The sequence below is a fragment of the Caenimonas sedimenti genome (genome assembly GCF_007833165.1).
GTDB classification, from domain to species: domain Bacteria; phylum Pseudomonadota; class Gammaproteobacteria; order Burkholderiales; family Burkholderiaceae_C; genus Ramlibacter; species Ramlibacter sedimenti.
The window spans coordinates 113,305-165,975 of the sequence record NZ_VOBQ01000012.1 but is presented as its reverse complement, the minus strand read 5'-3'; the positions used below and the strand labels follow the sequence as shown (position 1 = coordinate 165,975).

63 protein-coding genes and 1 tRNA gene (2 of these 64 cut by a window edge) are annotated in these 52,671 nt (G+C 67.8%); 36 read left to right on the top strand and 28 right to left on the bottom strand.

Features of this window, described 5'->3' with window-relative positions; all coding sequences use genetic code 11:
* Positions 1-347 carry the final stretch of a formate-dependent phosphoribosylglycinamide formyltransferase gene (gene purT / locus FN976_RS15630; RefSeq protein WP_145893965.1) on the top strand. 880 nt of this gene lie to the left of the window's left edge, so the window shows 347 of its 1,227 coding nt (coding positions 881-1,227); its start codon lies off the left edge, out of view; the stop codon is at positions 345-347.
* Positions 348-353: 6 nt separating this feature from the next.
* Here purT and FN976_RS15625 read toward each other — a convergent pair whose 3' ends face one another.
* Both FN976_RS15625 and FN976_RS15620 read right to left on the bottom strand, forming a co-directional pair.
* Positions 354-644 carry a hypothetical protein gene (locus FN976_RS15625; RefSeq protein WP_222432825.1) on the bottom strand — a complete coding sequence of 97 codons (291 nt, stop codon included), beginning with the start codon at positions 642-644 and terminating at the stop codon, positions 354-356.
* A gap of 24 nt (positions 645-668) precedes the next feature.
* Positions 669-1,028 (bottom strand): hypothetical protein, encoded by a 360-nt coding sequence (locus FN976_RS15620; RefSeq protein ID WP_145893963.1) that lies wholly within the window; start codon positions 1,026-1,028, stop codon positions 669-671.
* Between the two features lie 114 nt (positions 1,029-1,142).
* Between FN976_RS15620 and FN976_RS15615 the strand changes: the two genes are divergently transcribed.
* On the top strand, positions 1,143-1,553 hold the full coding sequence (locus tag FN976_RS15615) for a cupin domain-containing protein (RefSeq protein ID WP_145893962.1): 411 nt from the start codon (positions 1,143-1,145) through the stop codon (positions 1,551-1,553).
* Between the two features lie 89 nt (positions 1,554-1,642).
* Here FN976_RS15615 and FN976_RS15610 read toward each other — a convergent pair.
* From FN976_RS15610 to FN976_RS15585, 6 genes are all read right to left on the bottom strand, one after another.
* Positions 1,643-1,717 (bottom strand) — tRNA-Arg (locus tag FN976_RS15610).
* A 40-nt stretch (positions 1,718-1,757) separates the two neighbouring features.
* On the bottom strand, positions 1,758-3,989 hold the full coding sequence (locus tag FN976_RS15605) for a cyclic nucleotide-binding domain-containing protein (protein WP_186510919.1): 2,232 nt from the start codon (positions 3,987-3,989) through the stop codon (positions 1,758-1,760).
* Between the two features lie 57 nt (positions 3,990-4,046).
* On the bottom strand, positions 4,047-5,237 hold the full coding sequence (locus FN976_RS15600; RefSeq protein ID WP_145893960.1) for a vWA domain-containing protein: 1,191 nt from the start codon (positions 5,235-5,237) through the stop codon (positions 4,047-4,049).
* A gap of 1 nt (position 5,238) precedes the next feature.
* On the bottom strand, positions 5,239-5,838 hold the full coding sequence (locus FN976_RS15595) for a GNAT family N-acetyltransferase (protein WP_145893959.1): 600 nt from the start codon (positions 5,836-5,838) through the stop codon (positions 5,239-5,241).
* A complete protein-coding gene (locus FN976_RS15590; protein WP_145893958.1) occupies positions 5,838-6,053 on the bottom strand; it encodes a hypothetical protein in 216 nt (71 codons plus the stop codon). The genes FN976_RS15595 and FN976_RS15590 overlap by 1 nt, the downstream gene beginning before the upstream one ends.
* Before the next feature lie 8 nt (positions 6,054-6,061).
* Positions 6,062-6,904: an AAA family ATPase gene (locus tag FN976_RS15585; protein ID WP_145893957.1), complete on the bottom strand. Its 843-nt coding sequence runs from the start codon at positions 6,902-6,904 to the stop codon at positions 6,062-6,064.
* 101 nt (positions 6,905-7,005) lie between these two features.
* On the opposite strand from FN976_RS15585, the gene FN976_RS15580 reads away from it, so the two are divergent.
* Entirely contained in the window at positions 7,006-7,734 is a 729-nt protein-coding gene (locus tag FN976_RS15580; protein WP_145893956.1) for a c-type cytochrome, read from the top strand.
* Between the two features lie 99 nt (positions 7,735-7,833).
* Here FN976_RS15580 and FN976_RS15575 read toward each other — a convergent pair whose 3' ends face one another.
* The gene (locus FN976_RS15575) at positions 7,834-8,268 is read right to left on the bottom strand and encodes a DUF1841 family protein (protein WP_145893955.1); all 435 of its coding nucleotides are present in this window, start codon (positions 8,266-8,268) and stop codon (positions 7,834-7,836) included.
* A 45-nt stretch (positions 8,269-8,313) separates the two neighbouring features.
* On the opposite strand from FN976_RS15575, the gene FN976_RS15570 reads away from it, so the two are divergent.
* The 9 genes from FN976_RS15570 to FN976_RS15530 all read left to right on the top strand — a co-directional run bounded on the left by FN976_RS15570 (position 8,314) and on the right by FN976_RS15530 (position 15,782).
* Positions 8,314-9,015: a 3-oxoacid CoA-transferase subunit A gene (locus tag FN976_RS15570; RefSeq protein WP_145893954.1), complete on the top strand. Its 702-nt coding sequence runs from the start codon at positions 8,314-8,316 to the stop codon at positions 9,013-9,015.
* A 1-nt stretch (position 9,016) separates the two neighbouring features.
* Positions 9,017-9,661, top strand: a complete 645-nt coding sequence (locus tag FN976_RS15565) for a 3-oxoacid CoA-transferase subunit B (protein ID WP_145893953.1) — start codon at positions 9,017-9,019, stop codon at positions 9,659-9,661.
* Positions 9,662-9,689: 28 nt separating this feature from the next.
* Positions 9,690-10,895 (top strand): 3-oxoadipyl-CoA thiolase, encoded by a 1,206-nt coding sequence (gene pcaF / locus FN976_RS15560; RefSeq protein ID WP_145893952.1) that lies wholly within the window; start codon positions 9,690-9,692, stop codon positions 10,893-10,895.
* Positions 10,895-11,959 carry a maleylacetate reductase gene (locus FN976_RS15555; RefSeq protein ID WP_145893951.1) on the top strand — a complete coding sequence of 355 codons (1,065 nt, stop codon included), beginning with the start codon at positions 10,895-10,897 and terminating at the stop codon, positions 11,957-11,959. Before pcaF ends, FN976_RS15555 begins: the two co-directional genes overlap by 1 nt.
* Before the next feature lie 56 nt (positions 11,960-12,015).
* Complete coding sequence (locus FN976_RS15550; protein ID WP_145893950.1) at positions 12,016-13,293, top strand: serine hydrolase domain-containing protein; 1,278 nt, start codon at positions 12,016-12,018, stop codon at positions 13,291-13,293.
* Positions 13,294-13,314: 21 nt separating this feature from the next.
* On the top strand, positions 13,315-13,770 hold the full coding sequence (locus FN976_RS15545) for a DsrE family protein (RefSeq protein WP_145893949.1): 456 nt from the start codon (positions 13,315-13,317) through the stop codon (positions 13,768-13,770).
* Complete coding sequence (locus FN976_RS15540; protein WP_145893948.1) at positions 13,767-14,390, top strand: nuclear transport factor 2 family protein; 624 nt, start codon at positions 13,767-13,769, stop codon at positions 14,388-14,390. The genes FN976_RS15545 and FN976_RS15540 overlap by 4 nt, the downstream gene beginning before the upstream one ends.
* A 65-nt stretch (positions 14,391-14,455) precedes the next feature.
* A complete protein-coding gene (locus FN976_RS15535) occupies positions 14,456-14,998 on the top strand; it encodes an NADPH-dependent FMN reductase (RefSeq protein ID WP_145893947.1) in 543 nt (180 codons plus the stop codon).
* Positions 14,999-15,023: 25 nt separating this feature from the next.
* A complete protein-coding gene (locus FN976_RS15530) occupies positions 15,024-15,782 on the top strand; it encodes a sulfite exporter TauE/SafE family protein (protein WP_145893946.1) in 759 nt (252 codons plus the stop codon).
* Here FN976_RS15530 and kefC read toward each other — a convergent pair.
* Both kefC and kefF read right to left on the bottom strand, forming a co-directional pair.
* Complete coding sequence (gene kefC / locus FN976_RS15525) at positions 15,779-17,620, bottom strand: glutathione-regulated potassium-efflux system protein KefC (RefSeq protein ID WP_145893945.1); 1,842 nt, start codon at positions 17,618-17,620, stop codon at positions 15,779-15,781. The genes FN976_RS15530 and kefC overlap by 4 nt on opposite strands.
* 1 nt (position 17,621) lies before the next feature.
* The gene (kefF, locus tag FN976_RS15520) at positions 17,622-18,263 is read right to left on the bottom strand and encodes a glutathione-regulated potassium-efflux system oxidoreductase KefF (RefSeq protein ID WP_432417869.1); all 642 of its coding nucleotides are present in this window, start codon (positions 18,261-18,263) and stop codon (positions 17,622-17,624) included.
* Positions 18,264-18,322: 59 nt separating this feature from the next.
* On the opposite strand from kefF, the gene FN976_RS15515 reads away from it, so the two are divergent.
* Together FN976_RS15515 and FN976_RS15510 are read left to right on the top strand one after the other, a co-directional pair.
* Positions 18,323-18,940 (top strand): ParA family protein, encoded by a 618-nt coding sequence (locus FN976_RS15515; RefSeq protein ID WP_145893944.1) that lies wholly within the window; start codon positions 18,323-18,325, stop codon positions 18,938-18,940.
* A 28-nt stretch (positions 18,941-18,968) separates the two neighbouring features.
* A complete protein-coding gene (locus FN976_RS15510) occupies positions 18,969-19,424 on the top strand; it encodes a MaoC family dehydratase (protein ID WP_145893943.1) in 456 nt (151 codons plus the stop codon).
* Between the two features lie 173 nt (positions 19,425-19,597).
* On the opposite strand, the gene FN976_RS15505 is transcribed toward FN976_RS15510, so the two are convergent.
* Together FN976_RS15505 and FN976_RS15500 are read right to left on the bottom strand one after the other, a co-directional pair.
* Positions 19,598-20,065 (bottom strand): tRNA (cytidine(34)-2'-O)-methyltransferase, encoded by a 468-nt coding sequence (locus tag FN976_RS15505; protein WP_145893942.1) that lies wholly within the window; start codon positions 20,063-20,065, stop codon positions 19,598-19,600.
* 18 nt (positions 20,066-20,083) lie between these two features.
* Positions 20,084-20,791 (bottom strand): phosphoribosyltransferase family protein, encoded by a 708-nt coding sequence (locus tag FN976_RS15500; protein WP_145893941.1) that lies wholly within the window; start codon positions 20,789-20,791, stop codon positions 20,084-20,086.
* Positions 20,792-20,814: 23 nt separating this feature from the next.
* On the opposite strand from FN976_RS15500, the gene FN976_RS15495 reads away from it, so the two are divergent.
* The 8 genes from FN976_RS15495 to FN976_RS15465 all read left to right on the top strand — a co-directional run bounded on the left by FN976_RS15495 (position 20,815) and on the right by FN976_RS15465 (position 26,978).
* Entirely contained in the window at positions 20,815-21,708 is an 894-nt protein-coding gene (locus FN976_RS15495) for a methyltransferase domain-containing protein (protein WP_145893940.1), read from the top strand.
* A 108-nt stretch (positions 21,709-21,816) separates the two neighbouring features.
* The gene (locus tag FN976_RS15490) at positions 21,817-22,293 is read left to right on the top strand and encodes a DUF2244 domain-containing protein (protein ID WP_145894076.1); all 477 of its coding nucleotides are present in this window, start codon (positions 21,817-21,819) and stop codon (positions 22,291-22,293) included.
* Between the two features lie 32 nt (positions 22,294-22,325).
* Positions 22,326-23,486: a cytochrome c oxidase subunit II gene (gene coxB / locus FN976_RS15485; protein ID WP_145893939.1), complete on the top strand. Its 1,161-nt coding sequence runs from the start codon at positions 22,326-22,328 to the stop codon at positions 23,484-23,486.
* Positions 23,487-23,499: 13 nt separating this feature from the next.
* Positions 23,500-25,212, top strand: coding sequence for a cytochrome c oxidase subunit I (gene ctaD / locus FN976_RS15480; RefSeq protein ID WP_145893938.1), 1,713 nt, complete (start codon positions 23,500-23,502; stop codon positions 25,210-25,212).
* The gene (locus FN976_RS29205) at positions 25,209-25,325 is read left to right on the top strand and encodes a cytochrome oxidase small assembly protein (RefSeq protein ID WP_432417868.1); all 117 of its coding nucleotides are present in this window, start codon (positions 25,209-25,211) and stop codon (positions 25,323-25,325) included. Before ctaD ends, FN976_RS29205 begins: the two co-directional genes overlap by 4 nt.
* Positions 25,326-25,329: 4 nt before the next feature.
* On the top strand, positions 25,330-25,890 hold the full coding sequence (locus FN976_RS15475) for a cytochrome c oxidase assembly protein (protein ID WP_145893937.1): 561 nt from the start codon (positions 25,330-25,332) through the stop codon (positions 25,888-25,890).
* Positions 25,887-26,063 (top strand): DUF2970 domain-containing protein, encoded by a 177-nt coding sequence (locus tag FN976_RS15470; RefSeq protein ID WP_145893936.1) that lies wholly within the window; start codon positions 25,887-25,889, stop codon positions 26,061-26,063. Before FN976_RS15475 ends, FN976_RS15470 begins: the two co-directional genes overlap by 4 nt.
* Positions 26,064-26,096: 33 nt before the next feature.
* Positions 26,097-26,978 (top strand): cytochrome c oxidase subunit 3, encoded by an 882-nt coding sequence (locus tag FN976_RS15465; protein WP_145893935.1) that lies wholly within the window; start codon positions 26,097-26,099, stop codon positions 26,976-26,978.
* A 45-nt stretch (positions 26,979-27,023) separates the two neighbouring features.
* Here the strand turns inward: FN976_RS15465 and FN976_RS15460 are convergent, their stop codons facing one another.
* Positions 27,024-27,245, bottom strand: a complete 222-nt coding sequence (locus tag FN976_RS15460) for a twin transmembrane helix small protein (RefSeq protein ID WP_145893934.1) — start codon at positions 27,243-27,245, stop codon at positions 27,024-27,026.
* Positions 27,246-27,269: 24 nt separating this feature from the next.
* Between FN976_RS15460 and FN976_RS15455 the strand changes: the two genes are divergently transcribed.
* The 6 genes from FN976_RS15455 to FN976_RS15430 are packed head-to-tail and all read left to right on the top strand — an operon-like array spanning position 27,270 to position 32,146.
* Positions 27,270-27,995: an SURF1 family protein gene (locus FN976_RS15455; RefSeq protein ID WP_145893933.1), complete on the top strand. Its 726-nt coding sequence runs from the start codon at positions 27,270-27,272 to the stop codon at positions 27,993-27,995.
* Complete coding sequence (locus FN976_RS15450; RefSeq protein WP_145893932.1) at positions 27,940-28,659, top strand: SCO family protein; 720 nt, start codon at positions 27,940-27,942, stop codon at positions 28,657-28,659. The genes FN976_RS15455 and FN976_RS15450 overlap by 56 nt, the downstream gene beginning before the upstream one ends.
* Complete coding sequence (locus FN976_RS15445; protein WP_145893931.1) at positions 28,659-29,807, top strand: COX15/CtaA family protein; 1,149 nt, start codon at positions 28,659-28,661, stop codon at positions 29,805-29,807. Before FN976_RS15450 ends, FN976_RS15445 begins: the two co-directional genes overlap by 1 nt.
* Complete coding sequence (cyoE, locus tag FN976_RS15440) at positions 29,752-30,735, top strand: heme o synthase (RefSeq protein WP_145893930.1); 984 nt, start codon at positions 29,752-29,754, stop codon at positions 30,733-30,735. The genes FN976_RS15445 and cyoE overlap by 56 nt, the downstream gene beginning before the upstream one ends.
* Before the next feature lie 8 nt (positions 30,736-30,743).
* Entirely contained in the window at positions 30,744-31,325 is a 582-nt protein-coding gene (locus FN976_RS15435) for an SCO family protein (RefSeq protein WP_145893929.1), read from the top strand.
* Between the two features lie 11 nt (positions 31,326-31,336).
* Positions 31,337-32,146 carry a DNA alkylation repair protein gene (locus FN976_RS15430; protein WP_145893928.1) on the top strand — a complete coding sequence of 270 codons (810 nt, stop codon included), beginning with the start codon at positions 31,337-31,339 and terminating at the stop codon, positions 32,144-32,146.
* Between the two features lie 7 nt (positions 32,147-32,153).
* On the opposite strand, the gene FN976_RS15425 is transcribed toward FN976_RS15430, so the two are convergent.
* Both FN976_RS15425 and rpoH read right to left on the bottom strand, forming a co-directional pair.
* A complete protein-coding gene (locus FN976_RS15425; RefSeq protein ID WP_186510918.1) occupies positions 32,154-33,884 on the bottom strand; it encodes a sensor domain-containing diguanylate cyclase in 1,731 nt (576 codons plus the stop codon).
* A 133-nt stretch (positions 33,885-34,017) separates the two neighbouring features.
* Positions 34,018-34,953, bottom strand: coding sequence for an RNA polymerase sigma factor RpoH (gene rpoH / locus FN976_RS15420; RefSeq protein WP_145893926.1), 936 nt, complete (start codon positions 34,951-34,953; stop codon positions 34,018-34,020).
* Positions 34,954-35,157: 204 nt separating this feature from the next.
* Here rpoH and FN976_RS15415 point away from each other — a divergent pair, with 204 nt between their 5' ends.
* Both FN976_RS15415 and cutA read left to right on the top strand, forming a co-directional pair.
* The gene (locus tag FN976_RS15415; RefSeq protein ID WP_145893925.1) at positions 35,158-35,607 is read left to right on the top strand and encodes a hypothetical protein; all 450 of its coding nucleotides are present in this window, start codon (positions 35,158-35,160) and stop codon (positions 35,605-35,607) included.
* Positions 35,608-35,624: 17 nt separating this feature from the next.
* Entirely contained in the window at positions 35,625-35,996 is a 372-nt protein-coding gene (gene cutA, locus FN976_RS15410; RefSeq protein ID WP_255440456.1) for a divalent-cation tolerance protein CutA, read from the top strand.
* Between the two features lie 4 nt (positions 35,997-36,000).
* Here the strand turns inward: cutA and ftsY are convergent, their stop codons facing one another.
* Complete coding sequence (ftsY, locus tag FN976_RS15405) at positions 36,001-37,068, bottom strand: signal recognition particle-docking protein FtsY (RefSeq protein ID WP_145893923.1); 1,068 nt, start codon at positions 37,066-37,068, stop codon at positions 36,001-36,003.
* 29 nt (positions 37,069-37,097) lie between these two features.
* On the opposite strand from ftsY, the gene FN976_RS15400 reads away from it, so the two are divergent.
* The 4 genes from FN976_RS15400 to coaD are packed head-to-tail and all read left to right on the top strand — an operon-like array spanning position 37,098 to position 41,000.
* A complete protein-coding gene (locus FN976_RS15400) occupies positions 37,098-38,516 on the top strand; it encodes a M16 family metallopeptidase (protein ID WP_145893922.1) in 1,419 nt (472 codons plus the stop codon).
* A 15-nt stretch (positions 38,517-38,531) separates the two neighbouring features.
* The gene (locus tag FN976_RS15395; RefSeq protein WP_432417867.1) at positions 38,532-39,881 is read left to right on the top strand and encodes a M16 family metallopeptidase; all 1,350 of its coding nucleotides are present in this window, start codon (positions 38,532-38,534) and stop codon (positions 39,879-39,881) included.
* Positions 39,882-39,890: 9 nt separating this feature from the next.
* On the top strand, positions 39,891-40,454 hold the full coding sequence (rsmD, locus tag FN976_RS15390) for a 16S rRNA (guanine(966)-N(2))-methyltransferase RsmD (protein ID WP_432417866.1): 564 nt from the start codon (positions 39,891-39,893) through the stop codon (positions 40,452-40,454).
* Positions 40,455-40,499: 45 nt separating this feature from the next.
* Positions 40,500-41,000, top strand: a complete 501-nt coding sequence (gene coaD / locus FN976_RS15385; RefSeq protein WP_145893921.1) for a pantetheine-phosphate adenylyltransferase — start codon at positions 40,500-40,502, stop codon at positions 40,998-41,000.
* 3 nt (positions 41,001-41,003) lie between these two features.
* Here coaD and FN976_RS15380 read toward each other — a convergent pair whose 3' ends face one another.
* The gene (locus FN976_RS15380; RefSeq protein ID WP_145893920.1) at positions 41,004-41,702 is read right to left on the bottom strand and encodes an alpha/beta fold hydrolase; all 699 of its coding nucleotides are present in this window, start codon (positions 41,700-41,702) and stop codon (positions 41,004-41,006) included.
* 334 nt (positions 41,703-42,036) lie between these two features.
* Here FN976_RS15380 and FN976_RS15375 point away from each other — a divergent pair, with 334 nt between their 5' ends.
* Positions 42,037-42,708: a histidine phosphatase family protein gene (locus tag FN976_RS15375; RefSeq protein WP_145893919.1), complete on the top strand. Its 672-nt coding sequence runs from the start codon at positions 42,037-42,039 to the stop codon at positions 42,706-42,708.
* Here FN976_RS15375 and FN976_RS15370 read toward each other — a convergent pair.
* From FN976_RS15370 to FN976_RS15340, 7 genes are all read right to left on the bottom strand, one after another.
* On the bottom strand, positions 42,666-44,000 hold the full coding sequence (locus FN976_RS15370; protein ID WP_145893918.1) for a tetratricopeptide repeat protein: 1,335 nt from the start codon (positions 43,998-44,000) through the stop codon (positions 42,666-42,668). The genes FN976_RS15375 and FN976_RS15370 overlap by 43 nt on opposite strands.
* A complete protein-coding gene (locus tag FN976_RS15365) occupies positions 43,990-45,414 on the bottom strand; it encodes an amidase (protein WP_145893917.1) in 1,425 nt (474 codons plus the stop codon). Before FN976_RS15365 ends, FN976_RS15370 begins: the two co-directional genes overlap by 11 nt.
* A gap of 3 nt (positions 45,415-45,417) precedes the next feature.
* Positions 45,418-46,905 (bottom strand): ABC transporter substrate-binding protein, encoded by a 1,488-nt coding sequence (locus FN976_RS15360; protein WP_145893916.1) that lies wholly within the window; start codon positions 46,903-46,905, stop codon positions 45,418-45,420.
* A gap of 104 nt (positions 46,906-47,009) precedes the next feature.
* Entirely contained in the window at positions 47,010-47,825 is an 816-nt protein-coding gene (locus FN976_RS15355; RefSeq protein ID WP_145893915.1) for an ATP-binding cassette domain-containing protein, read from the bottom strand.
* Positions 47,822-48,817 carry an ABC transporter ATP-binding protein gene (locus tag FN976_RS15350; protein ID WP_145893914.1) on the bottom strand — a complete coding sequence of 332 codons (996 nt, stop codon included), beginning with the start codon at positions 48,815-48,817 and terminating at the stop codon, positions 47,822-47,824. Before FN976_RS15350 ends, FN976_RS15355 begins: the two co-directional genes overlap by 4 nt.
* A gap of 7 nt (positions 48,818-48,824) precedes the next feature.
* Positions 48,825-49,706 carry an ABC transporter permease gene (locus FN976_RS15345; protein ID WP_145893913.1) on the bottom strand — a complete coding sequence of 294 codons (882 nt, stop codon included), beginning with the start codon at positions 49,704-49,706 and terminating at the stop codon, positions 48,825-48,827.
* Positions 49,703-50,653 (bottom strand): ABC transporter permease, encoded by a 951-nt coding sequence (locus tag FN976_RS15340; RefSeq protein ID WP_145893912.1) that lies wholly within the window; start codon positions 50,651-50,653, stop codon positions 49,703-49,705. The genes FN976_RS15345 and FN976_RS15340 overlap by 4 nt, the downstream gene beginning before the upstream one ends.
* 107 nt (positions 50,654-50,760) lie before the next feature.
* Here FN976_RS15340 and FN976_RS15335 point away from each other — a divergent pair, with 107 nt between their 5' ends.
* Entirely contained in the window at positions 50,761-51,021 is a 261-nt protein-coding gene (locus tag FN976_RS15335; protein ID WP_145893911.1) for a YfhL family 4Fe-4S dicluster ferredoxin, read from the top strand.
* A 77-nt stretch (positions 51,022-51,098) separates the two neighbouring features.
* On the opposite strand, the gene FN976_RS15330 is transcribed toward FN976_RS15335, so the two are convergent.
* The 3 genes from FN976_RS15330 to FN976_RS15320 all read right to left on the bottom strand — a co-directional run.
* Positions 51,099-51,491, bottom strand: coding sequence for a hypothetical protein (locus FN976_RS15330; protein ID WP_145893910.1), 393 nt, complete (start codon positions 51,489-51,491; stop codon positions 51,099-51,101).
* Between the two features lie 9 nt (positions 51,492-51,500).
* A complete protein-coding gene (pth, locus tag FN976_RS15325; protein WP_145893909.1) occupies positions 51,501-52,115 on the bottom strand; it encodes an aminoacyl-tRNA hydrolase in 615 nt (204 codons plus the stop codon).
* A 139-nt stretch (positions 52,116-52,254) separates the two neighbouring features.
* Positions 52,255-52,671, bottom strand: partial view of a 50S ribosomal protein L25/general stress protein Ctc gene (locus FN976_RS15320; protein WP_145893908.1) — the 3' portion only. 291 nt of this gene lie beyond the right edge of the window; 417 of the gene's 708 nt are visible here — the last part of the coding sequence; its start codon lies off the right edge, out of view — the gene reads right to left on this strand; its stop codon occupies positions 52,255-52,257.

Genomic DNA, 52,671 nt, shown 5'->3' with positions numbered 1-52,671 from the left:
AGGTCAGCCCGCGGCCGCACGACACGGGCCTGGTGACACTGATCACGCAGTGGCAGAGCGAGTTCGAACTGCACGCACGTGCCATCCTGGGGCTGCCCGTGGATGCCAGCCTGCGCAACCCGGGCGCCAGTGCCGTGATCTATGGCGGCATGGAAGCCCAGGGCATCGTGTTCGACGGCGTCGATGAAGCGTTGGCCCTGCCGGGGACCGATCTGCGCCTGTTCGGCAAGCCCGAGAGCTTCAGCAAGCGACGCATGGGCGTGGCGCTGGCGCGCGGTGCGGACACCGATCAGGCCCGCGCCGTGGCGAAGCAGGCAGCGGCCCGGGTGAAGCCGCGCCGGGCCTGAGGAAATCTATCGGCGCATGCAGTCCCGGTAGGCCTGACCGTAGATCAGGTCCCGCGCCGCGGGGTCCTCGAACGATCGGCGATACGCTTCGGCCCGGCAGGTCACCTCTTGGGTTGAGGCAATGGTTGCCGCAACCACAGGGGTCACCACGACGGCGGGGCCGGGGTTATTCAGTGATCGCGTTTCAGCGGCCGGCATGAAGCCTGGATCGACGGCGCATCCGGCCAACAATGCCCCGAACGCGGCGGCGGTGGAGATGAAGCGGGGAAGAGCATGGGTCATGCAAAGAGAGTACATGCTTCCGCTCGTCACGGCTCGGATTCACGCCGACGGTCTCAGCGCGTTCGCAGCCGTCCCGGGGCTGTTGGCCAGCAGAATGCCGCTGATCGGCAGCCGCACTTCGAAGTGCGCGCCGGGCGCCTCCCCGAGGCCTCGCATCCCCTCTTGGCGCGCTTGATCGGCCACACGGTGCCAGCGGGCTGCCAGGGCCATCGTGTCGGCGTCCAGGTCCTCGGGCGCAGTGTCCAGCGCGGCGCTCCAGGCCTTGAACGCGGCAGCCACGCCGTCCGGGCCGCCGAACGCGCTCTCCAGCGACTTTGCATATCGGCCTTCGGCTTCGACCCGGGCGGTCGATGTGAGGGCGGGCGCATTGACGAGCGCGACGAAATAGGGGTACGGCATGAGGTTTTCCAGTGCTTGTATTGACACTGTAAAAGCATACAGTACATTGCAGCGCGGCGTGCCGGCTTTGCGCTGCGAGCTGTACCATAGCCCTTCCACTTCGCAGGACAGACCATGATCCGTAGTCGCTTCCCCATCGCAGTCGTATTCGGCATGTTGCTCGCGTGCTTGGCATCGACAACTGCCTCTGCTCAAGCGTCCGGGATGACTGCGAAGCCGCTACTGCGAACGACCCTGAGCGGGGACGACACCAAAGAGACAGTCATGCTCGCGGTTGAGTTCGCGCCTGGAGGTACGACGGGCCGCCACACGCACCCAGGAGATGAGTACACCGTCGTTCTTCAAGGCACACTCGAGCTCACTGCCGAAGGCCGTGCAGCACGGCGGGTGACGGCAGGCGATGTCTATCACAACCCCAAAGGTCTGATCCATCAGGCAACGAACGTTGGCGATACTCCTGCGCGTGTTGCCATCACGTTCGTGGTGGACAAGGGCAAGCCAATCACCCAACCGGTCACCAATTGATGGCCGGTGCACTGCATCGGTGATGCGGGGTTCGAGGAGCGCTCAAGCTGCAGGGACGGGACGGTCCCGGAGACTGGCGGACGCCCGGCTGGCGCCCCCGGCGGGAATCGAACCCACATCTAGCGCTTAGGAGGCGCTCGTTCTATCCATTGAACTACGGCGGCGGCGGGCGCCATTGTAGGGGGCTGTCCACGTGCGCGCCATCTAGGCATTCACGGCGATCAGCTGTCCCGTGGTGAAGCGCAGCCGGTGCGACAGCTGCTTGGCGATGTTGTTCAACAGCAGCTGCGCGTCATGCGGATATTGCTGGGCCCAGGTGGCGAAATTGTTGCGGGACAGCAGGAACAGCTGGCAGGAACTGGTGGCGGTGGCCTTGCCCGATCGCGGTGTGCCATCGAGGAAGGCCATCTCGCCAAAGACCATGCCCGTGCCGAAGCTCGCCACGCGCAGCGCCTCGGAGCCCGGCGCCGCGGGCACCTCGATGCTGACGTTGCCGGCCAGCACCACCAGCAGCGAGCCGTCGTTGTCGCCGGCATTGAACACGGGCATGCCGGCCGCCACCGTGATCACCTTGCCATGGCTGGACAGCAGCCGCCGGCCTTCGTCGCTCATCTCGGCCACCAGGGGCAGGGCATCGACCCGCGAGTACGGCTTGTTCTGCAGCGCCGGGGCGATGCCCTGGCGGCGCAGGATTTCGTTCTCGGCCCACTCCAGCGCCTTGTCGGTGTTGCTGAACATCATGATCGTTTCGGACAGCATCTTGCGCACGTCGGCGGTCGGGTGGCTCAGCATGAATTCGACGTGCGTGCGCTGGAACTCGTCGGCCATGCGCTTGAAGGCTTCCAGCGCGGTCAGGTCCCAGTGCGTCACGCGGTGCGCATCGACCAGCAGCACGTCCATGTTCTTCGGGTTGACCAGGCGGCTGATCTCCTCGCGGATGCGCCGGGCGACGGCGAAGCTCGCGGTGCCTTGCAGCGCGATGACCACGCAGCGCTCGCCCGAGCGGCGGATCAGCGCGTCTTCTTCCTCGTTGCGCCAGCGGCGCGAGCGGATGTCCTTCAAGGTGTAGGTCGAGCGGATGATGGTGCCCTCGACGCCTTTCACCAGCTGGCCGACCGCCACGGCGAAGCCGGCCAGCATGGCGAAGATGCCGCTGGAGAGCGCGAAGACGAGGCCGATCAGCCATGTCTGCCACCACATCTGGCGCTCGCCCTGGCTGCGGCCGGGGCGCTCGAACAGGCTGGGCTCGAGCAGGTTCAGGCCGATGATCACCAGCGCCGCCACGACATAGACCAGCGGCAAGCGGTTCAGGCCCAGCCAGACCAGCCCCACCAGGCCCAGCAGCCCGGCGATCACGACCAGGTTGCCCAGCCAGATGGCCTGCGCGTTCTTGATGCCGTTGTCGTAAAGGGGCCGCGTCGCGGCGATCATGCTCGAGGCCGGCACCAGGCCGAACCACGGCAACGTGATCATGGTGATGGCGCTGGCGCGCAACTCGCCGTTGAGGTCGTAGGCATCGCCCGTGAGGTTCTCCAGCGCCGCGGCGTTGCCGGCGGCGTCCACCATGAAAGTGAAGGCGACGAACAACGCCTGCCCGATCAGCACGGTGATCACGGGCAGCAGCGCCTGCAAGTGGTCCACCTGCGGCACGGCGCCGCCCAGATTCTGCGGCAGCCAAAGCGGCAGCAGGTCCATCGGAGCCTTGACTGCCGGTGCTGCGATCCAGCCGAACGGGATGCTGGTGACGTACTCGATGCCCCAGACGACAGCGGCCGCAACGGGCAGCAAGAGCAGCAGGTAGGGCTTGTTGGGGTGCTTCTTGCGCCAGGGGAGCGCCACGGCCAGCAGCACCAGCACCAGGAAGGCCGCGGCGATCGCGGCGATGGGGTACTGGAAGCCGCCCTTGGCGTTGATGAACCAGCCTCCCAGCGTCTTGACCTGGATCCAGAGGATCGTGAGGCCGAAGCCGAGGCTGAGGCCGCGGCCCACGGGGGCCGGCAGGTAGCGGGCGAAGGCGGTGGCGCCGGTGCGCACCGACAGCCAGATGACGATGCCCGCGACGGTCATGCAGGCCGCCGCGAGCGCCATCACGCCCGCGGCCTGCAGCTTGAGGGAGGGCGCCAGGCCGATGCAGGTGGTCAGGGTGGACGCGTACAGCAGCGCCGCGCCCGGACGCACGCCGAAGATCGCGCCGCCGCCGCGCGCCAGGATGAACATGATCGTGATGCCGGCGATGGCGGACCACAGGCACCACAGGGGGTTGAGGGGCAGGCCCACCAGCAGCAGCGGCGCATAGGCGATGGCCACCAGCGCCAGCGTCTGCGGCAGGATGGTGCCCAGCGCCAGGAGGCCGCCCGTCAGCGCCCCTCCGGCCGCCTTGGGGAGGGGAAGATCGACGTCTTCCTCGACGAGGATGGAAAGGCGGCCTGTGCTCACCCGCCGCATGCTAGCAGCCGAGCTGCAATCCGGCTACAAATCGAAACGAAGGTGTTGCTACTTCGTCAGCAGCCGCATGGCTTCTTCGAGGCCCTTGATGGTGAGCGGGTACATCCGGTGGTTCACCAGCTGCTGCATGACGCTGATGCTTTGCCGGTATTGCCAGACGCCCTGCGGCTCCGGGTTGATCCAGGCGAACTTGGGGAAGGCATTGGTCAGGCGCTGCATCCACTCGGCGCCGGCTTCCTCGTTGTTGTATTCCACGCTGCCGCCCGGCTGCAGGATCTCGTAGGGGCTCATGGTGGCGTCGCCCACGAAGATCAGCTTGTAGTCCTTGTTGTACTTGCGGATGATGTCCCAGGTCGGGAATTTCTCGCTGAAGCGCCGCCGGTTGTTCTTCCACATGAAGTCGTAGACGCAGTTGTGGAAGTAGTAGAACTCCAGGTGCTTGAACTCCGCCTTGGCCGCGGAGAACATCTCTTCCACCCGGTGGATGTGTTCATCCATGGTGCCGCCCACGTCCATCAAGAGCAGCACCTTCACGTTGTTGTGGCGCTCTGGCACCATCTTGATGTCCAGCCAGCCGGCGTTGGCGGCGGTGGAGCGGATGGTGTCGTCGAGGTCGAGTTCGTCGGCCGCTCCCTCGCGCGCGAACTTGCGCAGGCGGCGCAGCGCGATCTTGATGTTGCGCGTGCCCAGCTCCTGCGTGTCGTCGTAGTCCTTGTAGGCCCGCTGGTCCCAGACCTTCACCGCGCTCTTGTTGCGGCTCTTGTCCTGGCCGATGCGGATGCCCTGCGGGTTGACGCCGTAGGCGCCGAAGGGCGAGGTGCCGCCGGTGCCGATCATCTTGCTGCCGCCCTCGTGGCGTTCTTTCTGCTCCTCGAAGCGCTTCTTCAGCGTCTCCATCAGCTCGTCCCAGCCCATTTTCTCGATCTTCGCGCGTTCTTCCGGCGAGAGTTCGAGCTCGAGGTTCTTGCGCAGCCACTCGAGCGGGATGTCCTTGGTGAAGTCGGCCAGCATTTCGACGCCCTTGAAGTAGGCGGAGAAGGCGCGGTCGAACTTGTCGTAGTGCTTCTCGTCCTTCACCAGCGCCGTGCGCGAAAGGAAGTAGAAGTCGTCCATGCTGTAGGCGCCGTCGCTCTCGGGGCCGACCACGCCCTCCTTCACCGCTTCGAGCAGGACCAGGTATTCCTTGACCGAGACCGGCAGCTTGGCACTGCGCAGGGTGTAGAAGAAGTCGATGAGCATGTCAGGTCTCCCGGGGCCGGGTCAGCTGATATTGCAGGTGCGCTTTCACCTCCGGCCATTCGCCGGCGGTCATGCTGTACATCACCGTGTCGCGGATGGTTCCGTCGCGCCGCGGCGAGTGGTGCCGCAGCACACCGTCCTTTTTCGCGCCCAGGCGCTCGATCGCGCGCTGGCTGGCGAAGTTGTAGTTGTCGGTGCGCCAGCCCACCAGCTGGGCGCCGAGCGTCTCGAAGGCGTGCGACATCAGCAGCAGCTTGCAGGTGGTGTTGACGTGGCTGCGCTGCCAGCTCTTGCCGTACCAGGTGTAGCCGATCTCCACGCGTTCCACCGGCACGACGATGTCGTGGTAGCGCGTGCTGCCGATCACGCGGCCGCTCGCGGTGTCGACCACGACGAAGGGCAGCATGTGGCCTTTGTCGCGGCCCTTGAGGGCATCCTGCACGTACTGGGCGGCTTCGCCCGGCGCGGGCACCGAAGTGACGCGCAGGTTCCAGAGTTCGCCGTCGCGCGCGGCCGCCTCGAGCGCGGCCACGTGGTCCGCCGTCATCGGCTCCAGCCGGACGGAGGGCGCCTCCAGCGTGACGGGTTCGGGTTTGCGCATCACTCGCCCTTCCTGGCTTTCGCGCGCCAGCGGCGCGCCACTTGCAGACCCAGGCCGCCGCCCAGGCCGACCAGCACGATGCCCCCGAGCGTGCTGCCGCCATACCCCGGGGCCAGCGGATCGAATCCCAACAGCTTGCCGAGCCAGTAGGCGACCAGTGCGCCGCCCACGAAGCCGATGGCGTCGGTCAGGCCTTCGAGCAGCAGCGGATGCATGGCGCGATTTACCGGTTGTGCCGCTGCATGAACACCAGTTTTTCGAACAGCGTCACATCCTGTTCGTTCTTCAGCAGGGCGCCCACCAGCGGCGGCACGGCGACCTTCTCGTCCTTGCTTTGCAGCGCCTCGGCCGGGATGTCCTCGGCCACCAGCAGCTTGAGCCAGTCGAGCAGCTCCGACGTGCTGGGCTTCTTCTTCAGGCCGGGCAGGTTGCGCACGTCGTAGAAAGTCTTCATGGCCGAGGCCAGCAGTTCCTTCTTGAGGCCGGGGAAGTGCACGTCGATGATGCGCTTCATCGTGTCGGCGTCCGGGAACTTGATGTAGTGGAAGAAGCAGCGGCGCAGGAAGGCGTCGGGCAGCTCCTTCTCGTTGTTCGAGGTGATGAACACCAGCGGCCGGTGCTTGGCCTTGACGAGCTCGCGCGTCTCGTAGACGTAGAACTCCATGCGATCAAGTTCGCGCAGCAGGTCATTGGGGAACTCGATGTCGGCCTTGTCGATCTCGTCGATCAGCAGCGCCACCGGCTGGTCCGCCGTGAAGGCCTGCCACAGCACACCCTTGACGATGTAGTTGTGGATGTCCTTCACCTTCTCGTCGCCCAGCTGCGAGTCGCGCAGGCGGCTCACGGCGTCGTATTCGTAAAGGCCTTGCTGGGCCTTGGTGGTGGACTTGATGTGCCACTGCAACAGCGGGACGTTGAGCGCCTGGGCCACTTCCTCGGCCAGCATGGTCTTGCCGGTGCCCGGTTCGCCCTTCACCAGCAGGGGGCGCTTCAGCGTGATGGCGGCGTTCACCGCCAGCATCAGGTCTTGCGTGGCGACGTAGTTCTCGGAGCCTTGGAACTTCATGGGGATGGGGCAGGGTGCTGGCGGAACGGGGGCGGGGAGCGCCCTCGATATAATCGCCGGTTGATCGAAACGGACCTCTCTGCTGGGATTGTGCGCGCAAAATGAACAAGTTGTTGACCACGCTTTTCGCCCTGGGTGTCGCTTGCGCGACCAACCTGGCCCAGGCACAGGCTCCCGCCGCTTCCGCGCCGGCGGCGGCGCCTGCCGCGGCAGGCGCCAAGCCAGCCGCCCCGGCCCCGGCGCCCGCCGGTGCCAAGTCCATCGAGGCCAAGGTCGCCATGTGCATCGGCTGCCACGGCATCAAGGGCTACCAGGCCAGCTTCCCCGAGGTGCATCGCGTGCCGATGATCTCCGGCCAGAGCGCCAAGTACATCGCCGCCGCGCTGAACGCCTACAAGACCGGTGAGCGCAAGCACCCGACGATGCGCGGCATCGCGGATTCGCTGACCGACCAGGACGTGAAGGACATCTCGGCCTACTACGAGAACCACGGCAAGGACGGCAAGACGCTGGCCGACAAGCCCAGCCGCGAGCCGAGCCCGCAAGTGGCCGCGCTGCTGCAGAAGGCGGCCTGCGCCTCGTGCCACGGCGCCAACCTGTCCAAGCCGATCGACCCGAGCTACCCGAAGATCTCCGGCCAGCACGCCGACTACCTGTTCGTCGCGCTCAAGGCCTACAAGGCGGACAACAACGCCAACGTCGGCCGCAGCAACGGCGTCATGGCGGCCATCGCCAAGCAATTCTCGAATGCGGAATTGAAGGCGCTGTCGGGGTATGTGGGGTCGCTCGAGGGTGAGTTGAAAGTCGTTCCTGAGAGCAAATTCCGATAGGTCGTCGCCTTGCGTAGGCTGGGGTGAGCGGCGCAGCCCGAACCCCAGCAGGCGCTGGATCGCTGGGGTTCGGCTGCGCGCTCACCCCAGCCTACGAGGTCAATCCTTTGTCGCGCGCCGCTGCACGCAGGCCACGTAAGCCTCCCCATCCGGCGGCCGCCCCGACCGCTGGCTCTCCCACAGCATCTGCCCCAGGCACTCCATCGCTTCGTGGTGCGCGTCGTGCAATGAGTCGCGCCGCGCCGCCAGCAGCTCCACCGCCTGGCGGATGCCGCGCGGCTGGTCGATGGAGCACTGCTCGCTGATCGACAGGTGCATCGAAAGATGCAGGAATGGATTGGTCCGGCCGCCCGCGCCGTCGTAGACACGGGCGACGGCGGCGTCCGCATCCTCCACCTCGGGGTGGTACTCGGGATGCTCGGCTAGCCACTGCCCGGCCAGCGTTTCAAGCGCATCCATGGGCGCGCCGCCCCTCGATTTGGTGTGCACGGCGCAGAAGAATCGCCGCACCTCTTCCTGGCTGGGATTGAACATGGGCCAAGGCTAGCACTTTGGTGAATGTCTAGAATTCCCCCGACCATGATCGACAAGATTGCGCCCTCCGTGGCCGAGGCACTCGCCGGCACCCCCGACGGCGCGACGGTCATGGTCGGCGGCTTCGGCACGGCCGGCATCCCCGGCGAGCTGATCGACGGGCTCATCGCCCAGGGCGCGCGCGACCTCACCATCGTCAACAACAACGCGGGCAACGGCGACCACGGCCTGGCGGCCCTGCTGAAGGCCGGCCGGGTGCGCAAGGTCATCTGCAGCTTTCCGCGCCAGGCCGACAGCCAGGTGTTCGACGCGCTGTACCGCAGCGGGCAGGTCGAACTGGAACTCGTGCCGCAAGGCAACCTGGCCGAACGCATCCGCGCAGCCGGTGCGGGCATCGGCGGCTTCTTCACGCCGACAGGCTACGGCACCGAACTCGCCAAGGGCAAGGAGACGCGCGAGATCGATGGGCGCATGTACGTGCTGGAGTCGCCGATCCATGCCGAACTGGCGCTGATCAAGGCCGAGCGCGGTGACCGCTGGGGCAACCTCACCTATCGCAAGGCCGCGCGCAATTTCGGGCCGGTGATGGCGATGGCGGCGCGCCGCACCGTGGCCTCGGTGCACGAGATCGTGCCGCTCGGGGAACTGGACCCGGAGACGGTGGTCACGCCCGGCATCTTCGTGCATCGCATCGTGCAGGTGCCGCGTACGGCAACGCAAGCCGGTGGCTTCCAGAAGGCGGCCTGACATGAGCTACGCCAGACGAACCAAGGACCAGCTCGCCCAACGGGTCGCCCGCGACATCCACGAAGGCGCGTACGTCAATCTCGGCATCGGCATGCCGACGCTGGTGGCGAATCACCTGCCGCAGGGCCTGGAAGTGCTGCTGCACAGCGAGAACGGCATCCTGGGGATGGGCCCGGCACCCGCTGCCGGTACCGAAGACTACGACCTGATCAACGCCGGCAAGCAGCCCGTGACGCTGCTGGCTGGTGGCGCCTACTTCCACCACGCCGACAGCTTCGCCATGATGCGCGGCGGCCACCTGGACATCTGCGTGCTGGGCGCCTTCCAGGTGTCCGCCACCGGGGACCTGGCCAACTGGCACACCGGCGAAGAGGGCGCGATTCCGGCGGTGGGCGGCGCCATGGACCTGGCTGTCGGTGCGAAACAGACCTGGGTGATGATGGACCTGCTCACCAAGCAGGGCGAGAGCAAGCTGGTGGAGCGCTGCAGCTACCCGCTCACCGGCATCGCCTGCGTGAAGCGCGTCTACACCGACCTCGCCACCCTGGAATGCACGCCGCGCGGCCTGCGCCTGATCGACACCGTGCCCGGGCTGTCGCATGCGGAACTGGAGCAGCTCGTGGGATTGCCGATCATGGCCCCATGAGCCACCGAAAGACCCAAGGAAACACACCATGAGCCAGCAAGCCTTCATCTGCGACGCCATCCGCACGCCTTTCGGCCGCTACGGCGGCGCACTGTCGTCCGTGCGCACCGACGACCTCGGCGCCATCCCGCTGAAAGCGCTGATGGCCCGCAACCCGAAGGTGGACTGGGCGGCCGTCACCGACGTCCTGTACGGCTGCGCCAACCAGGCCGGCGAGGACAACCGCAATGTGGCGCGCATGGCCGCTTTGCTGGCGGGCCTGCCCATCGACGTGCCGGGCGCGACCATCAACCGCCTGTGCGGCTCCGGGCTGGATGCGGTGGGCAGCGCGGCGCGCGCCATCAAGGCGGGCGAAGCCACGCTGATGATCGCCGGTGGCGTGGAGAGCATGAGCCGCGCGCCCTTCGTCATGCCCAAGGCCGAAAGCGCCTTCTCGCGCACCAACGCCGTGTACGACACCACCATCGGCTGGCGCTTCATCAACAAGCTGATGAAGGAGATGCATGGCGTCGACTCCATGCCCGAGACGGCGGAGAACGTCGCGACGGACTACAAGATCGAGCGTGAAGCGCAGGACCGGATGGCCTTGGCGTCCCAGCTGAAGGCGGTGGCCGCGCAGAAGTCCGGCTTCTTCGATGGCGAGATCACGCCGGTCACCATCCCGCAGAAGAAGGGCGAAGCCATCGTGGTCAAGCAGGACGAGCATCCGCGCGAGACCTCGCTGGAGGCGCTGGCGAAGCTCAAGGGCGTGGTGAAGCCCGATGGCACCGTGACGGCCGGCAACGCCAGCGGCGTGAACGATGGGTCCTGCGCCCTGCTGCTGGCTGACGAAGCCACCGCCGCAAAGTACGGCCTGACGCCCCGTGCCCGGGTGGTCGGCATGGCCACAGCCGGTGTCGCACCGCGAATCATGGGCATCGGCCCCGCGCCGGCCACGCAGAAGCTGCTGGCGCTGACCGGGGTGAAGCTGGACCAGATCGACGTGATCGAGCTGAACGAAGCGTTTGCCGCGCAGGGGCTGGCCGTGCTGCGCACGCTGGGGCTGCGCGACGACGATCCGCGCGTGAACCCGAACGGCGGTGCCATCGCGCTGGGGCATCCGCTGGGTGCCTCGGGTGCGCGGTTGGCGACGACGGCCGTGAACCAGTTGCACCGCACCGGCGGCCGCTATGCCCTGTGCACCATGTGCATCGGGGTGGGGCAGGGCATCGCGGTCCTGCTCGAGCGGGTGTAGTGCAGCCCTTCCTGTACACCAGCCAGCCGGCCCGGGTCATCTTCGGGGCCGGGAAGATGGCCCAACTGGGGCAGGAGATCGAGGCGTTGGGTGCCCGACGCGCACTTGTCCTGTGCACGCCCCAGCAGCGTGACTCGGCACAGAAAGTGATGCGGCTGCTGGGCGACCGCGCCGCCGGCATCTTCGACCAGGCGGTGATGCACGTCCCCATCGAAAGCGCGCGTGAAGCGCGCGAAGCCGCGCGGCGCCTCGATGCCGATTGCGCCGTGGCGATCGGCGGCGGCTCGACCACCGGGCTCGGCAAGGCGATTGCGCTGGATTCGGGCCTGCCGATCATCGCCATTCCCACCACCTATGCCGGCAGCGAGATGACGCCGATCTACGGCATCACCGAGGCCGGCGTCAAGAAGACCGGCCGCGACATGCGGGTGCTGCCCCGCACGGTCATCTACGACCCGGAGCTCACCCTGGGCCTGCCGGTCGCGCTGAGCGCCACCAGCGGCATCAACGCGATCGCCCATGCCGCCGAAGGGCTCTACTCGGCCGACGGCAACCCCGTGATGGCGCTGATGGCGGAGGAGGGCATCCGCGCGCTGGGCCAGGCGCTGCCGGCCATCGTGCGTGACCCCCGGGGCCTGGCGGGGCGCGCCGATGCACTGTACGGCGCATGGCTATGCGGCACCGTGCTCGGCCACGTCGGCATGGCGCTGCACCACAAGCTGTGCCACACGCTGGGCGGCAGCTTCAACCTGCCGCATGCGGAAACGCACACCATCGTCCTGCCGCATGCATTGGCCTACAACGGCCGGGCCGCGCCGGACGCCATGCGGCGCATCGCGCGTGCGCTGGGCGGCACGGACGCGGCGCAGGCCGTCTACGACCTGGCCCGCGCGCTGGGTGCGCCGCTCGCCCTGCGCGACATCGGGCTGCGCCAGCAGGACCTGGACCGCACGCTCGACATCGCGCTGCAGAACCAGTACCCCAACCCGCGTCCGCTCGAACGCGAGGCCCTGCGGCGCCTGCTGCAGAACGCTTTCGACGGCACCCGGCCCAGCCCCGATTGACCGCCCGCCCGCCTGGGGCGTAGCCTGCCAGTCTTTGCCCGGCAAGGACTGCAAGCATGGATGCCACCGACACGCTCGAATTCGACGGCAAGCGCTACCTCGGCGGGCCAGCGTCCGACCCCAACGTGCTGGGCTGGATGCAGGGCACGCCGCCGGCGGCCGAACGGCGGGTGACTTTCGCGGGCGACCGGTTTTTCGCCTTTCCCGAGATCCGCTGGAGCCTGTCGCACATGCGCGAGCTCGTGCCGACCGCCAACGTCTGGCGCGGCGAGACCGCGGCGAGCCCGCTGGGCCAGCCATCGCCCGCCGACGCCGCGGCCATCGACGCCCTGCCGTTCACCGACATGAACGGGCAGCCGCGCCGCTGGGACGCCGCCCTGCACGACACCTACACCGACGGCATCGTGGTCCTGCACCGCGGCAAGCGCATCTACGAGCGCTACTTCGGCGCGTTGCAGGCGCACGTGCCGCACAGCTGCTTCTCCATCACCAAGTCGTATGCCTGCACCCTGGCGGCGGCGCTGGTGCACGAAGGCGTGCTGGACGAGACCAGGCTGGTGCCGCACTACCTGCCGGAGATGCAAGGGACCGCCTACGCGAACGCGACGCTGCGCCAGGTGATGGACATGCAGATCGGCGTGGCGTATTCCGAGCTGTACTCCGACCCGAAAGCGCAGATCTGGGACTACTCGCGGGCCGGTGGCCTGCGTCCACGTCCTGCCGGCTACAGCGGCGCGCAGAACTTCTACGAGTACCTGCAGACTTTGCGGCCCGAAGGCGAACACGGCCAAGCCTTCGCCTACAAGACGGTCAACACCGAGCTGCTCTGCTGGGTGATGAAGCGCGTCACCGGCGTGGCGCTGGCCGACATGCTGTCGCAGCGCATCTGGGCGCCCCTGGGCTGCGAGCAGGATGGCTACCTCACCGTGGACCCGATCGGGGTGCCCATGGGCGGCGGCGGCCTCAACGCCGCCTTGCGCGACATGGCGCGCTTCGGCGAGCTGATGCGCTGCGACGGCGCCTGGGGCGGCCGGCAGCTGCTGCCCGCGGCCGTGGTGGCGGACATCCGTGGCGGCGCCGACCCGGCGAAGTTCGCCAAGGCCGGCTACACGCTGCTGCCCGGCTATTCCTACCGCAGCATGTGGTGGGTCACGCACAACGAGCACGGTGCCTTCGAGGGCCGGGGCATCCACGGCCAGCGGCTCTACGTCGCGCCCAAGGCCGAACTGGTGGTGGCCCGTTTCGCCTCGCACCCCGTCGCGGCGAGTGCCGCGAACGATCCGTTGACCTTGCCTGCGCTGCTGGCCCTGGGCCGTATGCTGGGGGCTGCCTGAACACACTCAAGGAGAAGTCGCATGCCCCTTTCCCACGCCCCGGCACGCCGGCGCTTCATCGCCGCCGGCGCCGTGCTGCTCGCCGGTGCTTCACTTGCTGCTTGCGCCCCGATGCAGGCCGCGGCGCCCGCCCGGCCCAACAAGGTTGTCTTCCAGGTGAGCGACAACGATCCGGCGAAATGGGGCCTCGCGCTCAACAACGCCTACAACGTGCAGGCGGACCTGGGCGCCGATGCCGTGGAACTGGAGATCGTCGTGTACGGACCCGGCATCAACATGCTGAAGGCGGGTTCACCGGCCGCGGCGCGCATCGCGAGCGCCATGAAGGCCGGCATCCAGGTGGTGGCGTGCGAGAACACGATGACCAACCAGAAGCTGGCCAAGTCCGACATGCTGCCGGACCTGGGCTACGTGCCGGCCGGTGTGACGCAACTGATGAAGCGCCAGCAGCAAGGATGGTCCTACATCCGGCCATGAGCGATCACAACGACCTCCAGGACAAGCAACTCATTCGCGAGCTGGTGGAGCGCTGGGCCGTCTGGCGCGACGCCGGCGACTGGGACCGCTTCGCGACCTGCTGGCATCCCGACGGCGTGATGATGGCGACCTGGTTCCAGGGCCCGTTCCAGGACTTCATCCGCGTGACGCAGGAGGGCTGGGCCAAGGGCGTGAGCATCCTTCATTTCCTGGGCGGCTCCGCGATCGAGGTGGCCGGCGACCGGGCCATCGCGCAGACCAAGATGACGATCTCCCAGCGCGGCATGGTCGAAGGGGCGGACGGTCCGGTGTTGTGCGACGTGGTCTGCACCGGGCGCTTCCACGATTTCGTCACGCGCCATGAAGGCCGCTGGAAAGTCCTGCATCGCCAGCCGATCTACGAGAAGGACCGCATCGACCCGGTCGATCCGACCGCGCAGCTCAAGCTCGACCAGGCGTTGCTCGCGACCTTTCCGGAAGGCTACCGCCACCTGGCATACATCCAGACGCGCATCGGCTACAAGGTCAAGATGGACATGCCCATGCTCAAAGGTGACGTGGTGCAGGAGCTCTATCGGCGAGGCGAGCGCTGGCTCGCCGGCGGCCCACTGGAACGCTGAAATGGGCACGCACGCTCGGCATTCGGCCAGAATGAAGCTCTGAACCATTTCCCTGGAAGTCCCTCATGAACGTACTCGGCATCTGCGGCAGCCTGCGCAAGGATTCGTACAACCGCATGGCGCTGCTCGCGGCCCAGAAGCTCGTGCCCGCCGGCATGCGGCTCACCATCGCCGATCTCACGCCCATCCCCTTCTACAACGAGGACGTGCGCACGGCCGGTGAACCCGAAGCCGTGACGGCGCTGAAAGCGCAGGTGCGCGCCGCCGACGCGCTGCTGATCGTCACCCCCGAGTACAACTTCTCCATTCCCGGCGTGCTGAAGAACACGCTCGACTGGATGTCGCGCCCGCCCGAACCGCCGTTCGACGGCAAGCCCGTGGCCATCATGGGCGCCAGCATGGGCCCGGTCGGCACGGCACGCATGCAGTACGACCTGCGCAAGGTGCTGGTCTTCATGAACACCTTCACCGTCAACAAGCCCGAGGTGTTCATCGCCAATGCGCAGACGAAGTTCGACCCGCAGGGCACACTGACCGACGAGGCCACCGCCAAGTTCATCGGCGACCTGCTGGTGTCGCTGCAGAAACTGGCCGCGCGCGTGAAGTGAGCCGCGGTCCGGAGACAATGGAGGCTTGAGCCTCCCGCTGGTCACCGATCCTTTCTTCTACGCCGTCGCGATCCCCGCCGTCCTGCTGCTGGGGGTGAGCAAGAGCGGCTTCGGCGCCGGCTTCGGTTCGCTGGCGGTGCCCATGATGGCGCTGGCGGTCACGGTGCCGCAGGCCGCGGCGATCCTGATGCCCATCCTGTTCGTGATGGACGTGATGGGCCTCGCCGCCTTCCGAAAGCACTGGGACAAGGACCTGATCAAGTTCCTGGTGCCGTTGGGCCTGGTCGGCACCCTCGTCGGCACGCTGCTGTTCAAGATGCTCGATGCGCGCACGGTCGCCGGCATCGTGGGCGTCTGCACCTTGCTCTTCCTGGCGCAACGCCTCCTGTTCCCTCCGCGGCCCGACAGCCCGCACCCGCCGAAATGGCTGGGCGCGCTGCTCACCGTCACATCGGGCTTCACCAGCTTCGTCGCGCATGCGGGCGGACCGCCGGTCAACGCGTACGTCATCCCGATGCGGTTGCCGCCGCTGGTGTTCACGGCGACGATGTCCGTGTTCTTCTTCGCCGTGAACCTGAGCAAGTGGGTGCCGTATGCCTGGCTGGGGTTGCTGGACATGCGCAACATGAGCACCTCGCTGGCACTGCTGCCGTTCGCGCCCATCGGCGTGATCGTGGGCGTGAAGCTGGCACACCGGATCCAGCCGTTGCTGTTCTACCGCCTGATCTACATCGGCATGTTCCTGACCGGGTGCAAGCTGGTCTGGGACGCGGTCGGCGCCTAGTCGTCCTTGTCCCACCCCGGCGGCCGCCGTTCACCGCGGTGGCCGCGTCCGGCGAGTTCGGCGCGCTCGCTCGCCATCTGCTCCTCCAGCTGCTGGCGCCCTTCCTTCACCACCGCGATGAGCTTCGCCCGGTCCTTGTGGTGCGGGTACATCTTCTCGAACAGTTCGAGGTTGTGCCGGCGAAAGCGCATCGCGTGCCTGCGCGCCTCGTGCGGCGCCGAACCCAGCACTTCGAGCACGGTGCGCGCGCTGCGCAGGCTGGATTCGAACACCTCGCGCTCGACCCGCATCACCCCGCGGTCGCGCAGGGCGTTCCAGTGCGTCACGTCGCGGGCACGGGCCACGATCTCCAGGCCGGGAAAGTGTTCGCGCGCCAGGTCGACGATGCGCAGCGACTGCTCCTTGTCGTCGACCGCGACGACCAGCACCCTGGCGCGGGTGGCGCCCGCGGTGCGCAGCAGGTCGAGCCGTGTCGCGTCGCCGTAGTGCACCTGGTAGCCGAAGGAGCGGGCGGCCTCGATCATGTCGGCGTCGTGGTCCAGCACCGTGGCCTTGATGCCTTGCGCACCGAGCATGCGGCCGATGATCTGCCCGTAGCGGCCGAAGCCCGCGATGATCACCGGGGCGTCCTGCGGCTCGCTGATCTCATCCATCGTGCGCTGGCCCTGCGCGAAGCGCGGCAGGAGCCAGCGGTCGATGGCCACCAGCAGCAGCGGGCTCACGAGCATCGACACAGCCACCGCGCCGATCAGCAGCGAGGCCGTTTCCGCCGGGAAGACACGCGCCCCGGCCGCCGCCTGGAACACCACGAAGGCGAACTCGCCGCCCTGGGCCAGCAGCAGCGTGAACACGGGCCGTTCCTGCAAGGGGATGCCCATGGGCCTGGCGATCAGCCAGATGACCACGCCTTTCAGCAACAGCAGGGCCAGCACGATGGCCGCCATGACGCCGGGCGAGCGGGCCAGCACGCCGAAGTCGATGCTCATGCCCACGGCGATGAAGAAGAGGCCGAGCAGCAGGCCCTTGAACGGCTCGATGTCGGTTTCCAGTTCGCGCCGGTATTCGCTCTCGGCCAGCAGCACGCCGGCGAGAAAGGCGCCCAGCGCCATCGAAAGCCCCACGAACAGCATCAGCGCGGCGATCGCCACCACCAGCAGCAAGGCGGCGGCGGTGAAGATTTCCGGCGTTTCGCTCTTCGCGATCCAGCGCAGGGTGGGCCGCAGCAGCAGGCGGCCGCCGAGGATGATGCCGCCGATCACGCCGACGACCTTCAGCGCTTCCAGCCACTGGTTGGCATCCGCGGCATGCTCCGCTTGCGCCACGCCCAGCAACGGCACCAGCGCCAGGATCGGGATGGCGGCGACATCCTGGAACAGCAGGATGGAAAAACCGGCCTGGCCGCTGCTGGTGGGCAGCAGGTGGCGCTCGCCCAGCACCTGCAGCGCGATGGCGGTGGACGAGAGGGCCAGGCCCAGCGAGGCGACCAGGGCGGTCTTCCATGGGGCGCCCGCCGCGACCCCCGCCGCGAACAACAGGGCCGCGCAGCCCAGCACCTGCGCGCTGCCCCAGCCGAAGATGGGGCGGCGCAGGCTCCAGAGGCGGCGCGGTTCCAGTTCCAGGCCGATCAGGAACAGCATCAGCACGACACCGAATTCGGCGAAGTGCAGGATGTCCTCGACGTTCGTGACCAGGCCGAGGCCCCAGGGCCCGATGGCGATACCGGCCGCCAGGTAGCCCAGGATCGAGCCCAGGCCGATGGCTTTCGAGAGCGGCACGGCGATGACCGCGGCGCCCAGGTAAATGAGGCTGCTGGTCAGCCAGGCGGGTGCGTGTTCCAAGCTACTGGCTCCCCGCGGTCACGGCGGGCCGATCGACCTGCGGCACTTCACAGGCCGGGCAGGCGTCCAGCTCCGCCATTTCCGGCCAGTCCGGGTAGCTTGCCAGGCGTTCGCCGAACACCTGGACGTGCTGCGTGATCTCGTCAGGGCTGGCACGGTGCGCCCCGTGCAGCAGCAGCGGCGGCAGGAAGCGCATCCCGCAAAGCGCCGCGGTCTGCTCGTAGGGCGGGAGGAAGGCGTCGAAGAAGTAGCGGTTGTAGCTCTGCGGGTGGTAGGAGCTCTCCGGGCCGCCCGTCGTGGCGACCAGCCAGAGGTCCTTGCCCTGGAGCGCGGTGCCGCCCGGCCCGTAGGCCCAGCCGTAGGCCAGCACTTCATCCAGCCAGAGCTTTTGCAGCGCAGGCATGGAATACCACTGGATCGGGTGCAATAGCACGATCAGGTCCGCCCCGCCGGCCTGCTGTTGCTCGGCGGCGATGTCGATGTCGTAGTCGGGGTACGCGCCGTACAAGTCGCGCACGGCCACGCCGGGGAGGCTCGCCGCGCGGTCGCGCAGCAGGCGGTTCACCCGGGATTCGCGCCAGTTGGGGTGCGCGGCCAGCAGGACCACGCGGGGGGCAGTCTGCCCGGTTGCCATCTCATCCATGCCCGCTAACATAGCGCAAACCGCCGCGCCTCCCGCGCGGCGCAATCCAGGAGCCCCCCATGCCGGTCGTGGTCGTAGCCAACCCCAAGGGCGGCGTCGGGAAATCGACGGTGGCCACCAACATCGCCGGCTACTTCGCGTCCCGGGGGCACCAGGTGATGCTCGGCGATGCCGACCGGCAGCAGTCGTCCCGGCTCTGGCTGGGCTTGCGGCCGCCCGGCGCCCGCCCCATCGCCACCTGGGAGGTGGGCGACGACCACATCGTGAAGCCGCCCAAGGGCACCACCCACGTCGTCCTCGACACGCCCGCCGGCATGCACGGCCGCATGGTCAAGGAGGCGTTGAAGGTGGCCGACAAGATCGTCGTGCCCTTGCAGCCCAGCATCTTCGACATCTTCGCCACGCGGGGCTTCCTGGATGAGCTGGCCACGTTCAAGGACGGCGCCAAGGCGAAGGTCGGCATCATCGGCACGCGGGTCGACCAGCGCACCATCGCCGCCGACAAGCTGCAGGAGTTCGTCGACAGTCTTGGCCTGCCGGTGCTGGGCACTCTCCGCCCGACGCAGAACTACATCCACCTCGCGGCGCGGGGGCTGACGCTGTTCGACGTCGCGCCCGGCCGGGTCGAACGGGACCTCGAGCAGTGGGAAGGCATTTGTCGCTGGCTGGACAGCTGAGCCGCGCGGGGTTCGTTACATTGGGGCGATGAAGATCATTGAATCGCTGGCCGCTTTGCCCGCGCTGGTCGGCCAGGAAGTGGCCGTCAGCGACTGGATCACCATCACCCAGGAGCAGGTGAACCTCTTCGCGGAAGCCACGGGCGACCACCAGTGGATCCACGTCGACGTGGAAAGGGCGAAGGCCGGGCCGTTCGGCGCGCCGATTGCGCACGGTTTCCTCACCTTGTCGCTGGTGCCGAAGTTCTTCGAGTCCGCCATGCGGATCGACAACACCAGCATGGGCGTGAACTACGGCTTGAACAAGGTGCGCTTCACCGGCCCGGTGCCGGTGGGCAGCCGGCTGCGTGCCGCGATGACTTTGCTGGCCTGCGACGACATCGACAATGGCGGCAAGCAGATGACCTGGAAAGTGCAGATCCAGCGCGAAGGAGTCGAGAAGCCGGTGTGCGTGGCCGAGTCGCTGTCGCGCCGCTATCCCTGAACGGGCAGCTTCCAAAAAAACGGCCCGCGCGAGGCGGGCCGAGGAAGGGAGGAGTCTGGGTTGCTAGCCTGCCGTGTCAGGGCCGGTTCCTTCCCAGTTGCGGGCTCGGCCGTTGGTTTTCAAACACAGCCGCTCGCAACCAAGTATTGCGTTTGTGTCCTGGATCGAAATTCCTAGGCGCCCTCGAAGCCGAGCTGCCGCCAGGCTTCGAACACGCTCACCGCCACCGCATTCGACAGGTTGAGGCTGCGCTGCCCGGGCCGCATCGGCAAGCGCAACCGCTGGGCCGGCGCGAAACTCGCCAGCAGTGCTTCCGGGAGCCCGCGCGTCTCGGCACCGAAGACGAACCAGTCTCCGGCTTCGAAGCTCACCTCATGCAATGGCCGGCTCGCCTTGGTGCTGAAGGCGAACATGCGGTCGATCCGTGGCTGTTCGGCGTCCAGCAGGGCCTGCCAGCTCGCATGCCGCCGGACTTCGGCATATTCGTGATAGTCCAGCCCGGCGCGGCGCATGTGCCTGTCGTCCATCGAAAAGCCCAGCGGCTCGACCAGGTGCAAGCTGCAGCCGGTGTTGGCGGCGAGCCGGATCACGTTGCCGGTGTTGGGCGGGATTTCGGGTTCGACCAGGACGATACGGAACATGCGGCCGATTGTCGGCTCTCAACCCGGCTCGTCGGTGCGGGCGAAGACGGCCGCGCTGACCTGGTCCGCACCGGCGGCACGCAGGGCGGCGGCGGCCGCATGCAGCGAAGCGCCGCTGGTCATCACGTCGTCGACCAGCAACACCCGCTTGCCCCGGATGTCGCTAAAGCGCAGCGGCTCCACGCCGAAGGCGCCACGCACGTTGGCGTGCCGTTCGGCGTGGGCGAGCGTGACCTGCGGTGCGGTGGCGCGCAGGCGCAGCAGCAGGCGCGCCTCCGTGCGTTCGGGCGCCAGCCGCCGCGCCAGTTCCAGCGATTGGTTGAAGCCGCGTTCCGCCAGGCGCGTGTCGTCCAGTGGCATGGGCAGCACCAGGTCGGCGCTCCGGCACGCTGCCGCGACGCCATCGACGGCGCGCAGCAGCGCGGCCAGGCTGTCCGCCCACCCCGGCTCGCCCTGGAACTTGAAACGCGCGACCAACCCGGACCAGGGATAGGCGTATGGCACGGCGGCGAAGCAGGCGTCCAGCGGCGGCGGATTCCGCAGGCAGGCGCCGCAGGTGGCGAGCCCGGCGGGGACCGGCAAGGCGCAGCGCGTACAGCGCGGCTGCGGTGCCGCGAACCGCGCCGTGCACGCCGCACAGACGGGCTGGGCCGGCCAGGCGCCGCAGACGGCGCAGCAGCTGGGCGCGGCCGCCGCGAAGAAGTTGGGCAACCAGCCGGTCCGCATCGGGTCAATATACTCGGCGCCCCATGGCAGCAGAACGTCCACCCACCATCGCGCCCGCCGCGGCCGCGCGCTGGGAGCGAGCCGCGCCACCGCAGTCCCCCTGGCTGCACGAAGAGGTGGCGCGCCGCATGGAGGACCGCCTGCAGTGGATCAAGCGGACGCCGCGTGCCTGGGCCGACTGGCAGCCGGCCCGAGGCGGCCTGGAGGGGCATGGACTGGTGGCGCGGCGCTACCCGGCGGCCGCGTGCCACGTGGTGGAGCACCAGGCGCGGCACGCCGAGGCCGCCCGCGCGGCCCTCGCCAGGCCGTGGTGGCGCCGTCTGGGTGGCCCGCCCCTGGCTTTCGATGTGCCCCCCGACGATTCGCTGGACATGCTCTGGGCCAACATGCAGCTGCACACGGTGGCCGACCCGCAGGCACTGCTGGCGCAGTGGCACCGGGCGCTGGCGATCGATGGCTTCCTGATGTTTTCCTGCCTGGGGCCCGACACCCTGCGCGAGCTGCGTGCGGTCTATGCCCAGGCCGGCTGGCCACCGCCGGGACACGAATTCACCGACATGCACGACTGGGGCGACATGCTGGTCGGCCAGGGCTTCGCCGAACCGGTGATGGACATGGAGCGGTTGACCCTCAGCTTCGAGACACCCGCACGCCTGCTGGCGGAATTGCGGGAGCTGGGCGCCAACCTGCACCCAGAACGCTTCCCGGCGCTGCGCGGCCGCGGCTGGCGGCAACGCCTGGAAGCCGCCTTGTCCGAAGGGCTGCGCGGCGAGGATGGCCGGCTCCACCTGACGTTCGAGGTGATCTACGGCCATGCCCTGAAGCCGGTCCCGCGGGCCCGGGTCAGCGAGCAGAGCGCGGTTTCCCTGCGGGACATGCGGGCGATGCTGCAATCCGACCGGGGCGTCCGGCGGTAGATTTCAGCGTAGTTTTCCCCCTGCTCGCGGGTTCACCCCGGCGGACCCGGCGGGAAGGCCCCCGGGCACAACGGATACAATGCGCGGTTGATTTTTCGTGCGTCGCCTGTGCCGAACCCCGTCTTCCGTTTCGCCACTGTCCAGGGCCAGAACATCCACTGGTTCCTGAGGCGGAACTGTTCTGTGACGCCGGCGCAGTTGGGCTGGGTCTACGGATCGCTTTGCGTCGTGTCGCTCGGGATCGGAACGTTCTTCTGGTTCCAGGGCGCGCTGCTGATCCTTCCCTTCGCCTGGCTGGAGCTGGCCGCGGTGGGGCTGGCCTTCATGGCGTATGCGCGCCATGCGGCCGACGGTGAGCACATTTCGCTGCAGGGGCGGCGGCTGGTGGTGGAGCTCGAGAACGCGGGCCGGCTGGAGCGGGCGGAATTCGACCGCGACCGCGTCCGGGTGGAGCCGGCCGCGGACGACCGCTCGCTGATCGAGGTGTCGGGGCAGGGCCGCCGGATGACCGTGGGGCGCTACCTGCGGCCGGAACTGCGGCCCGCGCTGGCGCGCGAGATCCGCCAGGCGCTGCGCGAGGAATGAAACGGATTTTTGAAGGCTTGAGGCTGAAAACGATGACGAGTAATTCCAAGTTCGGAGCGCTGGCGGCGGCGGCTGCCGCATGCGCCGGCACGGCCCACGCCGTGCAGGACCTTCCCGGCGGCCCCGCGGTGCGCCAGCTGAACCTGCACGAGGCCGCCACCCGCATCGCGGTGGAAATCTCCTGGCTGCACTGGTTCATGCTGATCACCTGCATCGTGATCTTCATCGCCGTGTTCTCGGTGATGTTCTATTCGATCTGGAAGCACCGCAAGTCGGTCGGCCACAAGCCCGCCAACTTCCACGAGTCGGTCACGGTGGAAGTGATCTGGACCATCATCCCCTTCCTGATCGTGATCGGCATGGCGTTGCCCGCCACCAAGGTGCTGGTCGCCTCCAAGGACACCAGCAACGCCGACCTGACCATCAAGGCCACCGGCTACCAGTGGAAGTGGGGCTACGACTACCTGTCCGGCGAAGGTCAGGGCGTCAGCTTCCTCTCGACGCTGGACAGCACGCACCGCGAGATTTCGAACGACGGCGCCAAGGGCGCGGACATCCCCACGGACTACCTGCTGAAGGTGGACAACCCCATGGTCGTCCCCGTCAACAAGAAGATCCGCATCATCACCACGGCCAACGACGTCATCCACGCCTGGGGCATCCCCGCCTTCGGCGTGAAGCAGGACGCCATCCCCGGTTTCGTGCGCGACACCTGGTTCCGCAGCGAGAAGACCGGCGATTTCTACGGCCAGTGCTACGAGCTGTGCGGCAAGGAACACGCCTACATGCCGATCCACGTGAAGGTGCTTTCGGCCGCCGACTACAGCAAGTGGGTCGATGGCGAGAAGAAGAAAATGGCGGCCAAGCAGGACGACCCCACCAAGGTCTGGACCATGACCGACATCGTGGCGCGCGGCGAAAAGGTCTACGCCAACAACTGCGCCGCCTGCCACCAGGCCAACGGCAAGGGCGCCGGCCCCATCAAGGCCCTGGACGGTTCGCCCATCGTGCTGGCCGCCGACAAGAGCCAGGAAATCGCCATTGTCCTGAATGGCAAGGGCGCCATGCCCGCCTGGAAGCAGCTGTCCGACACCGATCTGGCGGCCGTGATCAGCTACACCAAGAACACGTGGTCGAACAAGACCGAGCAGCTCGTGCAGCCCGCCGAAGTGCTGGCTCAGCGTGGCAAGTAAGACGAGGTAAACCATGAGCGCAGTTCTCGATCCCCACGGCCACGCCCCCGGCGATCACGCCCACGACGACCACCACGACCACGCGCCCGCCGGCTGGCGGCGCTGGGTCTACGCGACCAACCACAAGGACATCGGGACGCTGTACCTGCTGTTCGCGTTCTTCATGCTGATGTTCGGCGGCGTGCTGGCGCTGCTGATCCGCGCCGAGCTGTTCCAGCCCGGCCTGCAGATCGTGAACCCGGAGCTGTTCAACCAGCTCACCACCATGCACGGGCTGATCATGGTGTTCGGCGCGATCATGCCGGCCTTCGTGGGCTTCGCGAACTGGATGATCCCGCTGCAGATCGGCGCGCCCGACATGGCGTTCGCCCGCATGAACAACTTCAGCTTCTGGCTGATGGTGCCCGCGGGCATCATGCTGCTGGGCTCGTTCTTCATGCCCGGCGGCGCCCCAGCCGCCGGCTGGACGCTCTACGCCCCGCTCACGCTGCAGATGGGCCCGTCGATGGACGCCGGCATCTTCGCGATGCACATCCTCGGCGCCTCGTCGATCATGGGCTCGATCAACATCATCGTCACCATCCTCAACATGCGCGCCCCGGGCATGACGCTGATGAAGATGCCGATGTTCGCCTGGACCTGGCTGATCACCGCCTACCTGCTGATCGCCGTGATGCCCGTCCTGGCCGGCGCGATCACGATGACGCTGACCGACCGCCACTTCGGCACCGTGTTCTTCAACCCCGCCGGCGGCGGCGACCCGGTGATGTACCAGCACATCTTCTGGTTCTTCGGCCACCCCGAGGTCTACATCATGATCCTGCCGGCGTTCGGCATCGTGAGCCAGGTGGTCCCGGCTTTCGCCCGCAAGCGCCTCTTTGGCTACGCCTCGATGGTCTACGCGACGTCGTCCATCGCCATCCTGTCGTTCATCGTGTGGGCGCACCACATGTTCACGACCGGCATGCCAGTGACCGGCCAGCTGTTCTTCATGTACGCGACGATGCTGATCGCCGTGCCCACGGCCGTGAAGATCTTCAACTGGATCGCGACGATGTGGCAGGGCTCGATGACCTTCGAGACGCCCATGCTGTTCGCCGTGGGCTTCATCTTCGTGTTCACGATGGGCGGCTTCACCGGCCTGATCCTGGCGATGGCCCCGATCGACCTGCTGCTGCAGGACACCTATTACGTGGTGGCGCACTTCCACTACGTGCTGGTGGCCGGCTCGCTCTACGCGATGTTCGCGGGTGTCTACTACTGGATGCCCAAGTGGACGGGCGTGATGTACGTCGAAAGCCGCGGCAAGATCCACTTCTGGTGGACGCTGATTGCCTTCAACGTCACGTTCTTCCCGATGCACTTCCTGGGCCTGGCCGGCATGCCGCGCCGCTACGCCGACTACCCGATGCAGTTCGCGGACTTCAACGCGATCGCCTCCGTCGGCGCCTTCGCCTTCGGCATCGCGCAGGTGTACTTCTTCTTCTTCGTCGTGCTGCCTTGCATGCGCGGCAAGGGTGAGCCCGCCCCGCAACGCCCGTGGAACGACCCGGACGGCAAGGGTGCGGAAGGCCTGGAATGGGAAGTCCCGTCGCCGGCGCCCTTCCATACCTTCGAGACGCCCCCGCGCCTGGACGCGACCGCGACGCGCATTCTCGACACGCGCGTGCAGCCGGAGCGCAAGGAAGCCGTGCACGTCGCCCCGGAGGCGCCGAAAGCCGCATGATGGCCGACGACGAGCAACGCAAGAAGAACGTCCGCATGGCGCTGGTCCTGGCGTCCATCGTGGTCATCTTCTTCGTCGGCTTCATCGCCAAGACCTGGTTGATGGGGCGCTGAAGCGATGACGGCCCGGCGCGACGAGAACCTGAAGATGGTGCGCAAGCTCGCCGTGGTGGCGGTGGGCATGTTCGGGTTCGGCTATGCGCTGATCCCGATCTACAAGCACATCTGCGAGATCACCGGCATCAACATCCTGGCGCTGGGCGAAAAGCAGGTGCCGGGCGCCTCGACGGCGGCGGCCAACTCGCAGGTCGACAAGAGCCGGACGATCACGGTGGAATTCGACGCGAACGCGCGCGGCCCCTGGCAGTTCAAGCCCGCGCTCGCATCGATCCAGGTGCATCCGGGCCAGCTGGCGACGGTGATGTACGAATTCCAGAACGTGCAGAACCGGGCCATGGCGGCCCAGGCCATCCCCAGCTACGCGCCGCGGCAGGCTTCCGCCCATTTCAACAAGCTGGAGTGCTTCTGCTTCAACCAGTACCAGCTGGCGCCGGGTGAGAAGAAGCAATGGCCGGTGGCCTTCGTGATCGACCCCAAGCTGCCGAAGGACGTGACCACCATCACGCTGTCTTACACGTTTTTCGAGGTGGGGTCCAAGACGCCGCCCGCGCCCTTATGAAACTGCTCGAGACGGTCCAGGCGGTGGCCTGGGCGTTTCTGGGCATCCGCAAGAAAAGTGCATACGAAAAGGACCTGGGCAAGCTGAATCCCTTCCACATCATCGCCGTGGCCCTGGTGGCCGTCGCGCTGTTCGTCGGAGCCCTCATCGCCCTGGTCAACTGGATCGTCTGAAGAATTGCAAGAATCGAGAATCAGGAGTCTTTGATGAGCGCCAGCGCCCACGGCACCACGCCGCACTACTTCGTCCCCCAGCCCTCGCGCCATCCGGCGTTCGCCGCTTTCGGGCTGTTCTTCCTGTTCTTCGGGCTCGCCAACTGGATCAACGGCGCCGACTGGGGCGTGTATTCGTTCGCTTTCGGCCTGCTGTGGCTGTTCGGCGTGCTGTTCCAGTGGTTCCGCGATTCCATCCGCGAGAGCGAAGGCGGGCAGTACGGCCGCAAGATCGAGCTCTCGTTCCGCTGGAGCATGAGCTGGTTCATCTTCTCCGAGGTGATGTTCTTCGGGGCCTTCTTCACGGCGCTGTGGTGGATGCGCGCGCATTCCGTCCCGGAGCTGGGCGGCATCGACAACTCGCTGCTTTGGCCGGACTTCAAGGCGATCTGGCCCAGCCGCGGGGTCGGCGCAACGGCGTCCCCGGCGGGCATCATCGAGCCCTTCCAGACGATGACGCCGTTCTGGTTGCCGACGATCAACACGGCGCTGCTGCTGTCCTCGGGCGTCACGCTGACGATCGCGCACCATGCCCTGCGCGAAAACCACCGCGGCCGCACGATCGCCTTCATGTGGCTCACCGTGCTGCTGGGCCTGGTCTTCCTGTTCGTGCAGGGCTACGAATACTTCCACGCCTACAGCGACCTGAACCTGAAGCTGACCTCGGGCGCGTACGGCTCGACGTTCTTCATGCTGACCGGTTTCCACGGCTTCCACGTGTTCATCGGCATGCTGATGCTGCTGTTCATCACGCTGCGCCTGATGAAGGGCCACTTCACGGCCGACAAGCACTTCGGCTTCGAAGGCGCCGCCTGGTATTGGCACTTCGTGGACGTGGTGTGGCTGGGCCTCTACATTCTGGTCTATTGGCTCTGAGCCGGACCGGACCCCGACGAGAAAGGGCCGCTTGCGCGGCCCTTCTTATTTCGAGAGCGGAATCCCCGTCGGCTGGATGTAGCCGAACTTCCAGGCGAGCAGGATGCACACGAACAGCAGGATCGAAAAGCCGACACGGAACGCCAGCGCGCGCGCCATGTTGCTGGTCTTCGGCTTGCCGTCCTGCCCGTCCTTCATCATGAAATACAGGGCCGAAGCCAGGCTGCCGAGGATGGCCACGAACGCAAGGACCACGAGGTACGTCATGGCCCCGATTATCGGCGGGCAGGCATGCGCGGCGTGAAAGCGGGGCTGATCGCGCTGGCGGCTGCTTTGGGCGTCGCCGTGACGCTGGGGCTGGGGTTCTGGCAGTGGGGGCGGGCCCAGGAGAAGATCGCGCTGCACCAGTCGATGGAGGCGCGCCAAGCCCTGCCGCCGGTGGCGGCTGATGCGTGGGCGGGTGCGTCCGCGCCAGGCGACCTGCTGCATCGCCGGGTCGTGCTGCGGGGGGCCTGGGTGCCCGAGCGCACGATCTACCTCGACAACCGGCAGATGCGGGCCAGGCCGGGCTTCTATGTGGTGACGCCGTTGCGGCTGGCCGGCTCCGGCGGCGTGGTCCTGGTGCAGCGCGGCTGGGTGCAGCGCGATTTCAGCCAGCGTGACCGCCTGCCCACGGTGCAGACGCCGGCCGGCGAGGTCGAGGTCGCCGGACGCTTGGCCCCGCCGCCCGCCAAGCTATATGCATTCGACCAGGAAGAGAAGGGCGCCATCCGGCAAAATCTCGACCTGGGCCGCTTCCGGGCCGAAACCGGCCTGCCCCTGCTGCCCCTGTCGGTGCAGCAGACCGGCGCGCCGTCGGAAGGGCTGCTGCGCGACTGGCCGCAACCCGCGACCGGCGCGGACAAGAACTACGGCTACGCCTTCCAGTGGTGGGCCATGAGCGGCCTGATCACCATCCTCTATGTCTGGTTCCAATTCATCGTCCCCCGCCGCCGTCGAGCCGCCCCCGGTGCATGACCAGCCGCTGGGGCTGACTGTGCATTCGCTGCCTGTGCCACAGGAAGCGGCGCTGGAGGACGCGCGCCGCACCGCCACCGGCCGCTGGAAGATGCTGGCCGTGCTGCTGGTCTGCGCCGCTCCGGTGATCGCGTCCTATCTCACCTACTACGTCATCCGTCCGGAGGGCCGCCGCAATTTCGGCGAGCTGATCGAGCCGCAACGGCCGGTGCCAGCCCTCACCGGCACCGATCTGCAGGGGAAGACGGTGGCCCTGCCGTCGCTCAAGGGGCAGTGGCTGCTGGTCAGCGTGGCCGGCGGGGGCTGCGATGCGGCCTGCGAGAAGCATCTGTACCTGCAGCGGCAGTTGCGTGAAGGCTTGGGCAAGGACAAGGAGCGGCTGGACTGGGTCTGGCTGGTGTCCGATGGTGTGGCGCCGCGGGACGCCTTGAAGGCGGCGCTGGCGCAGGCCACCGTGGTCCGCGTCGACGGCCCGCAGCTCGCGCAATGGCTGCAGCCTGCGCCGGGCCAAGCCCTGCCGGACCACCTCTACGTCGTCGACCCGCTGGGTCACTGGATGATGCGTTTCCCGCCCGGGCAGGACGCCGCGCATGCGGCGAAAGTCCGCAAGGACCTGGAGCGCCTGATGCGCGGTTCCGCCGGTTGGGACAAGCCGGGCCGCTGATGGACACGCAGCCCCTTTACGACCTCGCGCCGGTGCTCCAGTTGATGCTGCTCGGCATCGCGGTGGCGCTGGGCCCGCTCGCGTGGGTGTGGCTGCGCAACAAGCAGGCCGCGCCGGCGCAGCGCCTGGCCGCACTGACGGTGCTGACGCTGTTCCTCACATTCGATCTCGTGCTGTTCGGCGCCTTCACCCGCCTCACCGATTCCGGCCTGGGCTGCCCCGACTGGCCGGGCTGCTACGGCAACGCGAGCCCGAGCGGGGCGCATGCCGAGATCAGCCAGGCCCAGGCGCAGATGCCGACGGGCCCGGTGACGCACGGCAAGGCCTGGATCGAGATGGTCCATCGGTACCTGGCCACGGGCGTCGGCGTGCTGATCCTCACCCTGGCGGTGGCGACGTGGATGCAACGCAAACGCGGGGTCCCGGTGAGCCCCTGGTGGCCTGCGCTCACCCTGGTGTGGGTCTGCCTGCAAGGTGCCTTCGGTGCGCTCACGGTCACCATGAAGCTGTTCCCGGCCATCGTCACCCTGCACCTGCTGGGCGGCATGCTGGGGCTCGCGCTGCTGTGCCTGCAGGCGGTGGCTTACGCCCAGGCGCAGCGCGGGACCGGGCCGCAACTGCTGCCGGGGAACCAGCGTGCAGCCTTGCTGGCGGCGTTCGGGCTGCTCTGGCTGCAGATCGCTTTGGGTGGCTGGGTCAGCACCAACTACGCTGTGCTGGCTTGCAGTGATTTCCCGGCGTGCCAGGGCGCCTGGTGGCCAGCAATGGACTTCCGCCAGGGCTTCGAGCTGTGGCGCGAACTGGGCAAGGCAGGGAGCGGGGAGCATGTCACCTTCGCCGCGCTCACCGCCATCCACTACAGCCACCGTCTGGTCGCTTACGTGCTTTTCGCCGCACTGCTGGCGCTGGCTTGGCGGCTGTGGCGGGGCCCCCTCCATCGCCAGGCGCGTTGGCTGGCGGGGCTGGCCCTCTGGCAGTTCGCTTCCGGGCTGTCCAATGTGGTCCTGGGCTGGCCGTTGGTAGCCGCCGTTGCTCATACGGCCGGCGCCGCCGGCCTGGTGATCGTGTTCACCTGGGCCGTCTGCGAAAGTCGTGCAACCCCGGTTCGCGCGGGCGAGCGGGTGCGCCGGCGCGAGGTCTCCGCATGAGCCGCCGGGCCGCCCCAAGGCGAATCCCGCAGCGCGCAGCGCGAAGGGTCGTCCAGTGACCGCGACCCTGCGCCAGTTCTATGCGCTGACGAAGCCGCGCGTCGTGCAGCTCATCGTGTTCTGCGCGCTGATCGGCATGGTGCTGGCGGTCCCCGGTCTGCCGGGCAGAGGTGAAATCGCGCGGGCTGCCATCGCCTGTTTCGGCATCTGGCTGGTGGCGGGCGCGGCCGCCGCGTTCAATTGCCTGGTCGAGAAGGGTATCGACGCGAAGATGCGCCGCACCGCCTGGCGGCCGACGGCCAAGGGCGAACTCAGCGACCTGCAGGCGCTGGTGTTCTCGGCGGCCCTGTGCTCGCTCGGTTCGTGGATCCTCTACGCCTGGGTGAATCCGCTCACCATGTGGCTGACACTGGCGACCTTCATCGGCTACGCCGTCATCTACACCGTCATCCTGAAGCCGCTGACGCCGCAGAACATCGTGATCGGCGGCGCCTCCGGCGCCATGCCGCCGGTGCTGGGCTGGGCCGCGATGACCGGGACCGTGGGTCCGGAAGCGCTCATCCTGTTCCTGATCATCTTCCTGTGGACGCCGCCGCATTTCTGGGCGCTGGCGCTGTACCGCGTGGAGGACTACCGCAAGTCGGGCCTCCCGATGCTGCCGGTGACGCACGGCAACGAGTTCACGCGGCTGCAGATCCTGCTGTACACGCTGGTGCTGTTCGCGGCGTGCCTGATGCCTTTCGCCTACGGCATGAGTTCGTGGCTGTACCTCGCCGCGGCCGTGGTGCTGAGCGCGGGCTTCACCTGGTACAGCTTCCGGCTGTGGCGCGAGTACTCCGATGCGCTCGCGCGCGAGACTTTCCGCTTCTCCCTCATCCACCTGAGCGCCCTGTTCGCGGCGCTCCTGATCGATCACTATCTGCTGTGAGCCAGACCATGCACCGCCGCACCATCCTTCTCTCCGGGCTCGCGCTCGCCGCCGCCGCCTGCATGGACAGCAAGCCTTCCTTCCGCTCGGTGGACATCACGGGCGCGGAGTACGCACGCGACTTCAACCTGCCGGACCAGAACGGCAAGCCGCGCAGCCTGAAGGACTTCGCCGGCCAGGTGGTGGTGGTGTTCTTCGGCTTCACGCAGTGCCCGGACGTCTGCCCCACCACGCTGGCGGAGCTGGCTCAGGCGAAGAAGCTGCTGGGCGCGGACGGCGCCAAGGTGCAGGGCATCTTCGTCACGGTGGACCCGGAGCGGGACACCGCGGACGTGCTGAAGGCCTACATGGCGAACTTCGATCCCGGCTTCGTCGCCCTGCGCGGCACGCCCGAACAGACCGCGGCCATGGCGAAAGACTTCAAGGTCTACTACAAGAAGGTCGAGGGCAAGACGCCGGGCAGCTACACGATGGACCATTCGGCCGCGAGCTTCGTCTACGACCCGCAGGGGAGGCTGCGCCTGTACACCCGCTACGGCAGTGGCGCGCAAGCCCTGGCGGACGACCTGAAGCTGCTGCTGAAGGCCTGACGGCGACGGCCATGGTGCAGCACCTCCTGGGACGCAAGGGCGCGGCACGCATCGCGCTGATCCCGCCGGAGGTGGTGGATGCGCTCAACGCGGGCGCGATCCCGACGGTCAACCTGAACGAATTCCTGGCGCTCGACCTGGCCCGGCTGGCCACGAACGTCGCCGCGGCCATCGGGCTGGAGCCGCGGGCAGAGCGCCTCAGCGACACGCTGGCGATGCTGCCGGCGTTCAAGCCGGTGCGGCGCCACGCGCACATCGCGCGCGCCCTGTACGACATGGCGTCGGCGCGCGCCGATCGCGACGCAGTCGCCCACGCACTGGCGACGCATCCGAGCGACGTCGCGCGGTCCTGGGCGGCGCAATGGCTGGTCTTCTCCGGGCAGACGCTGCAAGAGAAGCTGCGCGCGGTGCGGCGCTTTGCCGCCGACACCCACTTCGGCGTGCGCGAAATGGCGTGGATGGCCGTGCGCGACGAGATCGCCGGCGATGTGGATGATGCCGTGGCCTTGCTGCGGCCGTGGGTCACGGACGCCGACGCCAACATCCGCCGCTTCGCCAGCGAAGCCACACGGCCGCGGGGGGTGTGGTGCGCGCAGATCGAGCAGCTGAAGGCCGAGCCCTGGCGTGCGCTGCCCCTGCTCGAGCCCCTGCGGGCCGACGAAAGCCGGTACGTGCAGAACTCGGTGGCCAACTGGCTGAACGATGCGGCCAAGACGCAACCCGACTGGGTGCGCGAGGTCTGCGAACGCTGGACGCGCGGGCGCGTGCCGCCCGCGACGCACTACATCACGCGGCGCGCACTGCGCAGCATCGATGCCTGAACAGGCCCTAGAAATTCAGAGTGCGGATCAGTTTGCGCGTGTCGAGAGGCATGTCATTGACCGCATCCAGCACCCAGCGCAGGCTTTCCTCGGCGTCGAGTTCGGCGTGCGGCAACATGGCCACGGCCACATGGAACTTCAGCGTCACGCCGCCCGGCAGCGCGGGCGCCAGCCGCAGCCCGTCCGCCACGAGTTGCTGGGCGCGCGAACCGGCCAGCGTGGCGGAGGTGGGGCTTTCGATCAGCAGGGCGAATTCGTTCGGGCCCATGCGTGCCGCCAGGTCGATGTCGGTGGCCGCGCGCCGCAGGTGGGAAGCCGCGACCACCAGCGCCTTCTCGACCGTGGCCGCGCCGAACTCCTGCAGGATGGCGTCGATGTTGGCGATGCGGACGGCCAGCAGCGCGCAGGACTGCTTCTGGCTGCGCGCGCGCGCCAGCACCGTCTGCAGGCGCTGCAGCATGCCGGCGCGATGCGCGAGCCCGGTCAGCGCGTCCGTGTGCGACAACGCCGCGGCCCGTAGTTCGCCCTCGCGGCGGCGGTTGCTGCGCACGCTCAGCGCGTAGTAGAGGATCGGCATCTCCAGCATCGCGCCGATGAAGACGCCGTAGCGCGTGAGCAGGCTGTTGGGGATCAGATTCATGCTGCGCGCGATGGGAAATAGCGCCAGCACGAGCAGAGGCAGGAATGCGAGGGCGACCAGCCGGATGCCCTTGTCCCCCGCGGCCCAGGCCAGCATGATGAGGCCTGCCACGGCCGCGATCGAAACCGCCGCCAGCGCGAGGAGCAGCTTGAGGCTGTCGCGCGTGTCCACCACCGCGTCGACGCCGACAGCGCCCAGCATGGCCGCGATCAAGGCCCACACGGCCAGGTCGAGGGCGCGCGAGAAACGCGCCGGTTCGGCCACCACCTTCATGAACCAGAGCGCCGCGGCCGTCGAGAGGCCGGGCAGGACGGTGGCCGCCATCTGATTCCACAGCAAGGCGTCGGGCCAGAGGTGCTGGCCGGTGATGCCCAGGCGGGCGAGCTGGCCCGATCCGAGGAAGAACACGTAGACCGCATAGCTCAGGAAGCACTTGTCCCGATACACCACGCCGCTGCCGAGCGCCGCCAGCGCGATCATCGCGGCCAGGCCGAAGTAGGCGCCCAGGAGGAACTGTTCGCGCTCGCGTTCCGCGATCAATGTGGCCTGGTCGTAGATCAGGAGCGGCGCTGAAAAGTCCACCCGGTCGTGCTCGATCCGCACCCAGTAGCGGATGGTCCGGTTCGGGTCGTCGTCCAGCGCGAAGGTCGGCACGCGGCCGGGAACCGGCCAGGCATGGAAGGGCAGATGGTCCCCGGTCTGCTGCATGGCCCAGGCGCCGCTCGCATCGCGGTAGAAGAGTTGGGCCCGGTCCAGCCCGGCATTCGGGATCTCGAGATACCAGCGCCCGTGGCGCGCGGCGACGTCGAACTGGATCCAGAGCGCCTGCCCACCGTCCAGGCGCTCCTGCTGGCCGGTGCGCGTCAGCTTCCAGGGAATCGTATCTCCCGCGACCTCCAGGCCATCGATGGTCTGGTCGCCCTTGGGATCGATCCAGTAGCGGCTGAGCCCGGCCAGCGGCAGCACGCGCGGCGTCGCATCCAGCACCACGGGCGGAGAGGCCGGAACCGCGCCGGACGAAGCGGCTGCATCCCGTGCCAGCGTCGCGGCCAGGGCACCGCCCACCAGCCACAACAGCACTGTCCACCAAGCTCGCATGCCAACAGCCATCACCGATTGTTACAGTGAGCCGCTTCGTGGATCCGGCGCACGTGTGACATATGCCCGCAAGCGTTCGGGACGCCCATGAAAAAGCCCGGGAGAACCGGGCTCGTGTGGTGCGTTTGGCACGTCAGGCGTATTCGGCAAGCGCCTTCTTCATCTTCTTCATGGCAGCCGACTCGATCTGGCGGATGCGTTCCGCGGACACGCCGTACTCGGCCGCCAGCTCGTGCAGCGTCATGCCGCCCGAGCCGTCGTCGTTCACCTTCAGCCAGCGCTCTTCGACGATGCGGCGGCTGCGCGCATCCAGTTGCTCCAGCGCGGTGGCGATGCCATCGGTCGCCAGCGTGTCACGCTCGCGGTTCTCCAGCATCGCGGTCGGCTCGTGCGTCGCGTCGGCCAGGTAGGCGATCGGGCCGTAGGCTTCCTCGCCGTCGTCGGCCGGGCCCGGATCGAGCACCACGTCGCCGCCCGACATGCGGGTTTCCATCTCGATCACTTCCTCGCGCTTCACGTTCAGCTCGCGCGCCATCACGTCGATCTGCGCATCGGTGAGGGTGTCGCGGTGCGTTTCGGCGCCGGCGTCGTCCTTGAAGCCCTGCTTCATCGAGCGCAGGTTGAAGAACAGCTTGCGCTGCGCCTTGGTGGTCGCCACCTTCACCATGCGCCAGTTCTTCAGGATGTATTCGTGGATCTCGGCCTTGATCCAGTGCAGCGCGTAGCTCACCAGGCGCACGCCCTGGTCGGGGTCGAAGCGCTTCACGGCCTTCATCAGGCCGATGTTGCCTTCCTGGATCAGGTCGCCGTGGGGCAGGCCATAGCCCAGGTACTTGCGCGACACGGAAACGACCAGGCGCAGGTGCGACAGCACCAGCTTTCCGGCGGCTTCCAGGTCGTTGTCGTCCCTGAACTTGCGCGCGAATTCCTGTTCCTCTTCCACCGTCAGCATGGGCAGGCGGTTGACCGCCGAAATGTATGCGTCCAGGTTTCCGAGCGACGGAACGACGGCCCACGGGCTGGCGACTGCCAGAGCGGTGGTGCCGGAAGCTCCAAGGGATGCGGACATGAGCAGAAACTCCTTCTGAAGCGGGGAATATTAGCACTCCGTTGGATCGAGTGCTAAGGCCCTGGTTCCATGACCACAATACCTTATTACGGGTAATCCCGGGGTTCCGGAGGTGTAACCCTTGTTGGAAGCCCGGATGCTTCCAGTACCATGGAAACAGGTTGTAACAAGACGGTGGTTCGCCACCGCCACGGAGGTCGGGACATGAAGGGCATCATCGGACGGGTCTTTCCCAGGAAGGATGATCCCTTGGCCGGTGGCGGCATGCCCGGCCATGCCGCGCTGTCGTCCGAGCTGACCCACAGCGACATCGAAAACTATTACATGCGCATCATCGTGGACGTGATGCGCCGCATGCTCGTCCCGGCCGACAGTGTCGAGATCGGGGTCCGCCGATCCGGCACCGGGCCCAAGGGCTTCGTGGCTTTCGCGGGCTACATCCGCATCCTGCGCTGGGACCCCGTCATGCCGGTGCTGCTGCAGAACCTGCCGGTGCTCGACGGCAAGATCCGCAAAGTCGTGGCTGCCTCTGTGATCCTCGAGCACACCCATTTCGAAGGCCTCTGGTTCCAGGCGCACTGCACCGCCGAGGGCGCGCCGGAAGAGCTGGTCGGGATGCCGGCCGAACTGTTGCGGCATCCACGTCCGGGGTGAAGCCGCAGCGGCGGACAATGCACCCATTCTCGAAGTGGGCCGCGATGGAAGACCGTGAACAACTGGAAATTCTGACTGTCACGACGGCGGTGGGTTCCCGGCCGGATGCCGAAAAGCTGGCGCGCGCGGTGATTGACGCGCGACTGGCGGCCTGCGTCCAGCTCGATGCCGGCTTGGTGTCGATCTACCGCTGGCAGGGCCAGGTCTGCGAGGAGACCGAGATCCGCCTCACGCTCAAGACCATCCCCGAAGCCGAGCCGGCGCTGCGCACGTTCCTGGGCGCTCAACACCCATACGACGTGCCGCAGTACACATGCTGGAGAGCCATTGCCTCGCCGGACTACGCGCACTGGGTGCGCGGTGAGGTGGTGATGCCCGCGGGCGCCTGAGCCTTCAGGCCAGCAGCGCGAGGGCGAATTCCCGCGCGTTGAAAGTCTCCAGGTCTTCGAGCTTCTCGCCCACGCCGATGAAGTAGACGGGGATCGGCTTCTCCTGCGCGATCGCGGCCAGCACGCCGCCCTTGGCCGTGCCGTCGAGCTTGGTCACCACCAGGCCGGTCAGGCCCAGGGCCTCGTCGAAGGCCTTGACCTGCTGCAGCGCGTTCTGCCCCGTGTTGCCGTCGATCACCAGCAGCACTTCGTGCGGCGCCGTGGCCTCGGCCTTGGTCACCACGCGCTTGATCTTGCGCAGCTCTTCCATCAGGTGCAGCTGGGTCGGCAGGCGGCCGGCCGTGTCGACGATCACCACGTTCTTGCCGCGCGCCCGGCCGGCGGTCACGGCGTCGAAACTGACGGCGGCCGGGTCGCCGCCTTCCTGGCTGACGATCTCCACGCGGTTGCGGTCGGCCCAGACGGCCAGCTGCTCGCGCGCGGCCGCGCGAAAAGTGTCCGCCGCAGCCAGCAGCACCGAGGCCCCGCCGTCGGCCAGGTGCCGCGTCAGCTTGCCGATGGACGTGGTCTTGCCCGCGCCGTTGACGCCGGCGACCATGATCACGGTAGGCTGCCGCTCGCCGATCACCAGTGGCTTTTCCAGCGGCTTGAGCAGCTGGGTCAGCGCATCCACCAGGATGTTCTTGGCCTGCACCGGCCTCGTGGCACCGCTCGCCTGCACCTTGCGCTTGACCTCGTTCAGCAGGAATTCGGTGGCGGCGACGCCTGTGTCAGCCATCAGCAGCGCCGCTTCGAGCTCTTCATAGAGCGCGTCGTCGATCGTTGCACCGGTGAACACCAGCGAGATGCTGGAGCCGGTCTTGCGCAGCCCGTCGCTCAGGCGATTCAGCCAGCTCTGCCGTTCCGGGGCTACTGCGGGCGCGACCGGAACCTCCATCGGCGCGACCAGCGCGCTGCCGATCAAACCACCCGTCTTCGCAGCCGGAGGCGCGGTGGGAGCGGCGGTGGCGGGGGCTGGGGCAGCAGGCGGGGCGGAGGTGGGTGCGGGTTTTTTCCGGAAGAAACTGAACATCGCGCGGGTTTCTAGAATCAGAGGATTCTATGAAACAGCTCCAACGGCTCCGCTCGCTCTCATTTCTCGCCCTCCTTGCCACGGCCGCTCTCACCCTCCAGGCCCAATCCACCGGCCCCGCCCCCGCCCAGGCCAAGGCGGAACAGTTCACGCTTTCCAACGGGCTCACCCTGATCGTCAAGCCCGACCGCCGCGCCCCCACCGCCGTGCACATGATGTGGGTGCGCGTGGGTGCCATGGACGAAGTGGATGGCACCTCCGGCGTGGCGCACGTGCTGGAACACATGATGTTCAAGGGCACGGCCGACGTGAAGCCGGGTGAGTATTCGCGCCGCGTGGCGGCACTGGGCGGCCGCGAGAACGCCTTCACCACGATGGATGCCACGGGCTACTTCCAGCAGATCCCCAGCGACAAGCTCGAGGACGTCATGCGGCTGGAAGCGGACCGTTTCGCGAAGAACCAGTGGGCCGACGAGGAGTTCGTGCGCGAGCTCGAGGTGGTGAAGGAAGAGCGGCGCCAGCGCACCGAAGACGTTCCGCGTTCCATGCTCTACGAACAGCTGCGTGGGGTGGCTTACCAGGCATCGCCCTATCGCCGCCCCGTCGTCGGCTGGATGAGCGACCTGGATGCCATGACGCCGCAGGACGCGCGCGACTTCTACCGCCGCTGGTATGTGCCCGCGAACGCGGCCGTGGTGGTGGCGGGCGACGTCGACCCTGCCGCCGTGCGCCGGCTGGCCGAGAAGCACTATGGCTCGCTGCAGGCCCGCCCCGTGCCCGCGCGCAAGCCTCGCGCCGAGCCGGAGCAGGCCGGCGTGCGCCGGCTGGAATTCAAGGCGCCCGCGGAGCAAGCCTATGTGGGCATGGCCTTCAAGGTGCCGCAGCTGACCTCGTTCGAGCCTGGCGGCGACAACGACGATGCGCTGGCGCTCACGGTGTTGGCCGCCGTGCTCGACGGCTACAGCGGCGCGCGGCTGGATCGCGCGCTGACGCAAGGGCCGAACCGCGTGGCCGACAGCGTCGGCGCCGGCAACGGCCTGTGGGGCCGCGGCCCGCAGCTGTTCCACCTGAGCGGCGTGCCGGCACCGGGCAAGACGCCCGCCGAAGTGGAGGCGGCCCTGCGCGCCGAAGTTGCCAAGGTCGCGCGCGACGGCGTCACCGAGGCCGAACTGCAGCGCGTCAAGACCCGCTGGATCGCCTCCGAGGTGTACAAGCTCGACTCCGTCATGAACCAGGCGCGCGAGCTGGGCGGCGCCTGGATCATGGGCCTGCCGCTCGACACCGGGGACCGCCTCATCGCACGCCTGCGCGCGATCACCGGCGAACAGGTGAAGGCCGTCGCGGCCAAGTACTTCGGCGACGATCGCCTGACCATCGGCGTGTTGCTGCCGCTGCCCGTCGACCCGAACCGCAAGCCGCGCACGCCGGCCACCCCGCTGCGCCACTGAAAGAAGCAAACCCTCATGCAAGCAATCAACATGAAGACAGTCCGCGCGGTGGCGGCGCTCGCGCTGGTCACGGTGGTGCCGGCGGCTTTCGCCGCGCTGCCCATCCAGCAATGGAAACAACCCAGCGGGGCGCAGGTGTGGCTGGTCGAAAGTCCGACGCTGCCGATGGTGGACGTGCAGCTCGATTTCGATGCCGGCGGGCGGCGCGACCCGGCGGAGAAGGCGGGGCTGGCCAGCACGACGGCCAGCATGACCTCCAAGGGGCTCGCGGCGCGAGGCGGGGAGCCCGCCCTCGACGAAAACCAGTTGAGCGAGGCCTGGGCCGACCTGGGCGCGGGCTTTGGCGCCAGTGCCGGCAGCGACCGCATGAGCTTCACGCTGCGTTCCCTCACCTATCCCGACCTGCTGGCCAAGGCGGTGCAGCTCGGCGCCCGCCAGATCGGCGAGCCGTCGTTCCCCGGTGACGTGTGGCAGCGCGAACGCCAGCGCACCGCGGCCGCCATCCGTGAAGCGAACACGCGGCCCGCGACCATCGCCAGCCGTGCTTATGCCGAAGCCGTCTACGGCGGCCATCCCTATGGGTACGACATGACGGAAGCCACGCTGGGCCGCATCAGCGTGGAAGACATGCGCGCGCATTACAAGCTGGTGCAGCCTTGCCGCGCCAAGGTCAGCCTGGTCGGCGCCGTCACGCGCGCGCAGGCCGACCAGATCGTCAAGGACTTGCTGTCACGCCTGCCGGCCGACAGCGGCTGCGCGCCGCTGCCGCCGGTGGCGGAGGTGCCCACCCTGGCGGCGGCGGCGGAGCGCAACATCCCGTTCGCTTCGGCGCAAGCCCACGTGCTGATCGGCCAGCCCGGGTACAAGCGGAACGACCCCGACTTCTTCCCCATGCTGCTGGGCAACTACATCCTGGGCGGCGGCGGCTTCGTCTCGCGCCTCTCCACCGAAGTGCGCGAGAAGCGCGGCCTGAGCTACAGCGTCTACAGCTATTTCAATCCGGGCCTGCACGCGGGCGCGTTCACGCTCGGTCTGCAGACGCGGCCGGACCAGGCCGCACAGGCCGTGCAGGTCTCGCGCGAAGTCCTGCAGCGCTTCGTGACCGAAGGCCCGACCGAGCAGGAGCTGAAGGCCGCCAAGGATTTCATGATCGGCGGCTTTTCGCTGCGCATCGACAGCAACCGCAAGCTGCTGGACAACCTCGCCTCCATCGCCTGGAACGACCTGCCGCTGGACTACCTGGACACGTGGACGAAGCAGGTCGAGCGCATCAGCGTGGCCGACATCAAGTCCGCCTTCGCGCGCAAGCTGCAGCCGGAACGCATGGTCAGCGTCGTGCTGGGCGGCCAGCCCGCGCGGCAGTAGAGGCTTTCCTTGCCTCGTTTGCCCAACGAAGTCCGCATCATCGGCGGCCAGTGGAAGCGAACCCGCCTGGCCGTGGCGGACAAGCCGGGCCTGCGCCCCACGCCGGACCGCGTGCGCGAAACCCTGTTCAACTGGCTGGGGCAGGACCTCACAGGCTGGCGCTGCCTCGATGCTTTCGCCGGCACCGGCGCCCTCGGCCTGGAGGCTGCCTCGCGGGGCGCGGCCGAGGTGCTGCTGGTCGAGTCTGAGGCCCAGTTGGTCGACAACCTGCGTGCCGTGGCGGCGCGCTTGTCCGCCGCCGCCGTCCGCGTGCAGCGTGGCAACGCCCTGAGCGTGATGGCGGGCTTTTCGCCGGGCCGGTTCGACCTGGTCTTCGTGGATCCACCGTTCGACGCCGGGCTCTTCGACAAGGCCCTCGCCGCGGCCGCGCCGCTGGTCACCGATGCCGGCTCCATCTATCTCGAAGCGCCGGTGGCCTGGGGCGAGGCCGAATTGGCGCCTTTTGGCCTGGCCGCGGCGCGCCACATGCGGGCCGGCGCGGTCCACGCGCACCTGCTGCGCCGCACTGCATAATGCGCCGAACCAGTGGCCTGAAGTGCCGGCGTTGAGGAGAGTTCCATGGCCTACGATGTGATCGCCGTCTACCCCGGCACGTTCGACCCGATGACCCTGGGACATGAAGACGTGGTCCGGCGGGCCGTGCAGTTGTTCGGAACGGTCATCGTCGCGGTGGCGGCGGGGCACCACAAGAAGGCGCTCTTCACGCTGCAGGAGCGGGTGGACATGGCCCGGGACGCGCTTTCGGCCTTTCCGCAGGTCACGGTCGAGGGCTTCCAGGGCCTGGTGCGCGACTTCGTGGTGGCGCGCGGCGCCAAGGCCATGGTGCGTGGCGTGCGGGCGGTGACCGACTTCGACTACGAGTTCCAGCTGGCGGGCATGAACCGGCACCTGATGCCGGAAGTGGAAACCGTCTTCATGACGCCCAGCGACCGCTACCAGTTCATCAGCAGCACTTTCGTGCGCGAGATCGCCATCCTGGGCGGTGAGGTGGACAAGTTCGTCTCCGACACCGTGCAGCACCGGCTGGTCGAGAAGGTCCGGAGCCTGGGCCGCGAGTAAGCGCTAACGAGGCAGGGTTTCCAGCCAGCGCAGCAGCGCCGCGTTCACCGCTTCCGGCTGCTCCATCGTCAGCATGTGACCGCATTGCGGCACGAGTTCCAGCTGAGCTTGCGGCACCAGCTGCGCGATCTCGCGCGAGCACTCCGGCGGCGCGATCACATCCGAGTCACCGCACACCACCAGCACGGGGCAGCGCAGCTGAGGGAGATGCGTGCGGGCGTCCGGCCGCGCGATCACGGCGCGGTTCTGACGGATCAATTGTTCCGCGCCCGCGCGAAGAACGAAGTCGAGATAGTCCGCCGCCAGCCGGGGCGCGTTGTCGGGGTGGAAGGCGAACTGCACGTTGGGTTCGATGACCTCCGCCACGCGCCCCTCTTCGAACAGGGCGATCGCGGCCTCGCGCACGGCACGCATGTCATCGGTTTCGGGCCGCGCCGACGTTCCCAGCAACGCCAGCCCCGCGACGCGGGCCGGTGCCTGGCGCGTGGCCTCCATCGCGATCATTCCGCCCATCGAAGCGCCGCACAGAACCAGGGGTCCAGGATGCTCGTCGATCAACGCAGCGGCCATCGCGGGGATGGAGTCGAACCGGGTCTGCACGTCGGTCACGACGGGCCGGTACGCCGCCAGTGTTTCCAGCTGACGGCGCCACATGGCGGCGTCACCGGCCAGGCCGGGAATCAGGATCAAGGCAGGAATCATTTCATGAATACGTCAGCTGTTTGGCGAGCTGGCAGGCTCCATCGTGCCATGGCTGGGATAATGAGGGCCTGTTAACGCCATTTTTGACGATGCGAACGTGCCTAAAACCGCGCCAGGCTAGGCGCACGACGACGCCAAGGCTGGCCGCCTTGGCTAGGAGTGGAACGACGCATGGCGCGGTTTTAGGCACGTTCCCTTCGGGTTGCGGCCAAAAAGGCCATGCGCCGCGTTACGAGTCCTTGACGCAGATCACTGCGCCTGCGGACTCGCGCCTTGCGCATGACCTTTTTGGCGAGCAACGCATCGCCAAAAATGGCGTTAACAGGCCCTGTCCATGACCGAGCTGATCCTCATCCGGCACGGTGAAACCGACTGGAACCGTGAACTGCGCTTCCAGGGACACGTCGATGTGAGCCTGAACGCCACCGGCCTCGAGCAGGCCCGGCGCATCGCCGCGCGCATGGCCGGCGAGAAATGCGACGCGCTTTACGCCAGCGATCTGTTGCGCGCCCAGCAGACGGCTTCACCCATCTCCACCCAGCTGGCGTTGCAGTCGCTCACCGAGGCCGGCCTGCGCGAGCAGAGCTTCGGCCGCGTGGACGGCATGCGCGTGGACGACATCAAGGAGCAGCACCCCGAGGCCTGGGAAGGCTGGCTGCGCTTCGAGGAGGACTACGCCATGCCCGAGGGCGAGTCGACCCGCCAGTTCCATGGCCGGGTGATGGAAGCCGTGCAGCGCATGGTGGCCGCGCACCCGAACCAGACGGTGGTGGTCGTCACGCACGGTGGCGTGCTGGACATGATCTACCGCACTGCGCGTTCGCTGGGCTTGAACGGCCCGCGGCAAAGCGACATCCCCAATGCCGGCCTGAACCGGATCCGCGTGCGGGGCGATGCCATCGACATCCTGAACTGGGCTGACACGCAGCACCTGGCCGACCTGCCGCCGCAGCCGGTCTACGATCAGAAAAAGCTCGCCACGGAGGGCAAGCCCAAGTCGGAGTAGAGCTGCGCGGCCTGGCGCTTCAGGCGCCGCGACTCCGGTTGTCCACGCAATTGCTGCTGCAGCAGGTGCTGCGCGCCGCTCAACTGGCCGCTTCGCACCAGCGCATCGAAATGGACCTGCGCGAACAGGTCGCGCTGGGCGTGGCTGCCGCCGATCTCCACCAGGCGCGGCAACGCTGTACCCAGTGAGTCGACCGCCGACGCCCAATCGCCGCGCGCATGCGCGAGCAGGCCGTGGCTGGCGGGCACGCAGACGCCCTGCCAGGCGGCACGGGCGTCTTCCGATGCGCGCTGCGCCCGCGTCTCGATGTTGTGCATCAGCACTTGCGCTTGCGTCGAACGGCCGGCGCGCGCCAGTCCGTAGAGGTACTGCATGTCCAGGAAGGGCAGCACGTGATCATGCAGGCGGTGCGCCAGGTAGCCCGCCACATCGAGCCAGCGGTCGCCGACGTCGGCACCTGCCAGTTCCAGCCGCGCCAGCAGCGAGATGGCGTTGATCTGGTCCTGGCTGTATTCCTTCACCTCGGCCCACACATGCTGGTCGTAGAGTTCCAGGGCTTCATCGTGCCGTTCGAGCTCGATGGCGAAGAGCGCCTGGTGCCACCAGTTGTGCGTGACCATGAACGAGTTCAACCCGGTCCAGGTGGGGCTGACATCCTGCAGGAAAGCGTGGCCTTCGGTGAACCGGCCCTGCGTGAGCATGACGTGCGCGAGCGCGTGATGCGCCCACGGCTCCTTGCGCCGCATGGCGATGGCATGCCGGGCCGCCGCTTCAGCCTCTTCCAGGAAATGGCATTGCTCCCAGGCAAAGGCCAGCATGCCGTGAAGGTAGGGCACGTCCTGGGCTGCGGGGACGGCGGCGAGCGCGAGGCGCAGCATGCCCGGCGAATCGCCGCGGTTGAACAGGTGGTAGTGGCCCAGCTTCAGCGAGGCGAGGTCGCGCGGGAATTCGCGTGCCTGCTCTTCGTGCAAGGCGATGGCGCGCGAAACATCGCCTTCCACCCAGGCCGCGACGGCCGCCACGAACCTTTGCTCCCGCGGCGTGGCCCGGGGTGCGGCTGCTTGCGCGCGCGCCAGGAACGGCCGCGCGTTCCGCGGCGCGTCACCGGTCTCGGCGAACATGTGCAAAGCCGCGCAGCACGCCTGCACGATCGCGCTGCCGTCCTCCTGCGCCTGCAGGATGTTGGCCGCCCGCGCCTCGCTGGCGATGAAGCCTTCGACGAAATCGTTCAGCGGGCCCAGGGCCGCCGGTGATTCGAGCGTGACGGGGTTGCCGAGGACATCAGTCGACATGGTGGACGGATTCCGAGGGCGGTTGCGGCCAGGGCCGCTGCGCCTCCCGGATCAGCTCGAAGGCGCGCGCCACCTGCAGCACGCCGAGGTCGTCGAAGCGGGCACCGGCGATCTGCAGGCCGATCGGCAGGCCCGAGGCCGTGTAACCGCAGTTGATCGATGCGGCCGGCTGCTCCGACATGTTGAACGGCACGGTGAAGCCGATGTGTTCCAGCGGATGCAGCGGATCGTTCGTGGGCGAGGCCAGGCCGGCCGGGAAGGCGGGCATCGGCGAGACCGGCGAGATCACGTAGTCGAACGCGGCGCACGCCTTGACCGTGGCGATGCGCGTCAGGTGGAACTGGTGCACCGCATGGAAGACCGCTTCGCCGGACATGTCCGCGGCGCTGTCGGCCCATTGCTGGATGTAGGGCAGCACCTTTGCTTTGCGTTCCGGCGGCAGCGCCCGCAGGTCGGCGTACGAACGCATGCGCCAGAAGTGGTCCATGCCATCGAGCATGGCTTGCGTCATGAAGGGCTGCATGGGCGCAACCACCGCGCCGGCGCGCTCGAACAGGTGCGCCGCGCGCTCCACGGCGGTCTTCACCTCGGGTTCGACCGGCAAGCCGCAGCCCGCCTCCAGCAGCAGGCCGATGCGCAGGCCGCGCAGCTTCTCCGCGCCGGCATCGAACGTGCGCCAGGCGATGTCCTGCGCCGGCAGGCTCATGGTGTCGCGTGCGTCCGGCCGCGCCAGCACTTCCATGAACAGCGCGGCATCCGCTACGGTGCGCGTCATCGGCCCGGCCGCACGGCCCGTATAGGGTGGGTCGATCGGGATGCGGCCCAGGCTGGGCTTCAGGGTGAAGATGCCGCACCAGCCGGCCGGCAGGCGCAACGAACCGCCGATGTCGGTGCCGATGTGCAGGGGCCCGTAGCCCGCCGCCGCAGCGGCGCCCGCGCCCGAACTCGAACCGCCCGGCGTCTTGCCACGGTCCCATGGGTTGCGCGCCAGCTGGTGGTAGCTGGAGAGGCCGGAGGACAGCATGCCGTAGTCGGGCATGGTGGTCTTGGCCAGCACCACACCGCCGCTCTCGCGCACGCGCGCGGCGGGCGGTGCATCGGCCGCGGCCGGCGTCAGGTCGGTGGCGGCCGTGCCCAGCGGCGTCGGGTCGCCCTGGGTCGCGATGTTGTCCTTGATGGTGACCGGCACGCCGTCGATGGGCCCGAGCGGCGCGCCGCGCAGCCACCGCGCCTCGCTGGCGCGCGCCTGCTCCAGCACCTTGTCGGGCCTGAGCAGGAAGAGGGCGTGGAGATGGTGCTCCCAGCGTTCGACGTGGCCGAGCACGGCTTGCGCCACTTCCACCGGCGAGGCTTCCCGCCGGCGGTACAGCTCGATCAGGGCCGGCGCCGAATGCTCATGCAGCGCGTCCGGCATCCGTCACGCCCAGGACAGTGCCGAGATGTCGTTCACGAAGATGGGCATGTTGTTCCACAGGCCCTTGACGTTCTTGTTGGCGATGGTCACCCACTGCGGCTGGTACAGGTAACCGTGCACGGCGTCGTCGGCCACCAGCCGCTGGATCTCGCCCAGGATCTTGGTGCGCTCGGCGGGGTTGGCAGTCTGCTTGTACTTGTCGTACAGCCCGTTGAACTTCGGGTTGTCGTAGTTCCAGTAGTAGCCGGCGCGCGAGAAGTTGCCCAGGTCGAACGGCTCCACATGCGAAATGATCGTCATGTCGTAGTTCTTGTTGCCGTAGGTGCCCGACAGCCACTGGGCCCACTCGACGTTTTGCAGCGAGGCCTTGATGCCGACCTTGCCGAGCATGGAGGCGATGACTTCGCCGCCCTGGCGCGCGTAGGGCGGCGGCGGCAGGGTGATGGTCAGTTCGAGGTTGTTCACGCCGGCCTCCTTGAGGAGCGCGCGGGCCTTGTCGGGATCGTAGGCGTTGACCTTGGTGAGGTCGACGTAGCCGGGCGCGCTGGGTGGGTAGTAGCTGCCGATGGGCGCGCCGAAGCCGTCCGCCGCGCCCTGGATCACGGCCTTGCGGTCCAGCGCCATGTTGATCGCGCGCCGCACACGGATGTCGTCGAGCGGCTTCTTCTTGTTGTTGAGCGCCAGGATGGTCTTGGCGCGCGAGCCGCTCACCAGCACCTGGAACTTGGGATTGGCCTTGAACTGTTCGACGGCGCGGCCCGTGACGCGCTGGAACGCGTCCACGTCGCCCGCCAGCAGCCCCGCGATCTGCGCGGCCGGGTCGGTGATGAAACGGAACGAGGCGCGCCGCATCTTGATCGCACCGGCGTTGCGGTAGCCGTCCCACTTCGACAGGACGAGCGACGAACCCTTGACCCAGTTCTCCAGCTTGTAGGGGCCCGTGCCGACCGGCTGCGTGGCGTTGTTGTCGGCGCTCTTGGGTTCCACGATGACGGCCGTGGCCTGGCCCATGAGGAACAGGAAATCGGGGTCGATCTCCTTGGTCAGCAGCACCACGGTGTTGTCGTCCACCACCTGCGTGGTGATGGCGGCGAAGGTGCGCTTGTCCTTGTTGGTGCTCTTCTCGCCGCCCGCGCGATCGAAGGAGAACTTGACGTTGCGGGCGTTGAACGGCTCCCCGTTGCTGAACTTCACGCCCTTGCGCAGCTTGAAGGTGTAGGTGCGCAGGTCCGGCGAGATCTCCCAGCTTTCGGCGAGCAGGGGCGTGACCGTGCCGTCGGGGTGGATCTTGGTGAGCGTCTCGTAGATGTTGTACAGCGTGATCTCGGCGATGGCCGAGGCGGCCCCGGCCGTCGGATCCAGCCCCGGCGGCTCCAGCGTCATCGCCAGGGTGATGGAGTCCTTCTTGCCTTGCGCGAGAGCGCCGGCCGGCAAGGTGGCGATGGCGGCGACGGTGGCGGAGTGCGAAAGCACGCTGCGGCGGCTGATCATGGTGAGGGCTCCAGTGGCTTAGACGAAAAGTTTGACAGGCCGCGCAGCGCGGCCATGGAAATCATCATCCCCGAGAAAGGCGTTCGAGGGCAAGAGGGATTAGCTCATGCCGTGCCAGCGGTGGCGCGCCGGGGCGGCTCCGCCTGCGGCACGGCTTCCAGCAAGGTCCGGGTGTAGGGGTGCTCGGCGGCGGTGAACAACCGTTCCGGTGGCCCCTGCTCGACGATCCGGCCCTGCCAGAGCACGGCAACATCGTCGCACAGGTGGTGCACCACGGCCAGGTCGTGGCTGATGAGCATGTAGGTGATGCCGAATTCCTGCTGCAGGTCCTGCATCAGGTTCAGCACCTGGGCCTGCACGGAAACGTCGAGCGCGCTCACGGGCTCGTCGGCCACGATCAGGCGGGGCCGCGTGACAAGCGCGCGGGCGATGGCGATGCGCTGCCGCTGGCCGCCGGAGAACTCGTGCGGGTACTTGCCCAGGTCGTTGGGCCGCAAGCCGACGGCCTGCAGCACCTCGGAAGCCCGTTGCTGCTGCTCGTCGCGCGAAACGCCCTGTGCACTCAGCGGTTCGCAGACGATGCGCTGCACCTTCTGGCGCGGGTCGAGGGAGCCGTAGGGATCCTGGAACACCATCTGGAAGTCGCGCCGCGCCAGCCGCAGCTCTTCGGTCGGCAAGGCGTTCAGGTCGCGACCCAGCAGGGTGACCTTGCCCGAGGTGGGCTTGTCCAGCGCCATGACGAGCCGCGCCAGGGTCGATTTGCCCGAGCCGGACTCACCGACGATGCCGAGGCTGCGGCCGCTTTCGATGGTGAAGCTCACGCCATTGAGCGCCTCCACCATGGGCGGGGGTCCGAACAGCTTCTCGCGTGGCATCGTGTAATGCCGCACGAGATTCTCGACCTGGAGCAGCGTCGTCATGCGGACTCGGCCAGTTCGCGCTCCGCCGCGACGGCATCCAGCCGGATGCAGCGCACGTGGTGGCCCGGCGCGACCTCATACGGCGGCGGCACGGTGACGTGGCATTCGGGGATGGTGAAGCGGCAACGTCCGGCGAAAGGGCAGCCGGGGGGCAGGTCGACCAGTTCCGGCACGGTGCCGGGAATGGTGGCGAGGCGCCGTCCCTTGGCCGAGCGGAGCCCTGGCCGGGCCGCGAACAGACCCAGGGTGTATGGGTGCGCGCGCTCCGTGAAGACCGTCTCCGTCTCTCCGCTTTCCACCACGCTGCCGCCGTACATCACCAGCATGCGCCGGACGTTCTGCGCGATCACGCCCAGGTCGTGGGAGATCAGCATCAGCGCCATGCCGCGCTCGGCCACCAGGTCGCGGACCAGGTCGAGAATCTGCCGCTGGATCGTCACGTCGAGCGCGGTGGTCGGCTCGTCGGCGATCAGCAGGTCGGGTCCGCAAGCGAGCGCCATCGCGATGGTGACGCGCTGGCGCTGGCCGCCCGAGAACTGGTGCGGATAGGCATCGATGCGGCGCGCGGCATCCGGGATGCCCACGCGGTCCAGCAGGGAGATCGCTTCCTTGCGGGCGGCGTCGGCCGACATGCCGCGATGCAGCCGCAGCGGCTCCGCCACCTGGCGGCCGATGGTGTGCACCGGATTCAGCGCCGTCATCGGCTCCTGGAAGATCATGCCGATGCGGTCGCCGCGCAGCTTGCACATGTCGCGCTCGGGCTTGCCAACGAGTTGCTGGCCGTCGAAGACGATGCTGCCGGTCACGCGCGCGTTCTCGGGCAGCAGGCCCATCAGGGCCATCACGCTGATCGACTTGCCGCAGCCGGATTCGCCGACGAGGCCGATCGATTCGCCGCGCTCCAGCGAGAAGCTGATGTTGCGCACCGCGTAGGCGGGCCCGCGATGGGTCTGCAGTTCGACGGAGAGGTCCTGGACTTCGAGCAGGGGCATTTGCTGACTATCTCTTGCGCGCCAGGCGCGGATCGAACAGGTCGCGCAGGCCATCGCCCAGCAGGTTCAGGCCCAGCACGGCCATCGCGATGGCGACACCGGGGAAGACGGCCAGCTGCGGCGCCTGGAACAGCAGCGTCTGCGCCTCGCTCAGCATGCGTCCCCAGGAAGGCTGCGGCGGCTGCGTGCCGAGCCCGAGGTACGAGAGTGCCGCTTCCGCCAGGATGGCGATGGCGAAGCGGATGGTGGCCTGCACGATCAGCACCGACACGATGTTGGGCAGCACGTGCTCCATCGTGATGCTGAAGGCGCCCTTGCCGCAGGCGCGTGCGGCCAGCACGAACTCGCGCGACCACACGGCGTTGGCGGAAGCGCGGGTGATGCGCGCGAACGTCGGGATGTTGTAGATGCCGATGGCCGTGATGGCGATCGCCATGCCGGGCCCGAACACGGCCGTGAGCATGATGGCCGAGAGGATCGCGGGAAAGGCGAAGCCAAAATCCGACAGCCGCATGATGGCCTCTTCGACCCAGCCGCGCTTGGCGGAGGCGAGCAGGCCCAGCGCGGTGCCGATCACGAGCCCGATGCTCACGGCAATCACGCCGACGATGATGGAAGCGCGCGCGCCGACGAGCAGCAGCGAGACGACGTCGCGGCCGAACGCATCGGTCCCCAGCCAATACTTCGCGTCGGACGCCCTGAGCTTGAGCGCCATGTCGATCTCGTAGGGGTTGTGCGGCGTCCAGATGAACGACAGCACCGCCGTGAAGGCGAGCAGCAGCGTGAGCACCAGCCCCAGCATGAAACTGGGGTTGCGGCGCGCCCGCTTCCAGAAGCCGGGGCCTTGCAACGGTACCGCGACCGGCGGCGTTCCCATCACGGCGCTCATATGTCGGCCGCCTTGACGCGCGGGTCGATGACCGCATACAGCACGTCCACCACGAAGTTCACGATGACCACCATCGCCGCGAGCAGCATCACGCAGTTGCGCACCACGATCAGGTCGCGGTTGGAGATCGACTGGAAGATCAGCCGGCCCAGGCCCGGCAGGTAGAACACGCTTTCGACCACGATGGTGCCGGCCAGCAGCTCGGCGAATTGCAGGCCCATGATGGTGATCACCGGGATCATGGCGTTGCGCAGCACGTGCCCCCACAGCGCCGCGCGTTGTGAAACGCCCTTGGCGCGCGCGGTGCGCACGAAGTCTTCGCGCAGCACTTCCAGCACGGCGGAACGCGTGATGCGCGCCAGGATCGCCGATTGCACCACCGCCAGCGAGAGCGCTGGCAGCATCAGCGCGCGCAGCCCTTCCAGGATGCCTTCATCCCAGCCCGGGAAGCCGCCGGCCGAGAACCACTTGAGCTGCACGGAGAACAGCAGGATCAGCAGGATCGCGAACCAGAAGTTCGGGATGGCGATGCCGATCTGCGTGAGCCCCATGATGCCGACGTCGCCCAGCTTGTTGTGGCGCGCGGCGGCATAGATGCCCGCTGCCAGGGCCAGCACTGTGGTGAATGACATGGCCAGCAAGGCGAGCGGGACGGTCACCCCCAGGCGCTCGAACACGAGTTCCCCGACCGGCGTGCTGTAGGCATAGCTGAGGCCGAGGTCGCCCTTGAACATGCCGGTGACCCAGTTGACGTAGCGCTCGACCGGCGGTCGGTCGATGCCGAGCTTGGCGGCCAGCGCCGTCACCGCGTCGGGCGAGGCGTCGGGCCCCATGAGGATCTGCGCCGCGTTGCCCGGAAGAATCTCCAGGACCAGGAACACCACGATCGAGGTACCAACCAGCGTCGCGATGAGGGTGATCAGCCGCTTGAAGAGAAACAGGCCCATGAAGCCGGGGATAATGCCATATGGTCGCCCCCACGCTTCTCACTTCGTGTAGTGCGCTGCCCCCCGAGGGGGCGTCAGCCTCCTTGAGGCGGCTCGGCGGAGGCTGAATGGCCCTGATGATCACCGACGAGTGCATCAACTGCGACGTCTGCGAGCCGGAGTGCCCGAACGAGGCGATCTTCCTCGGCCCGGAGATCTACCAGATCGATCCGCACAAATGCACCGAATGCGTCGGCCACTTCGATGAGCCGCAGTGCGTGCAGGTCTGCCCCGTGGCCTGCATCCCGCTGAATCCGGAGCACCTCGAAAGCAACGAGACGCTCTGGCAGAAGTACCGGCGGCTCACGGCCGAGGCGGGCAAGTCGTAGGCTCGAGTGAGCCCGCAGGCGAACCCCAGCAAGTCGTCGCATCGCTGGGGTTCGCCTGCGGGCTCACCCCCAGCCTACTAGGATTTCTTCTTCTTGGTTTCCCCCGGCGGCCGCGGCGACGTCGCCGTGAAATGCTCCGGCTTCTTGCCTTTTGGCGCCCTGGCCTGGTTCTTCTCTGCGGCCTTGGGCTCGGCCGGCTTGTCGGTGCCGCCAATGATGATGGCCTTCGGCGCCCGCGCTTCCTGCGCCAACCGCGACTTCTCCATCGAATCCGCCAGGCGCTGATCGCGCTTCGCGGCGAATTCGGCCTGGCGCGCGTCCGCTGCCGGCGGCCGTTGCACGGCCTGCACCAGGGTGGCGCCCTGGCACGGCTGCTCGCTGTAGGTGCTGCCGCAGCGGTACATCTGCTGCGCGACGGCATGGCCGCCGGCGCAGGCCAGCAGGGCTCCGATCATCACGGTCTTCAGCATGGTTCCTCCTCAGGTGGGCGGCTCGACCGGCCGCGGTGGTTTGGGTCGGGGGGGCTTGTGCGTATGCACGATCAGCGTGGCCTTTTCCATCTCGCCGGCCAGCAGCGCCGGCACGGCCTTGAGGGTTCGCGCCACGGTTTCTTCCATGGCCTGGCGCTGCTCGGGCGCGGGCTTCTTCAGCACCCAGTTCACCACTTCGGCCGCCACGCCGGGATGGCCGATGCCCAGGCGCAGGCGCCAGTAGTCGCCCGTGCCCAGTTGGGCGTGAATGTCGCGCAGGCCGTTGTGGCCCCCATGGCCGCCGCCGAATTTCAGCTTGGCCTGGCCGGGCACCACGTCGAGCTCGTCATGCACGACCAGGATTTCGTCGGGCTGGATCTTGTAGAAGCGCGCCAGGGCGGCGACCGACTTGCCGGAGAGGTTCATGAACGTCTGCGGCTCGAGCAGCCACACCACCTGGCCGTGGACGTTGGCGCGCGCCACCAGCCCGTGATAGCCGCGTTCCGGCACCAGCGACACCTTCAGCTCGCGCGCCAGCGCATCCACCCACCAGAACCCGGCGTTGTGCCGGGTGGCTTCGTATTCGGCGCCCGGGTTGCCCAGGCCAGCGAACAGCTTGATCATGATCGAAAGGTACCCGCAGTTGGTTGGTGGCGGAACGGCACTATTCACCGGGCGCCGGAGAAGGCGATCACAGCACAAAAAAAGGCCCGCTTGCGCGGGCCTGTCACTTGGTAGCAGCCCTTGCGGGCCCAGCCAACGCTTACTTCTTCGCGGGCGCCTTGGCAGCCGGCTTGGCATCCTTGCCAGCCGCGGCCTTCGCGGGCGCCGCCTTGCCGGCGGGAGCCGCCTTGGCATCGGCAGCCGGGGCGGCGGCGGCAGGGTCGGCCGCTTCCGCCGCGGACTCTTCCGCGGCCGAGGTGACGACCGACACCAGCACCGGGTTCGGCTTGCCGTGCGTCACGGCCTTCACGCCCTTGGGCAGGGTGATGTCGTTCAGGTGCAGCGAGCTGCCCTTCTTCAGGCCGGACAGGTCGACTTCGATGAATTCCGGCAGGTCGGCCGGCAGGCAGGAGATGTCGAGCTCGGTCATGACCGGGTTCACCAGGCAGTGTTCCAGCTTGACGGCCGGGGACTCTTCCGCGCCCTTGTAGTGCAGCGGCACCTTCATGTGCAGCCG

What these genes read in the sequence shown, in the direction of transcription:
- FN976_RS15625 (WP_222432825.1), bottom strand. Translation starts at nt 644, where the DNA reads ATGTACTCTCTTTGCATGACCCATGCTCTTCCCCGCTTCATCTCCACC.
- FN976_RS15620 (WP_145893963.1), bottom strand. Translation starts at nt 1,028, where the DNA reads ATGCCGTACCCCTATTTCGTCGCGCTCGTCAATGCGCCCGCCCTCACA.
- FN976_RS15615 (WP_145893962.1), top strand. Translation starts at nt 1,143, where the DNA reads ATGATCCGTAGTCGCTTCCCCATCGCAGTCGTATTCGGCATGTTGCTC.
- FN976_RS15600 (WP_145893960.1), bottom strand. Translation starts at nt 5,237, where the DNA reads ATGCTCATCGACTTCTTCTACACCCTGCGCAGTGCCAAGCTGCCGGTC.
- FN976_RS15595 (WP_145893959.1), bottom strand. Translation starts at nt 5,838, where the DNA reads ATGCGCAAACCCGAACCCGTCACGCTGGAGGCGCCCTCCGTCCGGCTG.
- FN976_RS15590 (WP_145893958.1), bottom strand. Translation starts at nt 6,053, where the DNA reads ATGCATCCGCTGCTGCTCGAAGGCCTGACCGACGCCATCGGCTTCGTG.
- FN976_RS15585 (WP_145893957.1), bottom strand. Translation starts at nt 6,904, where the DNA reads ATGAAGTTCCAAGGCTCCGAGAACTACGTCGCCACGCAAGACCTGATG.
- FN976_RS15580 (WP_145893956.1), top strand. Translation starts at nt 7,006, where the DNA reads ATGAACAAGTTGTTGACCACGCTTTTCGCCCTGGGTGTCGCTTGCGCG.
- FN976_RS15575 (WP_145893955.1), bottom strand. Translation starts at nt 8,268, where the DNA reads ATGTTCAATCCCAGCCAGGAAGAGGTGCGGCGATTCTTCTGCGCCGTG.
- FN976_RS15570 (WP_145893954.1), top strand. Translation starts at nt 8,314, where the DNA reads ATGATCGACAAGATTGCGCCCTCCGTGGCCGAGGCACTCGCCGGCACC.
- FN976_RS15565 (WP_145893953.1), top strand. Translation starts at nt 9,017, where the DNA reads ATGAGCTACGCCAGACGAACCAAGGACCAGCTCGCCCAACGGGTCGCC.
- pcaF (WP_145893952.1), top strand. Translation starts at nt 9,690, where the DNA reads ATGAGCCAGCAAGCCTTCATCTGCGACGCCATCCGCACGCCTTTCGGC.
- FN976_RS15550 (WP_145893950.1), top strand. Translation starts at nt 12,016, where the DNA reads ATGGATGCCACCGACACGCTCGAATTCGACGGCAAGCGCTACCTCGGC.
- FN976_RS15545 (WP_145893949.1), top strand. Translation starts at nt 13,315, where the DNA reads ATGCCCCTTTCCCACGCCCCGGCACGCCGGCGCTTCATCGCCGCCGGC.
- FN976_RS15540 (WP_145893948.1), top strand. Translation starts at nt 13,767, where the DNA reads ATGAGCGATCACAACGACCTCCAGGACAAGCAACTCATTCGCGAGCTG.
- FN976_RS15535 (WP_145893947.1), top strand. Translation starts at nt 14,456, where the DNA reads ATGAACGTACTCGGCATCTGCGGCAGCCTGCGCAAGGATTCGTACAAC.
- kefF (WP_432417869.1), bottom strand. Translation starts at nt 18,263, where the DNA reads ATGGATGAGATGGCAACCGGGCAGACTGCCCCCCGCGTGGTCCTGCTG.
- FN976_RS15515 (WP_145893944.1), top strand. Translation starts at nt 18,323, where the DNA reads ATGCCGGTCGTGGTCGTAGCCAACCCCAAGGGCGGCGTCGGGAAATCG.
- FN976_RS15510 (WP_145893943.1), top strand. Translation starts at nt 18,969, where the DNA reads ATGAAGATCATTGAATCGCTGGCCGCTTTGCCCGCGCTGGTCGGCCAG.
- FN976_RS15505 (WP_145893942.1), bottom strand. Translation starts at nt 20,065, where the DNA reads ATGTTCCGTATCGTCCTGGTCGAACCCGAAATCCCGCCCAACACCGGC.
- FN976_RS15500 (WP_145893941.1), bottom strand. Translation starts at nt 20,791, where the DNA reads ATGCGGACCGGCTGGTTGCCCAACTTCTTCGCGGCGGCCGCGCCCAGC.
- FN976_RS15495 (WP_145893940.1), top strand. Translation starts at nt 20,815, where the DNA reads ATGGCAGCAGAACGTCCACCCACCATCGCGCCCGCCGCGGCCGCGCGC.
- coxB (WP_145893939.1), top strand. Translation starts at nt 22,326, where the DNA reads ATGACGAGTAATTCCAAGTTCGGAGCGCTGGCGGCGGCGGCTGCCGCA.
- ctaD (WP_145893938.1), top strand. Translation starts at nt 23,500, where the DNA reads ATGAGCGCAGTTCTCGATCCCCACGGCCACGCCCCCGGCGATCACGCC.
- FN976_RS29205 (WP_432417868.1), top strand. Translation starts at nt 25,209, where the DNA reads ATGATGGCCGACGACGAGCAACGCAAGAAGAACGTCCGCATGGCGCTG.
- FN976_RS15475 (WP_145893937.1), top strand. Translation starts at nt 25,330, where the DNA reads ATGACGGCCCGGCGCGACGAGAACCTGAAGATGGTGCGCAAGCTCGCC.
- FN976_RS15470 (WP_145893936.1), top strand. Translation starts at nt 25,887, where the DNA reads ATGAAACTGCTCGAGACGGTCCAGGCGGTGGCCTGGGCGTTTCTGGGC.
- FN976_RS15465 (WP_145893935.1), top strand. Translation starts at nt 26,097, where the DNA reads ATGAGCGCCAGCGCCCACGGCACCACGCCGCACTACTTCGTCCCCCAG.
- FN976_RS15460 (WP_145893934.1), bottom strand. Translation starts at nt 27,245, where the DNA reads ATGACGTACCTCGTGGTCCTTGCGTTCGTGGCCATCCTCGGCAGCCTG.
- FN976_RS15455 (WP_145893933.1), top strand. Translation starts at nt 27,270, where the DNA reads ATGCGCGGCGTGAAAGCGGGGCTGATCGCGCTGGCGGCTGCTTTGGGC.
- FN976_RS15450 (WP_145893932.1), top strand. Translation starts at nt 27,940, where the DNA reads ATGTCTGGTTCCAATTCATCGTCCCCCGCCGCCGTCGAGCCGCCCCCG.
- FN976_RS15445 (WP_145893931.1), top strand. Translation starts at nt 28,659, where the DNA reads ATGGACACGCAGCCCCTTTACGACCTCGCGCCGGTGCTCCAGTTGATG.
- FN976_RS15435 (WP_145893929.1), top strand. Translation starts at nt 30,744, where the DNA reads ATGCACCGCCGCACCATCCTTCTCTCCGGGCTCGCGCTCGCCGCCGCC.
- FN976_RS15430 (WP_145893928.1), top strand. Translation starts at nt 31,337, where the DNA reads ATGGTGCAGCACCTCCTGGGACGCAAGGGCGCGGCACGCATCGCGCTG.
- FN976_RS15425 (WP_186510918.1), bottom strand. Translation starts at nt 33,884, where the DNA reads ATGCGAGCTTGGTGGACAGTGCTGTTGTGGCTGGTGGGCGGTGCCCTG.
- rpoH (WP_145893926.1), bottom strand. Translation starts at nt 34,953, where the DNA reads ATGTCCGCATCCCTTGGAGCTTCCGGCACCACCGCTCTGGCAGTCGCC.
- FN976_RS15415 (WP_145893925.1), top strand. Translation starts at nt 35,158, where the DNA reads ATGAAGGGCATCATCGGACGGGTCTTTCCCAGGAAGGATGATCCCTTG.
- cutA (WP_255440456.1), top strand. Translation starts at nt 35,625, where the DNA reads ATGCACCCATTCTCGAAGTGGGCCGCGATGGAAGACCGTGAACAACTG.
- ftsY (WP_145893923.1), bottom strand. Translation starts at nt 37,068, where the DNA reads ATGTTCAGTTTCTTCCGGAAAAAACCCGCACCCACCTCCGCCCCGCCT.
- FN976_RS15400 (WP_145893922.1), top strand. Translation starts at nt 37,098, where the DNA reads ATGAAACAGCTCCAACGGCTCCGCTCGCTCTCATTTCTCGCCCTCCTT.
- FN976_RS15395 (WP_432417867.1), top strand. Translation starts at nt 38,532, where the DNA reads ATGCAAGCAATCAACATGAAGACAGTCCGCGCGGTGGCGGCGCTCGCG.
- coaD (WP_145893921.1), top strand. Translation starts at nt 40,500, where the DNA reads ATGGCCTACGATGTGATCGCCGTCTACCCCGGCACGTTCGACCCGATG.
- FN976_RS15380 (WP_145893920.1), bottom strand. Translation starts at nt 41,702, where the DNA reads ATGATTCCTGCCTTGATCCTGATTCCCGGCCTGGCCGGTGACGCCGCC.
- FN976_RS15375 (WP_145893919.1), top strand. Translation starts at nt 42,037, where the DNA reads ATGACCGAGCTGATCCTCATCCGGCACGGTGAAACCGACTGGAACCGT.
- FN976_RS15370 (WP_145893918.1), bottom strand. Translation starts at nt 44,000, where the DNA reads ATGTCGACTGATGTCCTCGGCAACCCCGTCACGCTCGAATCACCGGCG.
- FN976_RS15365 (WP_145893917.1), bottom strand. Translation starts at nt 45,414, where the DNA reads ATGCCGGACGCGCTGCATGAGCATTCGGCGCCGGCCCTGATCGAGCTG.
- FN976_RS15360 (WP_145893916.1), bottom strand. Translation starts at nt 46,905, where the DNA reads ATGATCAGCCGCCGCAGCGTGCTTTCGCACTCCGCCACCGTCGCCGCC.
- FN976_RS15355 (WP_145893915.1), bottom strand. Translation starts at nt 47,825, where the DNA reads ATGACGACGCTGCTCCAGGTCGAGAATCTCGTGCGGCATTACACGATG.
- FN976_RS15350 (WP_145893914.1), bottom strand. Translation starts at nt 48,817, where the DNA reads ATGCCCCTGCTCGAAGTCCAGGACCTCTCCGTCGAACTGCAGACCCAT.
- FN976_RS15345 (WP_145893913.1), bottom strand. Translation starts at nt 49,706, where the DNA reads ATGAGCGCCGTGATGGGAACGCCGCCGGTCGCGGTACCGTTGCAAGGC.
- FN976_RS15340 (WP_145893912.1), bottom strand. Translation starts at nt 50,653, where the DNA reads ATGGGCCTGTTTCTCTTCAAGCGGCTGATCACCCTCATCGCGACGCTG.
- FN976_RS15335 (WP_145893911.1), top strand. Translation starts at nt 50,761, where the DNA reads ATGGCCCTGATGATCACCGACGAGTGCATCAACTGCGACGTCTGCGAG.
- FN976_RS15330 (WP_145893910.1), bottom strand. Translation starts at nt 51,491, where the DNA reads ATGCTGAAGACCGTGATGATCGGAGCCCTGCTGGCCTGCGCCGGCGGC.
- pth (WP_145893909.1), bottom strand. Translation starts at nt 52,115, where the DNA reads ATGATCAAGCTGTTCGCTGGCCTGGGCAACCCGGGCGCCGAATACGAA.